Origin of the sequence: Bacillus cereus (genome assembly GCF_015071065.1) — a bacterium.
GTDB classification, from domain to species: domain Bacteria; phylum Bacillota; class Bacilli; order Bacillales; family Bacillaceae_G; genus Bacillus_A; species Bacillus_A cereus_BA.
Genome location: NZ_VOVA01000002.1, coordinates 57672 through 115342, shown reverse-complemented (window position 1 = coordinate 115342; position 57671 = coordinate 57672). Strand labels below are relative to the sequence as shown.

Sequence of the window (57671 nt, the reverse complement as noted above, 5' to 3'; positions counted from 1 at the left end):
TGTTTCCGCTAAAATTTGTGCCATTTCCGCACGTGTTAACGTATCTTTTGGTCTGAAGTTTCCACTACCATCACCTTTAAAGATTTCTAATTCTGTTAATGCTAAAATTTCAATCGGGAACATTGTTGATTTGTCATCAACGATATCGTTATATGGACTCACAAACTCATGATCTTCATCAAAGTATTGGTCCCCATCAATCGTACGATAAATTAACGCTGCTACTTGCTCACGTGTTACATTATCACCAAAACCGAATCTTCCATCTCCATAACCAGCAATGATTCCCCAACCTGCTAGATTTTGGATCGCTTCATAAGACCAATGCCCTTTCGGTACATCTTTAAATGTAACAGGAGCAGCTTGTTGTTGTTTCACAGCTACTTCAGCATTTGCTGTAGTACCTTCTGCGCTTAATACAACTCCACCCATAATTGTTAAAGCAGTTGCTACTTTTAAAATCTTTTTCTTCACTTTGTTCTCTCCCTAAAAACATATTTTTTCTAATATAAAGAATTTCTGGAAAAGTAACAATACACTTATCTATATAATATTTGTCTAATTTGTGAACTGTATTTCATATGCTTCTCTTTACACTTAGTTAACAATGAAGTTACTAAATCATGCTTTACCCTCATGAAAAGTAACTAAAATTAACCTATTTTTCCCATTTACACTAGTCACCCAACTATGGACAGTAGAATAAATATACAGATAAACAATTTAAAATAAGAAAAAAGCGCGTAATTCCCGCGCTTTTTTAAAAGAAATATGATATATTAATATAATTTTAATTTTCAACTTCCGTTTCATGTTATTCATCTTTCAAATAAAAATTAATAATAGCTTTATTTAAAAATGTTGCATATTGCTCACGTGTTACAACTTTATTTGGTTCAAACTTTCCATTCCCTGTTCCTACTATGACATTATTAGCTTGTAGTGCACTAATTGCATTTTTTGCCCAGTAATTATTTGGTACATCTTTAAATGTATGCTGCTTATGCGCTTCAAATGAAAATGTCTGTGTAAGAACTTGTGCTACTTCTGCACGTGTTATTGTTTCTCTAGGTCTAAAGTTCCCCTTCTCATCACCTTTAAAAATGCCACGTTCTGTTAATGCTAAAATTTCATTTGGAAACATTGTTGACCTTTCAGAAATATCATTATAAGGATTTTTTAGCGGTCCTTCATGCTTTATATTAAGTGCGCGATACAGTACTGCCGCCACTTGTTCACGGGTTACATTATCACCTACACCAAACTTTCCATTTCCATAGCCTAGCATAACTTTATGATACGTCACTTCCATAATATCTTCATATGCCCAATAGCCTACTGGAACATCATCAAATACAATCATTTCTGGATACTCTTCTGCTTTTATGTTAGGTACACTTGCACTTACCAATAATCCACCCATAATAGTCGCTGCGGCCATTATACGTAACATTTTTTTCTTCATTGTCCTCTCTCCTTCATTTCCACTTTATTAAAAGTGGAAAATAATAGACTAAATTCTTTTCCCATATTACATATGCTGTATTTGCAAGCTGTATGTAATATATTGCATTTTTAACATCTATTATTTTGAAGATTACTAGGTGAGCCAATTCGCTCTCAATTCCAATTGGTATTCTGAATTTGAAGAAATATTCTTATCTTTGCGCTCTAGTTTCTCTGTTTGATTTTCAAAAAGGATAAACAAAAGTTTTTGCAAAGATATTATATATACAATATTCTACTATCTACTAATCAAGTCCTTCACTTATAAAAATTTCACTTTATCGACAAAAAAAAGCGCAAATATCATATTTGCGCTTTTTTCCAGTTTCATATATTAATCATTTGAGTGGAATCTAAGAATTGCATTATTTAAAAACTTCGCATACTGTTCACGAGTTACAAGTTTTTCTGGCTCAAATAAAGTGAAACTTTAATCAGTGGGGTTTTGTTCATCCCCCACTGATTATTAGCCTTCACCAATCGGGCGTTTACGGGCAGCAGGGCTCCCACCTAACTTCTTTGCTCCAGCCGAATTTTGAGGTGGGAGTTTTACTGCCCACAAATAGCGGGATGAACCATTACCAGTCCCAAGTATAGCTTTATTAGACTATAAGGCGCTAATCGAATCTTTAGCCCAATGATTTTCTGGTATGTCAGTAAATGTATGTTTTGCTTCACTTTTCATACAAAAAAGTACAAATATAATCTACTTGTACTTTTACTACATATAATGTAGCTCTTATTTATTCCATTTTCCCTGGTGAATTATCGATTGTCTTTTTTAAGAATTTCGCAAATTGCCCGCGTGTTACAAGCATTTCAGGTTCAAATTTCCCATCGCCTGTTCCTGCTACAACATTATTAGATTGCAATCCACTAATCGCATCTCTTGCCCAATAATCCTCTGATACGTCTGTAAATGTATGATGTCGTTTTGCTTTCAGATTATATGCTTTTACCAAAACTTGCGCTAGTTCCGCACGAGTTAACGTATCTTTTGGACGGAAGTTCTGATTTTCGTCTCCTTTAAAAACACCGAGCTTTGTTAATCGCAGAATTTCGTAAGGAAACATTGTTGATTTCCCGTCAATATCTCCATATGGATTTTCAATATGTACATTTCGCTTCAAATCTAGTGCGCGATACAGTACTGCTGCTGCTTGTTCGCGTGTTACATTATCTTCTACACCAAATTTCCCATTTCCGTAGCCATACATAATTCGGCCATACACTAGTTCAACAATTTCATAATATGCCCAGTGATCCTTTGATAAATCATCAAAATCTATAATAATATTAGGACTAGATTTTTGATTCACCCCAGTATTTGCAGAAGCACCATTTGCACTTACAAATATTCCCCCCATTAACGTTAATGATGTAGCTACTTTTAATAACTTCTTCATTTTGGTCATCCACCTTTGTCTTTATTCGCCTCCCCTTCGATTATATTGAATACTCCAAATATTTACAATATTATTTAATTATCGAAATAAATCATGCTTCTGAGCATACTTGCACTCTTTCATCTCGCTGCTTTCGAAAAGTAAACGCCATTCCTACAAATATTAAGACAATCCCTACAATTTGCATACTCGTCGGTTTGAATCCAGTAAAGACTGTATCTAATAAAATTGCGACGCCAGGATCTAAAAATACTAATACAGAAATAAGTCTCGTTGGTAACTCTCTTAAACTGTCAAAAAATAAGTAGTACACGAACCCTGTATGTATAAGTCCTGTTGCGAGGATCATTGTCCAGTTAGTTTGTGATAACCCTTGAAACGCCCCGAAATCTATAAATGGTAATAGTAAAAATATACCTAAAAATGTTTGTAGAAATGTCATCGCATATGCACTCGTATGCTTAATTCCTTTTCCGAGCAACGTTGTAAATGCATAAAATACAGCTGCAAGAAGCGCCCACACCATTCCAGATGACATTAATTTCTCAAGCGACACATTTCCATCTACTCCAGCTATTAAAACCGTACCGATAAAACAAATAATGATTGATAGAACAGAAAATACTGTAAGCCTCTCTTTAAATACAATACTACCAATCATTAATACGATGATCGGTGCAAGATGATACACAGAAATCGCAATTGTAATCGACATGACTTCAAACGCTTTAAATAAAAATACCCAGTTAAAAACGAGAAATACACCACAAGCTAATATTTGTATGGTTTCTTTTTTGTTCCATTTCTCACTCTTGTATTGCCCCGTTACGAACCAACATAATGCTAAAAATAAAGTCGCACAAATACAACGAACAAATACTAATTCAAAAGACGGTAAACCAGTTTGCACAGAAAAAAATCCAATCGATCCGAAAATAGACATCGAAAGAATCATTTTTATAGCCGGCATTGATTTTGAATGAAACAAAATATTAACCTCCTAAATCTTTCACTGAATATTCTATATATTATACACTATAATTTTCCAAAACTCGAATACTCCATAATAAAAAGAAGCAGTACACTACTGCTTCTTCTGTTTTTCATATTGTTCAAACGTATGAATTCTTTCGAAAATTGGCGGATGTGTGTATAAGAAAAATTTCACTAACGCAGGCGGATTCACTTGGCTTAAACTTGTTTTTGATAAATATTGAAAAGTTTTCACACCAGATTCCCCATCTTTCGTCATATCTAAAGCGTATTGATCTGCCGCTCGTTCTTCTATACGAGAAACGTAGTTTGTTGCTGGTTGTGATGCAAAAGATAATAAAGAGGAAATTAAGAAAAATAAAGGTAAAATTGAGAAACACGCTAATTTTGAAATTTGCAGTGTATCTCCCCATTTTCGAATACACATATTTATAATACGACTAATTAAATACATACCTATAAACGATAGCAAGACATAGCTCGCAACGCCCCAATATATATGTTTCATTACGTAATGTCCCATTTCATGAGCCATTATAAATAAAATCTCTTTATCCTTTAATTGCTTAAGCGTTGTATCCCACATTACAATACGCGAGTTACGGCCTATTCCTGTTACATATGCATTTAACGAATTCGTTTTTTCCGACATATTTACTTCATATACGTGTTTAGCAGGAATATCAGCTTTATCTGCCATCGCTAAAATTTTCGTTTCTAATTCTTTATTTTTTAGCGTCGAGAAATCATTGTAAAGCGGATCAATAATAACAGGTTGCACGAACGTTAAGAAAATTGTAAATGGAACAGAGAGCGCCCATCCTGCTAGCCACCATTTCTTTGGAAATTTACGGATAAGCCATAATAGAACTGTAACAATGAGTAACATAGTCGCATAATTCACCCAAAAATCGATGACATGGTCTTTCATCCAGCTTTGTGTACTTTGCGTGGAAATGCCGTAATCAACGGACACTTTACGCCCGATCCATTGCATCGGTAATGCAAGAACTGTTGTTAGTAGTGATAAATAAAAGAAATAAATCGCAACTTGTAAGACATTTATTTTGGTCGTTTCCTTCGACCATTTCTCAAACTTTTTTGAAATACCGAGCACGAGTACAAACAATAAAATAATCCATTCAAGAGGCGTCGCTAAAAAGAAAAGTAAATTTTTCACGCGCGAATAATCTTGGCTTAGCGTAAGCTCCCTCGCATTCATAAAAGTTTCTGGATCTGCCCTCGTTCCCTTATACACGTCCGGAATAAGTTCATGATTCCATCCAAATAAATACCAATATATAAGTAACGCAAACCCAGCGTACAAAAAAAGCGACCACCCAATAACTTTCCTCACGCTATTCCCTCCTCTATGCTGCCTGTCTATTCTTATTGTAAGTTCGTACTTTCAAAATTAGAACAAGCTAATCGTGAGAATTGTTCTAGCTCGTTCAATTTACATAAAAAAACTCTTCTATTACAAGAAGAGTTTTACCTATTTTCTTCGGCTCATAATCTAGTATAAGACATGTACTTACAAACAAGCCGCTTTTACATATCCTATATATTCATAACCCTTAAAATCCGACTTAAGGCAGTACATCTATTAACAAACTGAAATCTTGTACAGAAAAAGAACTATATTTCATAATACCTTGTACAGCTAAAAGTAAAACAAGACCGATCACACACATATAGTTAACACTTTCGTCACTCTTTTTTTCAGTAACCATGCCACCACTTATACATAAAACCCCTAATAAATGGAGCGCTAAATACATGAAAAAGTAGGCTTCCTCCCAGCGGAGAATAACATTTACTGTCGTTATTAGCACTATGCTAAGTAAAATCAAATAAAAAAACTTATTTGATGATATTGTTTCATTCATATAATTTTATACATTCCTTTCAAATTTAGAATTAATGATGTTTCATAGCTATAAAGTAAATGATTGTTTTCATGCCATAAAACAAAAGGAAAGCCCCCATTACTTTCTCGAATACTTTATGAACCCACACATACTTCTCTTCATTTTTTTTGAAGATACGCTTCATCATTGCTTCTACAATAAGACCAAATATTATTAAAATCCCTAATACAATAAGAAGAGAAATAATATTTTCTTTTAAATGAGTACTAGAAAATAAGTAATACTCTGGAAACACAATTGTATCTACTACAGGTTGTAACCAATGACAAACGCTTTTATCACACATATCTGTAAGAGACGTAGACTCTATAATGTCTTTCAATATTTTTTCAAACGTTTTCTTCATCTTACTTATCCCCCACTACGTCTGAAAAACTCTTTTCCTGCTCTACATATATAGCTGGCATTTCTTTATTCCAATATTTGCGGTTAACAAATAAAAAGATGAGTACTAAGTTTAATCCCGTTATAAAAATAATAAGTCCTGGAAAGAACGTCGTATAATTTGAGAAATCTGCAAAACTCATTATCTCTTCTTTATTTATTAGAAAAGAAACGCCGATTACAAATGCATTGTTTAACATGTGAATAGCAATTGGCATGAGTAAACTATTTGTACGAATATATACGATTGATAGTACAACGCTAAATACAACTGCGCCTAGGAAATCCACGTGTAACAACGCAAACAACATCGCTACTACAATGATCGCCATACTCGTTCCCCATTTTGCTGCAAAGCGTTGCAGTAAAAATCCACGAAAAACAAATTCACCAATAATTGGTGCGATGAATACGACCATAATAACTTGATATACATATCCCCCTGTACTATCTATAATCGGTTCATGCAAGGCATTCATAATAAAATCTGGTGTAATCCATGCAAAGCTATACATATACAAAATAAGATAGCCGTAACTAAAAATACATAGCATAATTGCGATGTACAAAACTTGCACTAGGTTAAATGTTTCGTTTCTATTAATAAATAATAAAAATGAAACACGATGCTTTCTATATCCGTAAAACAGCCATATTATTGGAAGAATATAAAATATAAGCATATTTATAAAAGAAGAATTCTGTATATGAAATGTACTTTCTAGTAATTCATTACTGCTTCGTGCTACTAAAATTAATAGTGCAAATACAATTAAAAAATATCTAGCTCGCATCGTTTGAAACGGATTCACATTCATCTCCTCCCCATGTTACTTTTATCATATCATTTGAATCTTAATTTTTTGTGAAAGAAAACCTTAAAATTTCCTTAAAAATTCCATAAGTTACAAAAAGATGATATGATATTCGAGGAAATTAGGAGGGATTCATATGTATCATGCGAATATTTTACTCGTTGATGATGAAACAGCAATTTTACAATTACTAACTACCATTCTTGAAAAAGAAGGGTTTTCTCATATTACAACTGCAACATCTGCTGAACTAGCTTTATCTCTCACCAAACAAAACAATTACGATTTAATCATTTTAGATGTGATGCTTCCTGGACAATCCGGCTTCGATATTTGTCCGATCATTCGTCAAAAGACAGATTGTCCTATCTTCTTTCTAACAGCGAAAGCATCTGATTTAGATAAAATTTCCGGATTTTCATACGGTGCCGATGATTATATTACGAAACCATTTAATCCACTAGAAGTAGTAGCCCGTATGAAAGCTCAACTTCGAAGACATATGAAACAAAACATACAAGAACAAAGAATATACTCCTCTTCTTTTGGGAGATTTGAAATTGATCAACATTCTGCGGAACTAACGGTAGATGGGAACGTTGTCGAATGTTCCGCTCAACTCTTTCAACTACTACTCTTCTTTTGTGAGAATCCGAACTATGTATTTTCGAAAGAAGAAATATATGAAAAAGTTTGGGGAGCACCTGCCTATAATGGAGATGATAATACTGTTATGGTTCACATTCGAAAACTACGTGAAAAAATTGAACAAGATCCAAGTAAACCAGAATACATAAAAACAGTTCGTGGACTTGGCTATAAGTTCATTACAAAGTAGGTTAAAGATATGAATTTTAATAAGAGACTTATAATCCAGTTTATCTTACAACACGTTTTTGTCTTAGTTACGTTACTTATCGCAGTAGTTGCTTCTTTTTCTTATTTAATTTTTCTTCTTAATAGTACTTTATATGAACCTAATATTTCTGATTATGATACCTTTACAATCTCCCAATATATTTCTTCTGAAGACAATAACATTACTTTAAAATCTGAGGTGAAAGATTTAATAACAGAAAAGAGTGATTGGCTTCAAATTGTAGATGAAGATGGAAAGGTCCTTTACAACTTTAATACACCTAACGATATTCCGACATCTTACACAAAGACATCCTTACTTACATATTTACAGAATAGTAGCAATAATATTTATAAATTTAACTATTGGGAAATTAAATTAGAAAAGAAGCCAGTGCTCGTTATTTACGGTGCCAAACTAAAAAGTAATGCATTACTAAAAACGATACAACAAGAACATCCTTCTTTATCATTAAATGAATTTGCATTAACTGAACAAGAAAAACAATTACTTTCTAAAGAAAAAGCAACACTGCAAATATTTAATAACAATGGCGAAGAAGTTTTTTCCTATCCAACTGGGAAGAAAAAAACATTTTCGGCTATAAAAACGGCTCTTAATGAAAAAGAACCGTGGAATTATAAAGAAACTACATCTAGTTTTTACGATTCAAATAGTGGTCATCTCGTCGTTGTATCCGCCCCAAACGCTCATTATTATCCAGATGATGTATTAGATGATGTATTTACCAAGAAACTTCTAATCGGATGCAGCTTAATCCTCCTTATTGTGTTTGTTTATTTAGTCATTCTTTCAATTTGGTATGGAAATAAGTTTGGAAAGCCTTTATTACACACGATGCGCTGGCTTAAAAACATAGCCGGTGGGAAATATGAAGAACCTGTTAGTAAAAAAGGCAAACCTGTTCGGTTCCGGCGCTCCGGTAAAGAAAAATGGTCGTTCCGCATATTTAAAGATGTTACAAACTCACTAGAGCACCTTTCTATTACTTTGAAAAAGAACGATGCAATGAGAAAAGTACTGCAACAAACACGTGAAGAGTGGATTACCGGCCTGACGCATGATCTAAAAACACCGCTTAGCTCTATATACGGCTATGCATTATTACTAGAATCGAAGCAATATAATTGGACTGATCAAGACATTCAACAATTTGGCCATGTAATGAAAGAAAAATCTCAATATATGACTACATTAATTGATGACTTAAGCTTAACGTATCAATTAAGAAATAATGCTCTTCCCGCACAGCATGTAAATGTTGAAATTAACCAGTTCGTTCAAAAAGTACTACTGCAATTTATTAATAATCCAACGCTGCAAAATCAAAATATTGAATTCGTGCCAAGTTCAAGTAAGATCCAATATTTTATTGAAGAAAAATGGTTCCAGCGTATTATCGAAAACCTACTCGCAAATGCTGTAAAACATAATAATGAAACGACAAACGTAATCGTAAAACTTTCGCAAAATGCAAATTCATTTACACTTTCTATTTCAGATAACGGAAAAGGAATGGATGATAAAACGAAAGAGCTTCTATTCGAGCGATATTACAGAGGAACAAATACAGAAGAAAGCAATATAGGAACTGGACTTGGCCTCGCCATTACAAAACAACTCGTTCATGCCCATAATGGGACGATTTCTATTGATAGTGAACTTGGAAAAGGAACGACGATTATTCTTGTGTTTCCATTGTAAACGTCAAATAACTCCAAAATGTACGACTACAGTTAATTTTAGAGTTATTCCCTTAGTAAGATTGCAACAGTACATGAAATTATATCGACTTAACTACAAAATACGACAATAGTAGCAACCTATTAATAAAAGAAGACAGTCCAAAAATATACCTTTTGGACTGTCTTTCTATTATTTCTTCTTCACCGGTATCCAAAGCTCAATTTGAGCGAACTCACTCTTATCTGCATGGCAGCGCTCATCGTATAGTTCAAACTCTGTAACTCCGCAATGTTCATATCCTGAATGCGGGAACCATTCTGAGAATACTGCATTCCACGTTTGGTGAATAGACGATACCATTTCTTCATGAGGAACTTTCGGCGTTGTAAATACTGCATACGTTGCGGATGGGAATGTACGCTTTGCAATTGCACTCGGTACATTTTCAAAGTCTGTAACTTCCATTCCAATAATATAAGTGAAGTCTCCTGTTTCTAAATTAAAATCGGTACATAATCCAAGCTCTACCCATTGGCTCGTATCTTTTCGATTTGGAATCGTCGTTCCAAGATCTTTTTGTAAATACTCTTGCCAAAAGACCGGGATATCTTGATGATTTTTCCCTTCTTTACTCGTCGTCTTCAGCTCATAACCCGCCATTAAAAATTCCGGTTTATTTACAATGCGATATTCCATTTGTATGCCCCCTAAATATGGATTTAATTTTCTTTGTTTTACATTCACTCTATAATACATTGGTGTTTCAATTTCTTGTTTTCGATATTCACTTGGTGTCATTTGAAATAATTTTTTAAAGGCTCTCGTGAACGTTTCGTGAGATTGAAAGCCATGCTCAAATGCAACATCAATAATTTTTTCATCCGTATGAGAAAGTTGATAAGCTGCCCGGGCTAACCTCCTCTTCCGAACATACTCCATTACTGTATCGCCTACTAACGCCTGGAATACACGATGAAAATGCGATTCAGAAAAACATGCAATGCGAGCTAAATTACGCAGCGTTTGTTTTTCCATTACATCCTCTTCAATATAATCAATTGCCCTTTGAATTTGAGTTTCATAGCTTTCCACCTCTGTTCACCCGCCTTATATGTATTATGATAAAAGAGAATTCTATCCAATTCTTGACGTTTTTTACTATAATTCTAAAAACAAATGTAACTTTTTTATATGTATTTCGTTGTTATGTATGAAGGGAGGGAAATGTAGTGAAACGCAAACAATCATTAGAAGATATTTACTCAGAGCATATGCATGATTTATTTCGCTATCTTCTCTCCCTAACCGGAGATCCCCACTGTGCTGAAGATCTCATGCAAGAAACATTTTACCGAATGCTCGTCCATATTGACTATTATAAAGGAGAAGAAATTAGGCCGTGGTTATTTACAATTTCCTACAACGCCTTTATCGATTGGTACCGAAAAGAAAAGAAGTATAAAACAACTACTATTGAAGAATTCCATTTACCAAACGTGCCAAGTACAGAGCACTCTTATTTCGTAAAACATGAGATTACTAGTTGGTTACAAAGCTTATCCTCACTTCCGCTCGAAAGACGAAATGTGTTACTACTACGAGATTACTACGGATTCTCCTATAAGGAAATAGCAGAAATGACTGGTCTCTCGTTAGCAAAAGTAAAAATTGAATTACACCGCGGACGAAAAGAAACAAAAATCATAAAGGAGTGATACAGATGGGTTGTGCAGAGTTTAAAAAACTGTGGGAAAAATATGAAAACGGAACACTCACACATGACGAACAAGAAAAGTTAGAAAGTCATATTGAGACATGTGAAGAGTGTGAAGTGCATTTGGATGCATTATTAATAAAAACAGAACCCGTTAAAAAAAAGTTACCACCAAAAGATCTTAAAGTTCCTTTTTGGAGGATTAAATGGAAACATCGTTTACAAACGCTTGGTTTTATACTAGCAATTTGTATCGTTATATATATGATCGGCGGGGTATTATCTGCTTTTTATTTTCAAGCTAATAATGATAAAAGACTAAAAGAAATCAGAGATGTCCCTTCTCTTGCACTTGAAGCAACTATCCCAAATAGCCGCGTTATGGGGGGCGGAACAAGTGTAGAAGCTTTCTTTCGAACAAACAGCCAATTTGATTTAGTAAAAACGATTGGTAAAAAAGAAATGCCACTCGGTACAATTGAAACGAGCAGCTTCTTATCTTCTTTAAATATCACACATAAATCTTGGGTGAATATGCACTATCAACCGAACATTCACTTTGTTCACCCAAAAATAAAACAAGGTGATTATTTGAAAGAAGCATCTAAAAAGGTTTGGGATACACTTGCAAAGGTACATGAGGGAACAGTTGCAGAAGTAGCAATATCTTTTGACAAACCTTACACTTTACAAGAATTAGAACCACTTTTATATAGCGTATTTGAAGCACAAGAACTCCCTCCAACTCCTGTATGGTACGCTTTAGATACGGGACAAGAAAGAATAAACGAAGAAGATTTCATCCTATCTGGGGACGAATTTATAGGATTTCCAGAACATATAGGATTCCTTGATGATGAAACAGAAAATCTGAAAACGCAAGAGGATAAAGTTATTGAAATGATGCGCATTCTTTCTACACATGAAAAAACTGTAAGTAAAGTTGCCATGATTCCTGAGGATCAGCTGAACTTAGATAAACGTTATAAATATGTAAAAGATAACGGCGTAAAAGTATATGGAATTGTTATTACTGGACCATCGAAAGAGTTATTAAAATTACAAAACTCACCTCACGTACGTTATGCTACTCTTGGAGATATTGAGGTTTGGAATTGGTTTGATCATTAATAAAAAGAAGTAGCGCATTAGAAACGGTGCGCTACTTCTTTTTCTCATTTGCTACTAACTGAAAACAGTAACTTTCAAAATCTTAATGATGGTCATTAATGCTATATTCGCTAGCGTAATACCGACTAATAAAAGCGCCGTCATAAACTCTCCCATTCCGTTATTATATCGAAAAAGAGAATAACAACTGATGGCTAATACAGCTGAAATAATTGCTGGAATAAGTGAAATAAATTTTTTATGATGTGATTTTTTAGAGAGGATTATCGTTGCGATTAAAGTTATTGGGGAGAAGAAATATAGAATGATTGAGAAGATCACTTGCTCACCTCCTTGTAAGTTAAATTTTATATTTTTTTCTATTTATTGTATATATAAAGTTGTTTTTTGCAAAAAAGAGGTTACCTGGAAAGTAGCTATATAACTGCTTTCCAGGTAACCTCTTTATTAATTAGAAATTACTTTCACATACATCCCTCTCACCGCTTTTTCATAAGCGATATCACTCATCTGTTTTATTTTTTCTGATACGACAGACGACAGAATGATTTTCCCTTCACATAGTAATGGAGGGTCAATGAGACGCACTTTATTTTTCTGATATAGATCATAATCATTTCTATCTTCTTTTACTTCTACACTTGGATGAACTTTTCTTAATAAAGCATCTACTTCTCGATCTTTACATAGCTGCAATTTCGAAAGAAGCTCATGATCTGCAAGAAGAAAGTCATCTGGATGGATTATCTTTTTATTAAGAGCTAATTGTAACGTTTTAGCTAACATATCATTTCCATACATGTTAATTGGCTTCATAAAGAAATCAATTACTTCTTTGTAATACGTCCCTGTAAACCATTCTGCAATCTCTATATTTTGAAGGGCCATTATCCCATTAACTACGATTAAATCCTCTAAAAAGTTGTGAACTTCTTCTAAAGAAATAAATCCGTATGTATACATATCTCTTAAAGTATAATCTACTCGGTCTGCACATAATTCTGGTGCTGATCTTTCAAGTAATGTCCACTTTGAATCATCTAGCAAAATATCTTCATAGTTATAGCTATATTTCGCAAGGATCATTGGAATTTCTGAGTTTTTAACGACAGAGCTAAATATCTCTTCATGATAACTTTCATTTTCGTTATCAAAAACATAATCAATCACATGAGAAAAAGCAGTATGCGATACGTCATGCAGTAAACCGGCAATTTGTTCTTCTACTGAACCGCCAAGTTTTTTAATTAACAACATAACACCAACTGAATGATCAAAGCGCGTTACATTCCATTTCTCGTTCATTAAGTAACTCGCTCCGGCCTGATGAACCCCTTTCAGCCTTTGCACAGGTTTACTTAAAATTAAGTCTTCTAATACTTTATCTACTTCAAATTCTCCGTATATTACATCTGATATAAGCACTTATAATCCCCCTTTATTCAAACAAAGCCTTGTTATATTATCTCTTTCTCTAAGAAGCGCAAATGATTTATTCGTATAAAAAAAATTCCATAACTAAGTACTTAGTTATGGAATTTCAACTACTCAAACGTAACCTCTACCTGCACAATCTCCGACCGACTTCCGCGGCATAATAATATTAGGCAGGTGTTTCTTTCCAATGTGTATAAGTAGATAAGACTTTCCTTTCATGATGAGTAAAAGATTTCCAAGACACGATCCTTGATTTTATGACTCTTTCTCTAAGACTAACATTCGTTCTCCAGTAGGAAACCTATATATACATTCTACAAAATATAATTTTAATTTTTCTGTAAAATCAACTTTAAATCTTTAGAAATTTGCTGGACACTTTCTATATCAGGTTGGGCATAGTAAATACCATCTATATATTGATCACTACATTTAATTTGTTGTTTGATTATTTCTGGCGATTTTCCCGTCATAGTACTTGCCACAGAAAGTATGTTTGTTGTAGTTAAATTTGTAGACATATGTGGACTCACTCTATCCAATATATCATTAAATTTACTTAAGGAATTCATCGTTACCAATTTCTTCCCAATTGCTTCAATGACTAATTGTTGACGTTGTCCACGCATAAAATCATTATCTATATGACGTGTGCGTGTTAATGCTAAAGCCTGTTCCCCATTTAAGTGTTGATAACCTTTTTCTAAATGAATAGCATCAACTTGATCTTGACTATCTTGTTCTGTAAATGTAACGGGAACATCTACATCAATTCCTCCAATTGTATCAATAAGATTGAGGAATGAGTCAAAATTAAATTTAACATAATAATCAACAGGAATATCTAAAAATTTTTCAACAGTAGCTATTGTGCCATCTATACCACCAAAAGCATGTGCATGTGCAATTTTATCTTTTTTTTCTTTCCCCGGGATATAAACCCTAGTGTCACGCGGGATACTTACTAGATTGATTGAAGCATTCTCTTTATTAATAGTAGCGAGCATTAATGCATCTGAGCGAGCGTTTTTTCCATATTCATCTTCTCTTGTTTCACTGTTGTCTTCACCCATAATTAAAATTGAAATATTATCTTTTAGTGGAGAAATTTTATGTTCTCTTTTCATGGATTTTCTTCCTCTATCGAGCTCACGATAAGTTTTATCATTAAAACTATCGAATTGAGAATATATATATGTTCCCCCCAAAAGTAAAAAAACGAATAAAGAACCAAAGGTAAGTTTTATTTTGTTTTTGTAGAGCCAATTTTTTTTCATTTAGATTCATCCTTTCTTTAAAAAAATACGCATCATATTTTGGAGCTTTTATTCACATTAAAAAGGCCTTTACTCATATGGATAAAGGCCTTTTAGATGCAAACAAGCTTTGTTAATGAAATCTGAAACAAGCTGTTTAATCTTAGAAGTTACGCCTCCCTCTCATTGAGTTTTAGCACTGTACAGCATAGGTTTGAAACCAGCTACATTAAGAAGGGCCTTAATCCGACCGTTCCTGTTGACCCATTGGCGTCTCTCGACATTTTTGGGTAGCAGCGTTTCTCTATACAGGAGCCTCACCTAACAGAGACATATTTTATTTGTATTATAAATACATTTCATGTTACGTCTTTATATTTAAAGTGAACAATAACAAGTGTATCAATAATCCGTTATACAGGTTATAGGTTATATTGATAGAGGGAAATAAGCAACTTGTAATTTTTAACTAGTAAAACAATTATTATTCTTTTTAAGATTTTATTTTTTATCGTTATCCTCATTAATACTAGTAAGAGAGGGCATATAACTATACAAACTTAGATTAATAATATTTTCTAAATTTCAAAATATAATATACGTTTTGTAAAATTTCTTAATCGAACTGATTTCTCATGAAAATATAAAGTTAGACTAATAATCGGACTTACTTTTACGAACATTTTATCTCTCACCTAGCTTCTTCGTGTCTACTTCACCTTAAGGTGGGAGTATTACTTTCCACGAATAGCGGGATAAATTTTTCTTAAGAGTTAGGTGGATCTTTTATATTAACAAATGAAATGATTAGTTACATATTTACTTGACAAGCTGAAAAATAGCAGATATTCTGTTACACGAAAGAAACATAAAATTTTATATACATAAACCTGTTAGGTGAGGCTCCTATACAAACACAGGCTATTGCCCAAAAATATCGAAAGATGCCAATGGGTAGAACAGGAATTGTCGGATTAAGGCTCTTCTTAAGATAGCTAAGTGATGAATGATTCATCCTTTACGTTGTATAGTGCCAAAACTCAACTAGGGGGAATAAGCTTTATTTGGCTATGTATTTTTTAAAATCACCCCCCCTCTAGTTGAATCACTAGAGGGGGTTTTTATATGTGAAATTTTATTTATAATAAATCTCTTACAAAAAAGGGGGAAAACTAATGAGTGATGAAATTGATCCCGTATTAATTAAGAAATTGTTTTCCCAGCAGTGGGAAAATGAAAAAATCAGTCCTACTGTCCTTGAGGAGGGATTACAATGAAAAAATATTTACAACAATTACTTATTACAAAAGATATTTTTCTAGTCAATGAGCTTTTAAAAAGTCAATCCTACGATATTGCAACAGCAATGAAAGATTTTCCTCATAAAGAGCAGGTATATTTAATAGAATATTTTCCTGTTGAAAAAGGTGCAAAAATTCTTAGTTATCTTACTCCAGAAGAACAATACTATATTTACACGAGTGTACATGATGATAAAGGAAAAGTATTATTAGCTAAGCAATCCATTGATGATCTTGTTGATGTGATTCTTGCTATTCATCCACTTCAAGCAGAAAGATTAATACAACTTTTATCTGAAGAATCTCAACAAAAAATCCGAGATCTGATGCTTTTCTCTCCTGAAACAGCAGGTAGTCTGATGACAATTGACTACATTGCTGCTAGGAAAAATTGGAGTGTGAAAGATACTCTTGCCCATATTAGAAAAATTGGAGCTGGGGTAGAATCTATATCGTATATCTATGTTCTTGATACGCACGGTCGGCTTAATGGCATCCTTTCTATTCGTGAACTATTGCTAGCAGCAGAAGATAAAGCTTTATCCACTATCATGGCTTCAAATGTTATTTCAGTACCTGCTGATTTAGATCAACAAGAAGCGGTTCAAAAGTTAATGGATTATGATCTATCCGCTATACCTGTAACAACAATGGATAATCGAATGATAGGTATTATAACGTTTGATGATGCAATGGATGTTTTTGAAGAAGAAGCAACGGAAGATATTCAAAAATTAGGTGGGAGCACCCCTTTAGATAAGCCATATTTTGAAACTTCTATTTGGCATATCTATCGTAAACGTATAGGTTGGTTATTACTCCTTTTCGTAGCAGAAGCATATACGGGATCTGTACTTCGATATTATGAAGAAACACTTACCCATGTAGTCGCACTTGCCTTCTTTATTCCATTGTTAATTGGGACTGGTGGAAATACAGGGACACAAGTTGTAACTACACTGGTTCGTGCTGTAGCTCTTAATGAAGTGCATTTTAAAGATATATTTCGTGTCGTGAAAAAAGAAGTATTAGTAGGAATTTTACTAGGGCTTACATTAGCGGTAGCTGCATTAATTCGTGCATATACTTTAGGTGTGGGTACAGAGGTAGCACAAGTGGTAGCAATTACAGGGTTATTTATTGTTATTTGGTCTTCCATTGTTTCATCTATTTTACCGTTGATTCTTAATAAGTTAAAACTGGACCCAGCTGTAATCTCTGGACCATTTATTACAACATTGGTTGACGGAACGGGACTAATTCTGTACTTTACTATAGCAAAAATGTTATTAAAACTATAAAGCGAAAACTAAATATTCAGACACGAAACTAATTTGATCACCATTATTTATGCAAATAACAATTTTGGAATATAGAGAAAGAGAGTATAAAAATGAAAAAAATATTAAAATCTATAGATTATCCTTTGATGCTCTCTCTTATCATTATAGTTATCCTCGGTATTTTAATGATGTTTAGTGCGAGCTCAATTGTTGCATTCAAAAATTATGGTTATAGTAGTGATTATTTTTTTCGCTCCCAGTTAAATAAACTTTTTTTAGGAATAATAGGGTTACTAATCTGTATAAACATTCCTTTTCACTTATGGAAAAAACGTATCGTTTCAGTATGTGTTGTAGTTGGGAGCATTTCATTACTTTTCTTAGTTTTATGGAAAGGAAAAGTTGTGAATAATGCACAATCGTGGATATTTGGGATACAGCCGGCTGAATTTATTAAACTGGGGGTTATTATCGTACTAGCTCGCTTTTTTTCTATACGTCAAGAAATTCAAAAACCATATTGGTATGGAATAGGTAAAGTTCTTTTATTTGTAATGCTTACCTTCTTTCTCATCTATAAACAACCTAATTTGGGATCTGCCCTATTAATCCTAGCAATTGGAATCAGTATATTTTTCTGTTCAGGAATAAACATCAATATTTTAATAAAATGGATTACTTTAACCGCTATTGTTTGGTTGCCGTCTTTATATTTTCTGGTGAAATATGGACTATCAGATGTTCAAATGGCACGTATTACAACAATTTCGAACCCATTCCTTGATGTACAAGGGAATGGCTATCAACTTGTAAATTCTTTTATTGCCATTGGATCGGGAGGCATTAGTGGTCGTGGATTTGGAAATAGCATTCAAAAGCAAGGTTTTTTACCAGAACCTCATACAGATTTCATAATGGCGATCGTATCTGAAGAGCTTGGTTTTATAGGTGTATTCATTATTTTAACATGTATATTAACCATAATACTTCGTTCTTTTAAAATTGCTCAAAAATGTACTGATCCATTTGGAAGTTTTATAGCAATTGGAATTGGAAGTATGATTGGCATGCAATCTGTTGTTAATTTGGGAGGCATTACAGGACTGTTTCCTCTGACAGGTACACCACTTCCTTTCGTTAGTTTCGGAGGAAGTTCTTTAATGGTCAATTTAATAGCAATGGGAATACTAATTAATATCTCAATTTTCACTAAAATAAAAAATAACACATGCGATTATGGAGGGAAAAATGGCAAGTCTAATAAGTACGCTAGATTATAAGGTATTTCAGTATATAAATGAACATGTGAAACAAAATATATTCTTGGATTATATAATGATCTTTTTTGCCGAATATGCTCAGTATGCATTTATACTGCTATTTATAATTTTTTGGTTCATAAAAAAATCAAAAAGCAGAATTTTTGTAATCCAGGCTATTTTAGCTTGTTGTTTGGCTTTTACATTAAACAGAATTATCGGACTGTTTTTTTACCGGGAACGACCATTTGTCTCTCATATGAATATAAATCAACTTGTTGAACATACTGCCAATACATCGTTTCCCAGTGATCACGCTACCAGCGCCTTCGTAATAGCTATAACTTTATACTTATATCACAAACGTTTAGGAGCAGTATTTTTATTGGTAGCTGTTCTGATTTCTTTTTCAAGAATTTGGGTGGGGGTACATTATCCATTTGATGTATTGATGGGAGCTATTTTAGGTTCGGTAATAGCTTTAATAACTCATTGTCTTTTCAAAGCAAAATTTAAAAATGAGAAATAACATTCCTATAATTATAAAAAATCAACTTATTTTTCGAATCTTAAAATCGTTCCATACTGTAAGTAGAATTCGTAAATAAAAATTTATTTCTAAGGTGAAACTAATACCATTTATATGGAAGAGTCTTCCGTTAAAAATGAAAACAATACTAAATTACATGAAAAATACTGGAGTTTAGCATTTCTACAATTAGATTGGTGAAAAATAAGGATTTTTAGCTTATGGATAAGGAGGAGAAAATTAATGTTATTTAACACTAAAAAAAAGCCTTCTCATAATCAAGAAATACTAAATAAAAATCATAAAATGTTAATTGAGATTGCAAAATGTGATGTTGATTCTGCTTTAGCTGTTTTAAAGACAACGCCAAAAGGCCTTTCCAAAGTAGAAGCAACTAGACGGATTACCGTGTATGGCAAAAATGAAGTAGTATACGACAAAAGAATAAAATGGTATTTAACATTACTTAATTCTTTTAGAAATCCTTTTGTTTCACTTCTTATTATATTAGGTATGTTATCTTTTTTTACAAATGATATAAAAGGTACTGCTATTGTAGGAGTTATGGTGGTCATTAGCGCCATGATCCGCTTCATACAAGAAATCCGTTTTCAAAAATCCATAGAGAATTTAAAGGAACTCGTATATGCAACGGCAACTGTTTTTAGAAAAAAAAATTCCTCACAGGAGAAAAATAATACAGCAGAAACAGAAGATAGTGAGAAATTAGAAATTCCTCTTGAGAAACTTGTACCTGGTGATATTATTTCATTATCTGCGGGTAACACTGTGCCTGCGGATGTTCGAATTATTTCATCTAAAAATTTACTTGTAAATCAATCTTCACTAACAGGCGAAGTATTACCTATTGAAAAATCAAACAAGTATTATCATATGTACAAAAAACGTAAAATAAGGAGAATACAAAACTTAATTGAATTAGAAAATCTTTGCTTTATGGGAACGCATATTATCAGTGGTACCGCAAAAGCAGTTGTTGTATCCACCGGATCTGCTACCTACTTCGGTTCAATTGCAAAAAATCAACTTGAAATAAAAAAGCTTTCTGAGAACGGTTTTGATAAAGGGGTAAGTAAGGTAAGTTGGCTATTAATTAAATTCATGCTTATCATGACCCCTATTGTAATGGTAATACATGGTGTTATGAATGGAAATTGGTATGAAGCATTTCTATTTGCTATAGCTGTAGCCATTGGGCTTACTCCAGAGATGCTACCAATGATTGTAACAGCTAACTTAGCTAGAGGCTCTATTAATATGAGTAAAAAGAAAGTAATTGTAAAACAGCTTTCTTCTATTCATAATCTTGGAGCGATGGATATTCTATGTACTGATAAGACAGGTACATTGACCGAAGATAAGGTGGAACTTGCTCGTCACATAGATATCAATGGGAATATATGTGGTGATGTTTTAAAACTAGCTTATTTAAATAGCTTCTTTCACACAGAATATAAAAATGAAATTGATCAATCTGTTATGCTTTATACAAAAGAAAATAGTAAATTCGATACATCTCAATACCTACTAACAGAAGAATTCCCTTTTGATTTTGATCGCCGGCGAATTTCTGTAATCTTAAAAAAAGATTCTGGCAAACGAATAATGGTTTGTAAAGGTGCTGTTAAAGAGATTTTATCTATTTGCAGTCACATAAAATTAAATAATTCAATTATCCCTATTACAGATGATATACGTCGTAAAAATAACCGTCTTATTACATTTTTACATGAAGAGGGAATGCGTATTGTTGCAGTTGCTTATAAAAAATTCAAAGATAATAAATCAAGGGATTCCTCCAGTGAGACTGAATCAGATATGGTACTTGTTGGATATTTAGCGTTCTTGAATCCTCCAAAACAATCTGCTATTTCTGCACTTCATACCTTACAAAATAAAGGGATAGCGGTGAAAATTTTAACAGGTGATGATGAAGCTGTTACGAAAAAAATATGTAAGACAGTTGGCTTGAATGTAGGAGACCCTGTACTTGGATATGAAATTGATCGATTATCAGATAACGTATTAGCAAAACTTGCAAGAGAAACAAGTGTCTTTGCAAAATTAAACCCTACACAGAAATTTCGTATTATTCAGGCACTACAAATGAATGGGCATACAGTAGGATTTATGGGCGATGGACTTAACGATGTGTTTGCCTTAAAAAAAGCAGATGTTGGTATATCCATTAATACAGCAGATAATATTGTTAAAGAATGTTCAGATATTATTCTTCTTGAAAAAAATCTACATGTTCTAGAAGATGGCATTATAGAAGGACGCACAACATTTGGTAACATTTTAAAATACATTAAAATGACCGCAAGCTCAAATTTTGGAAATGTATTCAGTTTATTAATCGCTAGCGCATTTATCCCTTTTCTTCCCATGCTACCCATCCAACTATTATGTCAAAATCTGTTGTACAATTTATCTCAACTTTCAATTCCATGGGATAAAGTAGACAAAGAATTCTTAGTAAAACCAAGAAAATGGGATACAAAAGATTTATTTCGTTTTATTGTCTGTATTGGCCCGATTAGTAGTATTTTTGATATTACAACCTTTATTGTAATGTGGAATATATTTGATGCAAATACTTCTGAAACACAATCATTATTTCAATCCGGTTGGTTCTTAGTTGGATTGTTAACACAAACATTAATTGTGCATATGATCCGTACTCAGCATATTCCTTTTTTTCAAAGTACGGCTAGGTTTCCCGTTTTATTATTTACAGGATTGGTTATGGGCATTGGGCTATATCTCCCATTTTCGTCATTAGGTGCAGAGATTGGATTACAACCTCTTCCTTTCGCTTACTTCCCATGGCTAATTGGTATTTTAACAGCCTATGCATTATTAATGCACTTCCTGAAACATCTATACATTAAAAAATTTCATAATTGGTTGTGAGAATTTTGGTTCCTTTGTAAATCATTATCATTTTAGATTTAATACCGAAACTATAAAGACACTTGAACAAATGAAAATAGAAAAACAGATAAAGACTAGAAATTAAAATCCTTTAATCTCCGTCTTTACCTGTAAAATCAGTTCAGAATTTAAACTATTGAAAGTTATGTAATTTTAAAGGTAACCGAAAACCTCTTAACTAAAAAATAACAAAAAAACTTCACGGCCTTGCTCCGATACAATATCAGGAAAAGGCCGTGACATAAAATTTCATTTATTATTGTCTACTCAAACGTAACCTCCACCTGTACAATCTCCGACCGACTTCCAAGTCTTAGCGGTGGTCCCCAGAATCCAAATCCAGAAGAAACAATCGCATGGAATGCACCTTTTTGTACGTATCCCCAGTCTAGTTCGTACATTCTTCTCGTCACAATATGATTCGGCGCCATTTGTCCGCGGTGCGTGTGGCCGGATAATAGTAAATCTACGCCGGCATCCGCTGCTTGTTTTAATTCAAATGGCTGGTGATCCATTGCGATAACAGGAAGCGATTTATCTACCGTACTCATTAGACTTTCAAAGCTTTGACGATCACGCTCTGTTTTATCTCTTCTTCCAACGAGATAAAAATCATCTTCAATTGTAATGACTTCATCTAAAAGAATACGAATATCACTCTTATCCATCTCTTGTAAAAACTCAGGAATCGCTCGGCCGTAATATTCATGGTTTCCTAACACACCATATACGCCTAATGGAGCTTTCATCTGTTTCATGATTTGTCCCATATTTTTCTGAATGAACACACCTGGATGGTCATCGATAATATCACCAGGCAATAAAATAATATCTGGTTTCATTTCATTTACATGATGGACAAGTCTCTTTAAATGAGCAACACCAGACAGTTTACCGAAATGCATATCAGAAGCCATCGCAATGCGTAAACTTTTACGTCCTTCTACCTTTTTCGGTATATGTACATCATACTTTCTTACAACCGGGCTATACGCATTAAATACCCCGTATGCGAAGATAAAGAAAAATACGAGTAAAGTGACTGCCCCTGTCCAAATAATTGCCGTGTCTTTCTCTATAGAAAACTGTAAAAAGAAGACTGCAATATCGGCTAATGGCAATAACATGAGCGCATATTGTATAACCGCAAACCAAATCGAACCGACCGTTCGTAGAAACGGAAGAAACTTAAATACTTGCACGAGAATATACGCATATGAGATAAAGCCAACTACGAAAGCGTAATATCCCCAAGCTTCCCAGCCGAATACTGCATGAAGCCAAACCCAACCGTTCCAGCCGATGTAAAACATGAGTAGTGTGTATATAATTAATATCGTAAATATATTGAGATAACGAAGATTTTTCACAGCAAGCCTCCTTATTGATTTCTTCTATTATATCTTGTTATGTACTTATAACGTAAATATTAAGCATCTAAAATTAACTGTAAAGAGGCTGTTTTATTTACTCATAAGAAACACACCGCCAATTATTAGATTTGCATCTAACAATTAGAGGTGCAATTCAAAACGACGTTATTTTAAAGGTTTTCTTTATAGAAACCTGCTAATTTTTCAACAGCTTGTTTAACAGGTTCTGGTTGGTCATATAAATCATAATGACTTGCACCTTCAACAACAAGTAAATCTTTTTTCTCTGAATTTGCTCTATTATAAAGTTCATGACCATCTTTATATGAACCGAATACACCTTGCTTGCTCCCAATAATGATTTGTAAAGGCCGAGTTAATAACGTCTCTGCTAAATGGAAAGCATCAAAACCAATTACCGATCCTAGGCTCGTAAAGTTTAACTTATTTGGAGAGTTAGGACTTTGACCTCTTGGCGTTGTGTAATAATCAACCGCTTCTACAATATCTATGTCAATAATACCTGCTGTTTGATCTTTACAGCTACTACCTGGATGAACACAAACAATTGCAGGATTTTGTTTCTTTTCTTCAGCACCTTCAGGTATATTTAAAATCCCTGCAACTTGTAAACCTCTTGCATGAAATCGTACATTTTTCTTCGTAACTGCCATATTTAAAACCACCCTTGTTTTATTTTTTAATTTACACTTGCGAGATTTAATACTCACGTGTGTATTTATAATAAAGTGAGCATGAGCCTGTTTCAATGACCACATTCAAGCATTTGGGTGATAATACACACATTAAGGAATATGTGTATAAAGTGAAACTTTAATCAGTGGGGGTTTTGTTCATCCCCCACTGATTATTAGCTCTCACCAATCGGGCATTTACAGACAGCCCGACTCCCACCTAACTTCTTTGCTTTATAGCCGAATTTTGAGGTGGGAGTCTTACTGCCCGCAAATAGCGGGATAAATAATGGAGGAACATATGGAGAAAATCGATAGATGAATAATAAAATCACAAAACGCAATTCAGTCAGCATTTATAGAAATGTTAATTGAAGACGGTTTTGACGAGATTACGGTAAAAAATATTACTGAAAAAGCGAATATCGGTAGAAAGACGTTCTACTTACATTATCTAGATAAGTACAATTTGTTAGATAAAATTGTGGATGACCATTTAGAACAATTAAGAGAAATATGCTACGAGAAACAAAACAAAGAGTTTATAGAAGGTACTGTCATATGGTTTGAATACTTCAAAAAGCATAAATCATTTTTCGCAGCATTATTTAGAAGTAACGGTACGTTATCCTTCCAAAAAAAGTTATTAATTTTCATCATGGGGGAAATCGAAAAAAATTAAATACAAATACCTCTGTAAATAAAAACATTGATAAACACATTGTTTTAAAATTTTTAGGAACCGCTGTAATGGGAATTTTGGAGTCTTACGTATTAGAAGAAATTGATAGTGATATTGAATACGTTGCGAAACAAGTTGGGGAGTTAATGAAGAGGAATATATAATCATTTTTGCAAAAGCCAAACAGCAGTAATAAAAAATGATTAGAGAAGAAATAAAGAAAAACGAACCGCAACTGTATGACGGTTCGTTTTTTATTTAAATAACAAAATCCTCCGGAATAAACACCTTCACTTCTCTCGGATGTACATATACAAACTCACCCGTTTGAATGTTAAGCTGTTTGAACTGTTCTTTACTAATTTCTGCTTCTAAATATTCATCTGTTCCGTCTCGCTTCAATTCTACATATACGACAGGTCCAACTGCATGTGAGTATGTTACTTTCGCCGGGATGGCATCTATACTTTGTTTCGTACGATCGATTGATAGATGATGTGGTCTTACGTATCCCACTCCGTCTACGTTTGAAACGTGCTTATGCTCTGGTGCTTCTAGTTCCACCGATCCTACATTTAGCTTACCTTTATGAACGCGGCCATGAAATAAGTTTACGTTTCCTAAAAAGTCGTACACGAACGGGCTTGCTGGATTTTCATACACTTCTTCTGGCGTTCCCATTTGTTCAATGCGCCCTTCATTCATAACGACGATGCGGTCTGCAACGTCTAATGCTTCTTCTTGATCATGCGTTACGAATACGCTCGTAATTTGAAATTCGTCATGTAGTTTCCGGAGCCACCTTCGCAATTCTTTCCGTACTTTCGCATCAAGTGCTCCGAATGGTTCGTCTAGCAATAAAATTTTTGGTTCTACTGCAAGTGCACGGGCTAGTGCGATACGCTGTCGTTGTCCGCCAGATAATTGCGCTGGATAACGTTTTGCGAAACCATCCATTTTTACTAGTTTCAATAGTTCTGTTACTTTTTCTTCTATTACTTCAGCTGACGGTCTTACACTTTTCTTTCTTACTTTTAAACCGAAAGCGACATTTTCAAATACATTCATATGTTTAAAAAGTGCATAGTGCTGAAAGACGAAACCGACTTGCCGGTTTTTCACGTGAATATCTGTTAAATCTTCCCCATCAAAAGAAATGGAGCCTCCATCCGCTTCTTCTAGTCCTGCAATAATTCGTAATAACGTCGTTTTTCCAGAACCTGATGGGCCTAATAAAGCGACCAGTTCACCTTTTGGAATATCCAAATGAATGTCTGTCAGCGCTTGAAATGTTCCATATTGTTTTGATACGCCGTGAATTTGAATACTCATCGTAATCCCCCTTTATTGCCTTTTTTCCATTCTCCATTCAATCCAGTTTTTTATAACGAGCGTAAAAACTGCGATGAGTGACATTAAAGTCGCCACAGCAAACGCTGCTGAAAATTGATATTCATTGTACAAAATTTCAATATGGAGCGGCATCGTATTTGTAACGCCGCGCACGTGACCAGACACAACGGAAACAGCTCCAAACTCACCAATGGCACGTGCATTACATAAAATCATGCCGTATAAAAGACCCCATTTTATATTCGGAAGCGTGACGCGCCAAAACATTTTCCAGCCACTTGCGCCAAGTGAAAGAGCTGCTTCCTCTTCACTTTTCCCTTGCGCTTGCATAACCGGGATTAATTCACGCGCAACGAACGGGAATGTAACAAATATCGTCGCAATGATAATACCAGGGACAGAGAAGATAAGTTTTATCCCGTGTTCCAATAACCATCCGCCGAGGGCTGCACGAGGTGTGAAAAGTAAAACGAATACCAATCCAGCAATGACTGGCGATACTGCAAACGGCAATTCAATAAGTGATAATAATAACTGCTTTCCTTTAAACTGAAACTTTGTAATAAGCCAAGCCGCCGCTATTCCGAATATCGTGTTAAGCGGTACAACGATTAACGCAACAATAATTGTTAATCGAATAGCTAAAAATGCTTCTTGATCTGTTACAGCTGCAATATATACATCAATCCCGCGTTCAAAAGCTTTCAAAAAAATTGTCACGAGCGGCAGTAATAGAAAGAGAGATAAAAATAAAATTGTTATTGTAATTAATAGAATTGGTACCAATTTAGGTTCTTTTCTAGCTGACAAACTTTTTACTATTTTCTTCTCTACTAGTGTTGGTTCCATTGTCCCTCCTCCTATTCATTTCTTAGTTCATGCCTTCTACTCCAACTTTGAATTATATTAATAAGGAGCAGAAAAAGGAGAGAAATGATAAGCATCACAGCCGCTACCGCTGTTGCTCCTGCATAATCATATTGTTCTAGTTTCGTCATAATCATAAGCGGTGCAATTTCTGTTTTCATCGGCATATTACCTGCAATGAACACGACAGATCCATATTCCCCTAACGCCCGCGCAAATGCGAGTGAAAAACCAGCAAGCAGAGCCGGGAATATTTCTGGCAAAATGATTTTCACAAATATTTGGAGGCGTGATGCTCCTAAACTAGAAGCTGCTTCTTCTACTTCTTTATCAATATTTTGCAGTACTGGCTGCACCATTCGAACGACAAATGGTAAGCCAATAAACGTAAGTGCAATAATAATTCCTAGCTGGGTAAAAGCTACTTTTATATGAAACACACTAAATATTTTTCCAATCCAGCCATTTTCCGCATATAGCGTCGTAAGCGTAATACCAGCTACAGCTGTCGGCAGAGCGAATGGTAAATCAATTAGTCCATCTAATAACCGTTTCCCTGGGAATGTGTATCGAACGAGTACCCAAGCAATTAATAAACCGAAAATAGCATTTACAACTGCCGCTGCAAGTGAAGTTGTGAAACTCACTTGATATGAATGTAAAACGCGCTCACTCGTTATAACTTGTGCGAACTTCTTCCAGCCTAGCTGCGAAGTTTGAATAAATACGATAGAAAGTGGTATAAGTACGAATAAACTCGTATAGAGCATTGTAAAGCCAAGAGATAATCCAAATCCCGGTAACACACGTTTTTTCTTAATCATATTCCTTCACCTCATCACCCTTTAGCAGCGCCCATTATTTTTGATAAATTTTATCGAATACGCCTCCGTCATTAAAATGTTTTTCTTGCGCTTTTTTCCATCCTCCAAATAGTTCATCTACTGTAAATAATTGAACCTTCGGAAATTGTGATGCGTACTTTTCTGCTACTTTTTCATTACGCGGACGATAAAAGTTTTTCGCTGCAATTTCTTGCCCTTTTTCTGAGTACAAATATTCAAGGTAACCTTCTGCTACTTTTTTCGTTCCTTTTTTATCAACAACTTTATCTACAACTGCTACTGGCGGTTCTGCAAGTATACTAATGGAAGGAGTTACAATTTCGAATTTATCTTTTCCAAGTTCTTTTTGGGACAATAATGCTTCATTTTCCCACGCAATTAATACGTCACCAATTCCTTTTTCAACGAAAGTTGTCGTTGCCCCGCGTGCACCAGAATCAAGTACTTCTACGTTTTTATAAATTTGGCCAACAAACTCTTTCGCCTTATCTTCACTATTATTGTACTTTTTCAGCGCATATCCCCACGCCCCTAAATAGTTCCAACGTGCTCCTCCAGATGTTTTCGGATTCGGTGTAATGACAGACACACCTTTTTTCTTTAAATCATCCCAGTCTTTAATCCCTTTCGGATTTCCTTTTCGCACAAGAAATACAATTGTAGATGTGTAAGGAGTTGAATTATCCGCAAGTCGCTTCTGCCAATCTTCTGCTAACTGTTTCTTCTTACTAATTGCGTCAATATCATAAGCAAGTGCTAGCGTAACAACATCCGCCTCTAAACCGTCAATAACAGAGCGCGCCTGACTTCCAGATCCCCCGTGCGATTGTTTTACAGTTACTGTCTGACCATGCTTTTCTTTCCAATACTTCGCAAAATCTTTATTGAAATCTTGATATAACTCGCGCGTTGGATCATATGAAACATTTAAAAGTTCGACTGCCTTCTTATCTGTACTTCCTTCAGAGTTACTAGTGGATGTTGCCGAACCACAACCTGACAAAAGAACAAATGCTGATAATAAAACACCTGTACTTTTCATTAATGTTGTCTTACTCCACTGTTTCATATATAAAGCCCCCTTAGTTTGTACAATAGAAAAAGGCCCACAATCTATTCACAAAAGTGAACGTTGTGCGCCTTCAGTTTCTCTGATGAGCTTCTATTGTATTCTGTTTGATTTCTTTTCATTTTAATTCCGGAATTCATATGTGTCAACTTGGAATTTGTTTTTTCTTAATAAATGAAAATCAGCGAGGATAGTCCCTCACTGATTTTCATTTCATTTTATTTCTTCAATTTATCCGTCTTCGCAATAAATTGTGCTGCTTCCGCACGGCTTACTGCTTTATCAGGAGCCCAGCCATTATCTGTTCCAATTGAAATGTTTTCTTGGATTAAAATATTGGCATACTTCGCACCCCAATGATTTTTCAAGTCAGCAAATTCTTTTGGTAGTTTAATATTTTCATTTCTTTCTAATTTATATGCATTTACTAGCATAGTAGCCATTGATGCACGGTTAATTATTCCATTCGGATTAAAGTTACCGCTCTCATCACCTTTTACAATACCTGCTTTTTCAACAGCAGCAATATATGGAGTTGCCCAGTGATTTTGCGCATCAGGAAATGATGGCTTCGCATCTTTATTAATTTCTAATCCTAAAACAGTTGCTAATATTTTTGCAGCTGAACTACGATCGATATTTTCAGCTGGTGCAAATGTACCATCTGGCTTACCGTGTACTGCCTCTTTGTCTACTAAATATTGAACTGACTCTTCTGCCCAGGTTGGTACATCAGAGAATTTAGATTTTTTTTCAATCGCACTCGCATCTATTTCAAACTGCACTTGATATTTATGATCATATTTAATTGCTGGAATTAATATATGCATTTGCATATTATATTTTTTCGAAAACTCATCAATTTCAAATTGAACTACTTTCGTACCGTTATTTGCTTTATCTTCGGAGATTACTTTTACATCATGGAATGTCCCTAATTTATTAGGATCTTCTACTCTAAGATACTGGAAATAGCTACTATCTTGAACTGTTAACGTAACGATTTTTTTGTCACCTTGAATTGTTACTTTAGCATTTTTTAAATATGTAGAAGCAACTGATGTATCATTTGTTTGATCTTTATAAGTCTTCAAAATAACGTCATATGTGCCATCTGCTAGTTTACTATTTGCCTTCATTTCAACCGCTGCATCAGCTTTCGCAATCGGTGCCATAATACCGCTAAATGGAACTACTAAAGTTGCTGCTATAACGAACGCATTAACATGTTTTTTCTTAATCATTATCAATATGACATCTCCCTTTATATGAATATACCCAACATAACTATCATATTGATAATGATTATCAATGTCAAATAAAATTAAAAATGTTATTTCCTACATAAGTACGCTTTCCTCTCGTTTTTAAAAAGTAGATAATGGGCCGTATGCACTTTTCTCTCTAAATAGTCCAACGAATACGTACTCGATGGATCTACTAAATCCCCAATCGCTCCTGAAAGATGATCAATTACCTTTTGCAATGTTTCTAAGTTCTTCTTCTCACTTTCTATATTCATTTCATCCATAATGTCACAAATGAGATATTGCACTTTCCGTAATCGTAATTCCTTCTGCTCCATACATATCCCCTCCGTATTAGTCATATTACGGTTTAAATATATGGGCTTATAGCTTAGTCAATTCTAAAAAACAAAAAGATATCCACCTCTAAACATGTAGTCATAGAGATGAATATCTTTCTTTTTATACTTGCAATGCCTTCTCTCTCAAAGCTCTTCGCAGTAACTTACCAGTTGTATTCTTCGGCAATTCTGTTAAAAACTCAATGCTCTTTGGTACTTTATATTTCGCTAAATGTAATGTGCAATAATGCATTAGCTCTTCTTCTGTTACGCTCGTTTGCTTCAGAACGACGTAAGCTCGCACTGCTTCTCCTAAGTTTTCATCAGGAACACCGATTACAACAACTTCGGCTACCGAATCGTGGGTATATAACACTTCCTCTACTTCGCGAGGGTATACATTATAACCGCCAACTAAGACGATATCCTTTTTACGATCGACGATATAGAAGTAACCTTCTTCATCCATTTTCGCTAAGTCACCTGTATATAACCAGCCATCTTTTAGTGTCGCTGCTGTATCTTCTGGCGCATTATAGTAACCTTTCATAACGTTAGGTCCGCGAACAATTAACTCACCAACTGCACCGACAGGTACTTCTTCACCAAGTTCATTCACAATTTTATTTTCTACGTGCCAAATATTTGTACCGATCGATCCTGGTTTACGAGGACGATCTAGCGGATTAAAACAAGTAACTGGTGATGCTTCTGATAAACCGTATCCTTCTGAAACAATAACGTCAAAACGTTGTTCAAAGTTTTTCAGAAGGGCAACAGGCATCGACGCACCACCGGAAATACAAAGGCGAAGTGTTTTCACATCTTCTGCGCTTGCTTCTTCAAATAAGTATAAGTAATTGTACATCGTTGGTACACCCGCAAAAATCGTTGGTTCATACGTACGACAAATACGGAATACTTCTTTCGGACTAAACTTCGGTAACATTAAAATCGTCGCACCATTAACAATCGGCGCATTTACTGCGACTGTTAAACAAAACACATGGAACATCGGCAGTGCCGCAACGACGCGGTCATCAGCCGTATATCGTAAATACGACGCCACATCGCTTGCATTACTATATAAATTTTTATGTGTTAACATAGCGCCTTTTGGTTTTCCAGTTGTCCCTGAAGTGTATAGAATAACGGCTACATCTTCTTCATCTAGTTCAGGACCTTCGTAAGTTGTATCTCCAGTTCCTACAAAACTAGTAAACGTTTTCATTTTTTCGGTTTCTGTATGGTTAAAATCTGATGAGGTTTCGCATATGATGATATTTTCAAGTGAAGGAAGTCTAGTTGTAAGAGATTGTATAACAGGTAGAAGGACGTCGAGTACGATGATTGTTTTTACATCTCCATTTTGTAATATGTAATGTATTTCGTCTGCTGTATAAATTGGATTAATCGGAATGACAGTTGCTCCTGCTTTCATTGTTCCGTATAAACCGACTAAAAAATGTGGTGAATTGCCAACAGCTAATGCGACATTGTCCCCTTTTCCAATGCCCATTTCTGCTAAATTATTAGAAAACCTTGTGACCATTTTGTTTAATTGGTCATAAGAGACCGACTGATCCATAAATATGTACGCCGGTTTATCCCCCTTCTTTTTTGCCGTTTCAGCCAAAGATTGAACGAGATTCACACAAACCCCACCTTTATAAAATTTAGAATATTTAAAAATTCTAAATTAATTATATTAAAAGAAAATTAAAGTAGCAAGTGATATTCCATTAATTGCATATACACGGCGTACTTCCTATTGAATAACTTTGGAAAGATAAGGTGATTCTACTTGCCAGCAAATTATTAAACTAGGACAGAAATCATTTTAGGATAATTCCTTTATATAAAAGAATGTCCTGCTAGTAGATGTTTTTAGGGAAGCTTTTAACGGTAAATGAATTCATCATAAAAAAAGCCATCCCAAAAGATATTTTGGGATGGCTTCTTCTGTTTAGAAGAATAAATGTAAGAAATCTTCTGTTGTAATATTACCGAAATAACGCGCGATATCTACGCCTTCTAAAGCTACAGTGAATGCATCTTTATCAAATTGTACGCCTGTTAGACGTTCTTCAATGTCATGAACATCTAGTGATCCGAAGAAGTCACCGTAAATTTTACATTCTGTTACTGTTCCTTTTTTCACTTCAAGGCGAACGTCAACTTGTCCAACTGGGAAGCGGTGTGAATGTTGTAAGTTGAACTTCGGAGATTTTCCGTAGTTCCAATCCCAATTGCGGTAACGTTCTTCAGAAATTTTATAAATCTCTTTCCAATCAGCTTCTGTTAATTCGTACGTTGGAATTTCTGTTTCACCTTCAAAAATTGTTTCTAGAAGAAGCTGTCTAAACTCTTCTGTCGTCATTTTTTCGTTTAAGAACTCTGTAATATTCGCAACGCGGCTACGGATTGATTTAATTCCTTTTGATTGAATTTTATCCATTTTTACTTTTAGTGCTGATACAACGTGATCGATTTCAGAGTCAAATAGTAATGTACCGTGACTGAACATGCGACCTTTCGTTGAGAACTGCGCGTTACCTGAAATTTTTCTACCTTCAGCTAAAATGTCGTTACGACCACTTAGTTCTGCATTTACGCCTAATTTACCAAGCGCTTTCGTTACAGGTTCTGTGAATTTTTTAAAGTTGCTGAAACTATCTCCATCATCTTTCGTAATAAAGCTGAAGTTTAAGTTTCCTAAATCATGATATACTGCGCCTCCGCCTGATAGACGACGAACAACATGAATACCTTGTTCTTTTACGTAATCTGCATTAATTTCTTCTACTGTGTTTTGGTTTTTACCAATGATAATCGAAGGCTCATTAATGTAGAACAGTAAATATGTTTCGTTAATATCTAAATTTTTAACACAATATTCTTCAATCGCTAAGTTTATCGTAGGATCTGTGATCCCTTTATTATCAATAAATAACATCGTATCACCTCATGAATTCCAAACGTAACCACTATGCGCTAGCGTAATATGGCCACTGAAAATTTGTTTTGCTTCTGTTACTAAATCAGATGGATTGCCTGTATGCGGTAAGTGCGTTAATAAAAGTTCTTTTACATTCGCAGTTTTCGCAATACTTGCTACTTCTGTACTATTCATATGCCCTGCTTTTGCAGCCTCTTGATGTGCATACATATTACATTCACAAATGAAAAGATCCGCATCTTTTGTGAACGGAATAAATTCAGAAATATAACTTGAATCTGCACTGTATACAATTACTTCATCGCCAGCTGTTATACGCATCGCAAAGCATGTAACAGGATGAACAGTTTTTAAGAATGAAATGGAGAACGGTCCAATTTGAAGTGTTTCTTCTGGATTGTACGCGATTCCTTTCGTATGCGGTGCATGCGTTAAAGAATTAAGTCCATTCTCATCAAACGAATGACCGTATATTGGTAACTCCGGTAGTTGCCCTTTCGTTACACTCATAATTAATCTCGCATATTGCAATACTCCAATGTCTGCAACATGATCGTGATGATAGTGCGACAATACAACTGCATCTATATCAGATGGTGTTATATATTTTTGAAGCTGTGCTAGTACACCACTACCACAGTCTACAAGTAAACGAAAACCATCGTGTTCAAACAAATACCCCGACGTTGCTTCTCCCGCTTCTGGAAAGCCGCCCCAAAAGCCGACAACAGTCATTTTCATATGTATCCATCCTTTCTAAAACCGAGTAGGAATGCAGTTTTTCTCCGTACTTGAGAAAGTTTTTTACTTACATCCTACATTGTTAACTATAATCCATTTCCTAAACTTTTTCATTAATTTTCAATTTTGTTATAAAACAGTTGTTGACTTTTGTTTTTTGTACTAATACAATGATAGTAAGAAATGGAAATGGAGGGATTGACATGATTGATCAACCAATGGAGTTTTTCCGAAATTTACCGACGAAAACTTGTGCACACTGCGGGAAGGAAATTGATGAGCAACACGAAGCATACCATAACAAATGTGACGATTGCGTTCACGAAGAATAGTAGTTTGTGGACATAAAAAACCTAGCAGACATAGTCTACTAGGCTAATAACATCGTATCCTTCATCGTTGAACCTTTCACCAAGAGCTCCAGTTCAAACTCATACAATTCTTTTTGTCGATAATTTTTCGTATGGATTTTATCCATCATTAATTCGACAACTTTTCGAGCCATTTCATCAATTGGCTGTTCAATTGTCGTAATACCTGGCTCTGTAATCTGCGCTAAAATTTGATTATCAAAACCGATCACAGCGAGATCTTCTGGAATACTCCAATCATGGCGTTTCGCCTCTGAGATAATTCCAGCTGCAACCTCGTCGCCTCCTGCCAAAATCGCGGTAGGATTTTTTTTGTCCTTTAATACTTCATGGAATATTCGTTTTCCATCATCCCACGAGAAAGCGTTTTCAAGAAAATCAATCGCTTCCACTTCTCTACTCTTTTCAGTAATAGCACGTAAAAAGCCCATTTTTCGCTGTTGGCTCACTACTTTCGTTTCGTTACCACGGCAAAAAATAAGATTACGATATCCTTGTTCTAATACATGATTGGCAGCTATGTATGCTCCCTGTGCATGATCGAATTTCACTGTTGGAACATTTGCTTCCTCAATATATTCATTACATAACACGATTGGACCGTGTTGCAAGTATGGCTCCACATTCTCCCATGGATTTTCTAGTGAACATAGAATAATCCCATCTACTTGTTTCGTAGATAATAATTGTAAATACTCCATCTCTTTTTCCGGTAAATATCTTGTTTGACAAATAATCAGTTTATATTTATGTTCAGAAGCAGCAATCTCGATTGCTTCAATAAATCTACTAAAAAAAGGATTTGTAATCCTTGGAACAAGCACCGCAATTGTTTCTGTTTTTTGTTTACGAAGCCTTCTCGCCGCAGAATTAGGAACGAAGCCTAAATGCTTCATTGCTAATTGAACCCTTTTCTTCTTCTCATCTGAAACATATGGATGATTATTGATCACCCTAGAAACCGTTGTCCTTGATAACCCCGCTAATTTCGCCACGTCCTCGATAGTCGACACGAAATTTTCCCCCTTTGCATGAAAACGTTTTCTTATCCTGATTATATAGTATATTATTGGAAACTGCAATATAGGTTCTTATGATTTTACTATATTAATATTATACATAGGGAAAAGTCTGTTAATAGGAGGGGAATTTATATTACTTTTAGAAGTTTACAGTAGGCATATGAAAAAAGATGTACATACCATAACGTATATACACCTTCTTATTAATATATCCTTTATTCAATCGAATTCTATTCAATATAAAAACCCATCAATACATCGTCTCCATATGATCCATCTTCATATTTAACTTGCTTTTTTTGTCTGCCTTCTTCTACAAAGCCAATACGTTTATACACTTTAATTGCCCTATCGTTAATAGAAACTACGCCTAAGCAAATTTTCTCTAAACCCTTCTGCCCTTTAACCCAACTAATAAGAAATTCAATTAACTTCGTACCAATGCCTTGATTACAGTACGCCTCTTTAATCCCCATTCCCATTGTACCTGCATGTCGTAAGCGTTCTAGTTCATATCGATTGAAAACCAAAAAGCCAATCACCTTACTATCTACTTCATAAACTATATAAAGATTACCTTTTTCACTACTTTTCCGTATCTTTTCTCTTTCTAAATCAATATCATTTGGTAATTTATTTGGAGATACTATAAAAAACTTTGTAGTAGTTTCCGATAATATAATTTCTTTTCTAATGTCCATAATTGATTCCGCATCAAATTCTGTTGCTAATCGTATCACTGAATCACCTCTTACTTTTTTCTTAAAAGAATAATACTGGAGCTATCAAACTAAGGAATCTCCAAAACTCCCAATATGCAACATTGCATATTGAGAATCTTTTCACCTTTGATATAATATCCTTACATCTATATAAAAGGAATGTATACAATGAATCCAATTTTAACAGCTGCAAAACAACTATTACATAAAGGTGAAGTTATTGTCTCTACTTTAAAATGTTCACTTACTGACTATATTAATACGCATAAAGTCCCGTATCCAGGCATGTTATTTGCTACTAACAGAAGACTTCTCTTTTTGGGCCAATATAAAAATACATTGATTGCCGAATTTGAGTATGAAAAAATTCTATCTATAGAAACGAAGAGAAGAATCTTTGATAAAAAAATAATATTTTACTATGAAGATGAATATATAACATTGGGATACATTACAAGTTCTAATATTGAGGAGTTCATAGACTTACTACAAAGAAAATGCACGACTAGCGCGGACTCATAATCAGTGGAATCCCCCGCTGATTCATTATTTTAATTCCTCCCACTTCGTCCATACTTCTCTCCCGTTTATATGGTACATATTATCCTCCCGATCCATAAACCCATGCACGATAAATTCTCGTCTAATCGTACAAAAATCATCATGATATTGTTTTATGAACGTATTAATTTCTTTTTCTGTATATTGATTTTCAGCGTTTAACTTGCTAATTAAATGCTCTAATAGTACTAACTTTTTCTTTTTTTGACCTGGAATCGATTTTAAACGATCCTCTTTATCGAAAAAATTACGAATGGTCGTATCACGAAATTTCATTTGGCTTTCGATCATTTTATTTTCCCCCTTATTATTTATCCTTTTCCTTGTCTTTTTCACTGAAAAGATCCAGTGCATACCCTACGCTTATAAGGAAATAGTAGAATCCAAGAAATGCTAACGTATCGTTTACACTAGTATGTTCTTCTTTGCGAAATAAAATAGGTGATATGGTGAAAACGAGGAAGTAGACGCATGGATACAGTATGAAATAATAGTTGAATTTTTTTCTCATAGCCCCTCCTCTTTCTGTATATGATTCTATTCAAATCTTTGTAATCCCTTTTTTAATATGCCCCTCTCCTCTAGGTAGGTCGAAAGGGAATTTTAAATAAAAGTGATATGTTCTATCCAATGAACTTTCACATATATTTACATGGATGAATTACACGTCAAGGGGGAATATGAATGCGGTGGATTTATTATGATCCTTTGTTTGAAGTAGATCAAGTCGTTCCATCTATTAGAAATTCTTCACCATGGGCTGGACATAACAAGTTTGCTTACGATCTCGTTACATTTTTCAAACCTAATACACTAGTAGAATTAGGAACATATTACGGATCTTCCTTCTACAGTTTTTGTCAGGCTGTTAAAGACGAGCAACTCCCGACACAATGTACTGCAATTGATACTTGGCAAGGGGATCCACACGGCGGTTACTATGGAGAAAATGTATTCGAAACCGTAACCAATGTGCTGGGCACGTGTTATCCAGGAATCGGAAAAACAATTCGTTCTACATTTGATGATGCTTTAAATCAATTTGAAGATGAAAGCATCGATTTATTACATATCGATGGGTTTCATACGTTTGAGGCGGTCTCACACGATTATGCTACATGGTTACCAAAACTTAAAAAGAACGGTATTATTTTATTTCATGATATAGCCGTGTACGAAAATGGATTTGGTGTACATCTATTATGGGATACTTTAAAAGCACAATACCCTCACCTAGAATTTTCACATTCGTACGGTTTAGGCGTCCTCTTCCCAAAAGGACATGAAGAAAAATTTGAAAATGTGCTCACTAAAAATAAAGAACTACAGCAAAAGTATGGAGGATAAACCTCTAATAAAATAAGATAAATAAAAAAGCACCATTTCGGTGCTTTTTTATTTACGCTTCAAGTGATTGATTTTCAGCAATGTTTTTAAATTGTCGTTTGTGCATCCAAGTTAATGAAGCAATTGTTCCAAGTGATAATACAACGATAAAAATCATGAGTATCCCTATATTTTGCCACATGAAGTTAAAATCACCACTTGATACGACTGCTTTAAGTCCTGATACAGAGTATGTCATTGGTAACCAAGCATTAAATGGTTGTAAAAACTTCGGAATCAATTCTAGCGGGAATGTTCCAGCACTTGTTGTAAGCTGCATAATTAATGTTATGATGGCGATGAAACGACCTGCATCACCGAATGCTGTTACTAAACATTGAATTAATGCGATAAACGCTACACTTGTAACAATGCTAAAGAGTAGGAAGTATGGAATACTTTGTACTTCTACACCTAATCCGAACAGTAATATGACATCGGCTACTATTGCTTGAATAATACCGACTGATAGTAAAACGCCAAACTTACTAATAAACCAGCTGAATCCTGATTTCGGAACGCCGACTGTATCGCGTAATGGATATACGATAGATAATAGTAATGCCCCAACGAATAAACCGAGTGATAAGAAGTACGGTGTAAATCCAGTTCCGTAGTTCGGAACTTCCGCCAGTTTCTCCACCTTCACTTTTACTGGGCTTGCAAACATATCATACGTTTTATCCGTTCCTTTTACTTCACCTGTTTTTTCTGCCCCTTCGCCAAGTTTCTCAGCAAGTTCACCTGAACCATCGTTTACTTTTACAAGCCCGTCTGTTACTTTTCCTGATCCGTCTGCCAGTTTATTTACTCCGTCGATTAGCTGGGTTGAGCCAGTTTCCATGTTATTTAGACCACCATTTAGAGTACCTAAGCCAGTTGTTACTTGACCCGATCCATCTGCTAATTGATTTACGCCACCTATTATTTGGTTTGTTCCTACAGATAATGTACCTAAACCGCCTGTTACTTTGCTTGAGCCATCCGCTAATTGGGTTACTCCATCAATTAATTGACCTGACCCGTTATTTAATTTATCTACACCTACTTTGGCATTACTTAATCCTTCACCAAACCCTTGAAACTTTTCAACAAATCCTTTTTGTGCACTGGCTAATCCCTCAATACCATCCGTTAAAGATTGCAATTTCGCTGTATTCGGTAGTTTGTTTTGCGCATCACTTGTTGTTTGATTTATTTCACCTTTTAATTGTTTTACTTCTTCATTTAATTTATTTGTTCCACCTGCTACTCCGGCAGCCTTCTGCTGAACTGTCGCTGTACTTTTTGCCGCATTTGTTATATATGGTTGCAACTGTTCTTGATATTCTTTTGGTAAACTCTCAATTTGCTTTTGCAAATTCGCTACATCTTGCGCTGCAGTTTTTGCATCTCCTGCTGTTGATTGAGTAAATTCATTTAACTGATTTACATTTTCTCCAGCTCCATCTATTTTCTCATTTACCTTATTTAATATAGTAGGAACTTTCGACTGCATTTCCTCTAAGCCTGTAACAGAATTTTTCACTGTACTATTTAACTCTTGCAAACCCTTTTTAATTTCTTGAGAACCTTCTTCTAATTGACTTTGTCCTCCAACAAGCTTTTCCATACCATTTGCTAATTCATTCGTTCCTGTTTTTAATTCACCTGATTTATTTGCTAATGTATTTAAACCTGCCGTTACTTTCTGAGATCCATCTTGTAATTTCCCTATACCAGTTTGTATTTCACCTGTTTTGCTATTTAATGTATTTAAACCTGCTGTTACTTTTCCGGACCCATCTTGTAATTTATTAGATCCATCTGCTAATTTCTGAACTCCATCTTTCATCTCCCCAGATTTCCCCTGAAGTGTATGGAGCCCATCCGTCACTTTACTTGATCCATCATGCAACTCATTAGCTCCATCATGTAACTTATTTGCTCCGTCCGCTCCATCTGCTAATCCTTTTGAGACGTCTTTAATGGAATCAAACATTTTCTCTGCATATGTTTTCGTTAACGTGCTTGATACTTCACCTTTAATTTTTTCAATTGCTGTTCCTCCAATTTGTGAAGATAAGAAGTTTAAACTTTCATTTGGAATATATTCTAAGTTTAATGGTTTCGGATCGTCTTTTAATAACGTTGTAGCGTTACTTGAGAAGTCATCTGGAATACGTACTAACATGTAATACTTTCTGCCTTCCATTCCCTCTTTCGCTTCTTTTTCACTTACAAATTCCCATTTAAAACTTTTATTATCTTTTAAGTTATCAACGAGCCCTTTCCCGACCTCAATTGGTTTCCCATCAAGTTCTGCACCTTTATCTAAATTGACTACCGCAACTGGCAAGTCATCTAGCTGTTCATACGGATCCCAAAAGGCCCATAAAAACATACCCGCATATAAAATTGGTACAAATAAAACCGCAATGATTGGGATTAATATTTTTTTGCTTTTTATAATCTCTGCAAATTCTTTACTAAGCAACTTATGCCATTTCATAATTTATCCCCCTTTTTAAAAATGACCAAAATGTCTATTCAGTCATTTTCACCCAAATAAAAAGGCTATATCTGTTCATACATATGCCTTATCCCCGAATTTATACTATGCAACTTTTTCTCAATATAATTGTAAATTTTCTATTATCCCCCTAAATTAAACATATGACCATTTTGTTCATTTAGTCATTTTTTATAATAGTAAAAGGATTATCTTAATTTGACAATCCTTTTAGTAAATAAAATTCGAATAATTCCGAGATCTTTTCTTTTTCTAACGGTTCATGATTTTTTTCCCAATCAAAAATAAGCGATACGTATAGGCGAAGCATAATAAACGCTGTAATTTCTGGATCACATTTGCTAATCTCACCTTTTTCAATCGCAATCTCTAAATACGATTGAATGACAGAAATGATTTCCACATCTACTTGTTGCATCACTTCTTGTACTTCTTTCGTTCCCATATCACGCTCTTCTTGAATTAGTTTAATCATGAGCTGATGTTCTTTTCTAAATTCTAATATGCTATATAATGCTCTATGTACATTTTCAAAAAATGAAATATCTGAACGAATTGCGTCTTTTGCGACTTGCTTCATTTCTGTAATTAAATTAGAAATAATTTCGCCAAATAGTTCTTCTTTATTTTTGAAAAAAGTATAAATTGTTCCTTTTCCTACATTCGCTAACTTCGCAACTTGATCCATCGTCGTCGCCTTATAACCGAATGCTGAAAAAGACTTTGTTGCAGCTTCAATAATAGAACGTTTTCGATCTATCGCCACATCGTCACCTCCAAAAATGACCAATTGGACAATATAGTCAATTGGTACATATTTGATATTACCACACGCTTACATTCTATACAAGTTCTCTTTTTAGTTATTCCCAGTATAAAAACATTCCAGTCAATGTATATCATACTGTCCATAGTGTATCAGAAGGAAAGGGGAAAGGAAAAGATGTTCTTCAGATATAATTTTTATGAACACCTTTTTCTTATTTCGACATAGAAGGCATAATTTTGTCCAAACTAAAATTTAATATGCCCTCTCTTTTCCTTTCACTCTGACAATCTTCTTCTACAGTTAAACCTTACCTAACAACAACAAAATTCCTCTTTTTCTAATAAACAAATAAAAAAACAAGAAAATCCTTACATTTAATAGTAATATAGAAAGTAGACAGATTTATAAAAATAGTGGAGGCTTTTTCAGTCATGATGCGTGCGCTTCGTTTAAATATAAGGCAAGCTTTTTGTAATCGTGTTTCTTTAATTATTATGTTTAGTGGATTAGCTCTTATTTCTATTTATCATTATTATTATGTAATTCGTTATTTAGAAGACGCAGCGAATGGGGCTATAGCAACTGCTTTTAAATGGATTGGGTTTCGTAATAATGAAATGGATGTTTATTTATTATTAATGCCTGTTATTGCAAGTTTACCATTTAGTACAAGTTATAATTCCGATAAATCCGATGGTTTCAAAACTTTTATAAGTAAGGAAATTTCCCTATTCTCGTATTCCTTTACAAAATATATCGTTACATTTTTCTGCGGGGGATTTCTTTATACTTTACCGTTCATTCTTTCTTTATTACTTTGCAAATTAACAATTCCAAATGGATATCCCACCGTCGGTACTAGCATGATAAATGGCAACGGAATGTTCGCAGAGTTATATTTCTCTTCTCCCATCACTTATATTTATCTATATATTGGGATTAACTTTTTATTCGCTGGTTTAATGGCCCTCTTAGGTTTAGCAGCATCCACATGGTCACAAAAGGATTACATGGCAATTCTATTTCCATTAGCAGTTACTTCCATTCCTTTCGTCCTGCTAAATACAATATTCCCTACAATAGGCGGAGCACCTATTCACTTATATGATCCGAAACAACCATTACACGGGATGTCACCGTACATTTTACAATGTACATTTTTCTTCCTTGTCAGCTTATTCATGTACATAAAAGGATTACAACGGGACAAAAAAAGATATATGAGAAGGCTTCAAAAACGAGATCGATGTAGAAAAGCTTTTCAGCCATTATAAAAACCTAATTTCCTCACGTTATCTTGGAAATTAGGTTTTTTCTATTCATTTACGGCGTACCAGCCAATCCCCACAAAATAACAACAGCCGCAAAGTAAATTGCTTTAATAGCTACCACTAAACATAACGAAATAATCGCATATTTACTTAATTCTCTTCTTGCGCCTAGTAAAGTAAAAATAACCGCCAAACTAAACGTTATATAGGAACTTGCTGTATTTATTAAGTTATACGTAATGTCCAAATTTTGAGTAAGTCCTGTTATCTCCGCCACAAATTGAAGCATGACGATCGTACTAAAAAAAATTGCAAGCTGGTTCATTAATTTCCCATTTATTTGTGCTTGCATCGTTGACCTCCTCCTAAAAAACTAAATATTCAATTAATTTTACCGTAAAAATACAAAAGATTAATCTATAGTATTCTAACAAATCGCTTATATACTATTCTTATCTCTTTTCATAAAATAAAAGAACGCTTAGATACCTAAGCGTTCCCCTACTTTAAGAAGCCTTCTTCAAATCAATTTGAGCAAGTACTGGATCATGGTCACTTACACGTCCGTGCTCTTTCATAATGTTTGAGTTTAAGTGTACTGGGTCTACAATTGTGTGCGGTGCGATGTTATTTGTTACTAAAATATGGTCTAACACTTGTGCGTTACCTTCATGAATGTACGTGTAACGATTCTCTTTCGGCACTGTGTTTAACATATCTTTTAATATCGTTCCCTCTAGTGCCTCCAGTGGTTTAGAGAATTCGAAATCATTCATATCACCTAATACAACCACTGGCGCATTCGTATTCTTTTCTTGAATGCCTTTTACGAAATGATTCACTTCTTGTGCTAATTGAACTCGTTTCTCTTCACTCTTTAATACGAGCGGCTGCACTTTTCCAAATGGCGTTGCATCTCCTAGTTTTGAGTTTAAGTGATTTGCAACGACAACAACGTTTTGTCCTTGGAACGTAAATTCTGCCGCTAACGGTTTACGTGTACTTTCAAATAATGGATTTTCGTCTCCAATACGAACAACATTTTTATCAAGTAACTTCGGTACTGCTGCTAATTTCACGCGTGATGGGTTGTAGAAGAAACCGACGCGAATATTAGCTCCTGGTGCTCCCCCGTCTTGATTATTGTTCGGAGCAATTTCTACATACTCATACTTCGGTCCACGAATTTCTAGAACTGCATCAATGATACGTTTTGCGCTTAAAGAAGCGTCTGTTGTACCGTCATTAATTGATCCATTATTATCTTGCATTTCCTCTACACCGATAATATCAGGCATTTTCAAGTTATATTTAATAGAATAAGCTAACGCTTTTACCTTTTCGTCCGTTGTTTCTTTTTTATTCGCCGAGAAGTTTTCAATATTATATGTAGCAACTGTTAATTTATCAAGACGCGGCTGAATATTTGCCCCTACTTGCTTAAATCCACCGTCCGTTACAGATGGTAATTCTGTTACTGGCGAAATGCGGAACGAACCGTAATCATATCCTACTACGCCTGTTATATCTCCAGTGAAAGTATCTCCTACTTTCGCGACATAATCACGAGGTACTTTTACAGAAAGACGCTCTGGATTTAATTGATCTTTATCTAATAGCGGTGTGCCATACTTCGTTATAACTTTATCTCCACCATTTTGTACTGTTACATATAAGTTACCATTTTTCTGAGGAGCGATGATTTTTGGCGTTGGCATCGTAACGCGCATACCTTCTACGCTTTCATAAAAATCGATTGCATCTTCAGTTGGATCAAATAAACCGAATGCATCATTATCGATAATTTGATCCGGGATTTTCACACCGTTTTCTCCAAGTACAATCGGTGCTGGTAAAGTCTGATTTTTTGCGATTACAGCGATGCGACTCGCCTTAATTTCAGTCGTCGTTAAGTCTGTTTCAAATCGTTCTGCATATCCAGGTCCAACGTATTCTTCTACTTCTCCATCAACTTGAATAAGATCTCCTACCGCTACATTCGCATCTTTTTTGTATACGTAAATACCTTCTGAAGTAGCTGGATCATTATCCGGCTGATTATCTTCTATATAAAAACCATTTTTATCAAGCGCTGTGACAACGCCTTCCACATTGTTTACTTTCTTCCCGTTGTAAGGAGAAATATGTGATTTCCCTTGAATATCATGAATACGAACTGGTTCATTGTTTGCGATAATAAATGAAAATGTTGAAACTGCTGAAGAAGTAAGCCCTTCTTTTTCAGCGATTGCTTTCACTACACTATTTTCATTCACTATAATTTGTCCGTTATAACGAACACTTTTATTTGTAGGATTAGACCCATCTAACGTATAGTAGATTGTTGCTCCTTCTGTATTCGTTGTTAATGTTACCGCTGTTCCTCTTGCAACTTCCCCGCCATTTGGTGATGCCACTACATCGCTAACGCGGTTTTGTTCTTCTCCTTGAAACTTATGAGCTGTTACTGATTTTAAACCAGGACTACCGAAATATAACTCAAGCGTCCCCGTTAACCTAACTTTCTTCCCGATATTTTCAGGATGGTCTTTCACGTTTACAGCCGATCTCACATCGCCTTTTGGCAATTGAACAGGCATGATCTTATCTGGATTCGTTTCGTTTGGCGAATCGGCAATTGCCACGTTTGTGTCGTCAAACTTAGCCGGATCTTTCGTGTATTTAGAAGGACCTTGCGTATACCCAACGATATATCCTTCCACTATCCCCTTCGTTTTCCCTTGCTGCTTAAATACTTGAATTGCTTTTTCTACTGACATAGAAGTAGTTTCTTCTGCTTGCGCTAAAGTTCCAGTAAATGAAAGCAATAGCATAAATGATAAAAAGACACTTAACAATTTCTTCACAGCCATTTCCCTCTCCCTATTTCATATTTTCTCAGCATGTCTATCATAACAAATGATTCGTTATATAGAATGCTATTTCGACAAGTTTTACAAAAAATTAATCTCAGCTATAAGTTTAAAACAAATTCTTTTAATTATGATATTTGAAATATATAATAAACTAAACACTTATAAAGAAAGGATACGAAATGAAGTTCACGAAATTAGCATTACCTTTTATCGGAATCATTCTCATATTATTCAGTATCAAGGTTTTATTCTTTACTTCTCCTTATTTAGCAAGCTTAAACTCTGAGGAGGATCGTCTCTATCGAAGTTTAATGAAAACACATGATGCCAGTATATTAAAAGAGAACACACCAGAAATGAGTTTAAAACTTTTTCTACACGCTCTGAAAATAAGTGATTATGAAACTGCATACTTATTTACTGAATCTAGCGCTACGAAAGAGCAATTTATTACTGAAAATCGAGAGGGAGATTTAGCTGTAGATTTAATTCGTGAGTTGCGCTTCGTTAGCTCGGAATTTACATATATCGGACAAACGCGTGGTCATATACAAATTAACAAAAATAAAAAATTACTCATGTTAAAAACTGATGGAATATGGAAGGTACAGACACCTATTTTCCAATAAAAAACTACCACTTCTTTAGGAAGTGGTAGTTTTTTATACATTCAAAGCCTCTCGTTCACATACTACTATTTTTTCAATATGTGATAACACACGTTTCGCTGCCAACTCACCTTGCTCAATACAAGCCGGAAGACCAGCCCCACCGTAAGAACTACCTGCCAAATACACACCTGGCAATTCTTTCTCCATAAATGTTGTGATCTTCTTCATTCGCTCTTTATGACCTACTGTATATTGAGGCATCGCTTCTTTCCATCGGCTTACAATTGTAAACTCTGGATCCTCTGTAATATCCATTGTCTTTTGTAAGTCCTCTAATACGAGCTGCACAATTTCTTCGTCAGTTTGTTCAACAATCGCTTCATCACCTGGGCGTCCGACGTAACAGCGAAGAAGCGTTTTTCCTTCTGGCGTTGTATGTGGCCATTTTTTATGCGTCCACGTACACGCTGTAATCGTGTAATCACTATTTCTTGATACGACAAATCCGGTACCATCAATATCACGCTGAATTGCAGACTTCGGGAAAGCAAGTGCCACGTTTGCAACTGATGTAGACGGAATGTTACGGAAGAAACGAAACTGCTTGTACTGTCCAAACATAGTCGGCAATACTTTATGCGGCGTCGCAACTACAATCGCATCTGCTTCCATTTCTTTTCCGTTACTAAGAGTAATCGTATAACTATCACCAAGTTTTATAACTTTTTCAATACGAGTTCCCTTCATTACCATATCATTAGGAATCTTCACTTCAAGAGATTCTACTATAGATTCTAAACCAGTCTTCACAGTTTTAAAGATTCCCTTTTTCATTTCAGCCTTCTCTTGCTTTGGAGCGAGCGTACGCATACCGAGTGAAATACTACGGTGCTCCTGTTCAACTTGATAAATTTGAGGGAATGTTGACATTAAACTCATTTCATCAATATCCCCTGCATAAATACCAGATAATAATGGCTCAATTAAATTTTCAACGACTTCATTTCCAAGACGATGCCTGAAAAACTGCCCGAGTGATTGATCAGAAACTGGTTTTGATCTAGGCATTAATAAGTCAAAACCAGCTCTTAATTTACCAATTGGGGAGAACAATCCGGAAAATAGAAACGGCGTAATTTGCGTTGGAATTCCCATCATTGAACCGCTCGGCATTTTATGTAACCGATTGTTTACGAGAACGAACGATTGACCAGCCTTATTATTTACAAGTTCAGCATCAAGTCCTAATTCTTTCACTAATTTAGCTGCACTCTTTTTTCTTGCTAAGAAGGAATCAGGGCCACGTTCAATTGTAAATCCATCTTTTTGAACGGTTTGAATTTTCCCGCCAAGTTTACCCGACGCTTCTATAAGTAATGTATCTATCGGCAAGTTCTTGTCACGAATATCTTTTTGTAAGTTATACATTGTTGTTAATCCTGTGATGCCACCGCCGATGATCACAACTTTTTTCCTCAAGCAGGCTCCCCCTTTCTTCTTACAATACTGATTCTTTTTTCTTTAATACAACATCAGCTAAACAGTCAATAAATGCTGATGTTGCGTTTGGCATTTCTGGACGATAATATTTCGCGCCAATTGCATCAGTTACCACTTTACACTCAAAGTCATTGTCATATAAAACTTCTAAATGTTCCGCAACAAATCCAACTGGTGCATATACGAATGAACTATAGCCGTACTTTTCATTTAATTCTCTCGTTAAATCTTGTACATCTGGACCAATCCAAGGATCCGGTGTATTTCCGGCACTTTGCCAGCCAACCGCATAATTTGCTACTTCAGCACCGCGTGCAATATAATCAGCTGTTTCATTTAATTGATCTGGATATGGATCGCCGAGTGCGATAATTTTCTCTGGTAAGCTATGTGCAGATACGATTAATACTGCTTTTTCACGTTCTGCTTCTGACATACCGTTATATATACCTTTCACTGCATCAACCCAGTACTGGATGAATTTCGGTTCTTTATACCAGCTATCAATGCCGTGAATTGTTAAGTTTCCAAGTTTTTCTGCTTCTTCTTGCGCTCGTCCTACATACGACTTCACACTAAAAGTAGAATAGTGAGGGGCAAGAACGAGTGCAATTGCATCTTCTATTCCATCTTTATGCATAGCTTGTACTGCATCTTCAATGAACGGTTCAATATGTTTTAAACCAAGATACATGTGGTACTCTACTTCATCTTGCATTTCATTTAAACGCGTCTCTAACTTCTTAGCTTGCTCCAATGTAATAGTAGCTAAAGGAGAAATACCACCAATTGCACGGTAACGCTCTGTTAAATCTTCTAGCATTTCAGGACTTGGCTTTCTTCCTCTGCGAATATGTGTATAGTAACGTTCAATATCTTCTTCTTTATATGGCGTTCCATATGCCATTACAAGCAAACCAATTTTCTTTTTCATACAGCCAATCTCCTTTACTTCGCTAACTGTTCTTTAGAGTACTCATGAATAAATGTAGTTAAGCGTTTTAATGTATCTGGATTTACTTCTGGGAATACGCCGTGACCTAAGTTAAATACGTAACCTGGCTGCTTCATCCCTTGATCTAAAATACCTTTTACATGTTCTTCAATAACAGGCCAAGGTGCTAATAAGAATGAAGGATCCATATTTCCTTGTACCGCCTTATGAACACCACGCGTGCGTGCTTCTTCGATTGATAAGCGCCAATCTAAACCTACTACATCAAGCGGTAAGTCGTGCCATTCATTCACTAAGTGTCCTGCCCCAACGCCGTGCATAATCATTGGAACACCCATCGTGCGAACTTCTGCAAAAATACGTTCCATCGCTGGTTTAATAAATATGCGGTAATCCGCTACATTTACTGTTCCAACCCAAGAATCGAAAATTTGAACCGCTTTTGCTCCTGCATTAATTTGCGCTTTTAAATATGTAATAACCATATCTGCAAGCTTATCCATTAAAGCGAACCAAGCTTTCGGCTCTGCATACATAAACGCTTTCGTATTATGATAGCTACGAGAAGGACCGCCTTCAATCATATAGCTCGCTAACGTAAATGGAGCTCCTGAAAAACCGATTAACGGTACATCTAACATTTCTGTCGTTAATAAACGAATTGTATCTAGTATGTAAGGTACATCATCTTCTGGATTGATTTCCCCTAATTTTTCTACGTCTTGTAAAGAGCGAATTGGATTATCGATAACTGGACCAATGCCAGATTTAATTTCCACATCCACACCAATTGCAGGTAGTGGTGACATAATATCTTTATAAAGAATTGCTGCGTCTACGTTATATTGATCAACTGGCAACTTTGTAACGTAAGCACATAACTCTGGATTGTGTGTAATTTCAAATAAAGAATACTTTTCTTTTATCTTTCTATATTCCGGCTGCGAACGACCTGCTTGACGCATATACCATGCTGGTACATACTCTGTACGTTCCCCCCTACATGCTTTTAAAAATGTCTCATTTATAGTTCTTACCAAGACCCTTGCTCCCTTCCTTACCAATGCTTTTTCTTTAAATACGCTCTATTCCGATATTTATCTTTTTTTACTATACAGCTTGTAAAAACAAAATGCATAACATTATGTACGTTGTTCATTAAATTGACACAAACATTCGTAAAACTGTTTACTATTTTCACAACATTCTTATTATAGCACAGAGAAAAACTACGGTTTAGCTACTTTTGACTTTTCTCCCTCGCGGTTCGTTTGTGTGTTATATGGCACAACGTAAAAACTTGGTTTTGAGAATATATTAATAAACTTTTCCTCATATTTCCCTGTTCCTTTTACCGTCCCAACGTGAGTATGAATTCCTTTTTCAACTTTATAAACCCGATACATAATTCGCTCATCAGGAAGCGGCGTCCAGCTTAGTTTCATCGCAAATAAACCGAAAGGACTAAAAGCTAGTTTTGCTTCCACGTTTTTAACCTTATCTAAACGAATTGGCAGCCCAATTGTTTCAACACCTTTTGGCCTATGAAAACTCGCTTTATCTTGTATATTTGCTTTCGTTAAAATCTTTTTAAATAACATCGTTGCAGATGCATTTCCATCTTGTAATTGATGCTCTTTATCCGTGCGGTCATAGCCAATCCAAACAGCGCCTACTAAATTCGGCGTATAGCCAACGAACCACATATCTCTTGCCCCATTGTCGTCATTTGGCAATGAAGTTGTACCCGTCTTTCCAGCTAATGCACCGTTATATACACCTGCTTTTGCTGTCCCTTCCTTCACAACTCCTTCTAACATTTTCGTCATATACCATGCCGTTTGTTTCGAGAAAATATTCGTTTCTACTTTTGGCGATTCCCCAATGACTGCACCGTGTCTATTTAACACTTTATCAATAACGTGCGGCTCAATAATATTACCATTTGCTAAAAATGCACGATACATTTTCACAAGATCCAATGTTGAAACACCATTTTTCAGCCCGCCAAGTGCTGTACTTAGACCAGCGTCTGCAATATGAACATTTCCTTTCTCTAAATATTGCTTTCCTTCTTCTACCCCTAACTCATTTAATAAAGAAACTGCCGGTACATTTGCTGATTCTAAAATCGCATCGTACATCGTCATTTCTTTCGAATACTCATGATTGTAATTTCGAGGTTCATAACCTTCAAACGAACTTTTTTCATTCGTTAATAAAGAATATGGATTATACTTTTTCGTTTCTAGTGCTGGCGCATACACGAGAAGTGGTTTTAACACAGAGCCCGGTTGTCTTTTTGCAAAGACGCGATTAAGTCCTCTCGGAACATACTTTCTTCCGCCAATCGCAGCTTTAATTCCGCCAGTCTGGTTATCCATTAATAAAAATGCACCTTGCGCCCCTTCTTCTTTACCAGGGAAATTTCTTGCATCTTGAAACTGGTTATACGCTACCTTTTGAATCTTTTCATCCATCGGTACGACAAACGTATATCCTCCGCGAAGTACTTCTAGATGAGATAATCCGTATAAACGAGCGGCTTCATCTATGACCATATCTATGTACGGCATATATGCGAGTTCATTCTCATCTAAGTTTTTATAAAGAGCAATTGTCTTACCCTGATAACGAACACTTTCTTCTGCATTTAAATAGCCTTGTTTATGCATAAGTGACAGTACGAGATCACGGCGCTCCTTACTCTTCTCCGGAGATAAGTACGGTGAATATCCGTTTGGTGACTTCGGAAGACCTGCAAGCATTGCTCCTTCTTCTACTGTTAAATCCTCTACACTTTTATTAAAATACAGCTTTGCTGCCGCTTGAATACCATATGCCCCATGACCGAAATAAATATGGTTCATATACATTTCAAGAATTTGCTGCTTCGTATATTTTTGCTCTAATTGAAGAGAAATTGCGACCTCTTTCAATTTACGCGTAAATGTTTTTTCGCGAGTTAAAAAGACATTTTTAGCTAGTTGCTGCGTAATTGTACTACCGCCTTCTACCTTCTCTCCAGCTAACGCGTCTTTATACAGCGCCCGAAGTATAGAAGGGTAATCAATTCCTTGATGTTCATAAAAACGAGAATCTTCCACAGCAATAAATGCTTGCTGCACATACTTTGGAATTTCTTCGATCGGCACGAGCTCTCTATTTTCTACATATAATTTCGTAATTTCTTTTCCTTTCTGGTCAACGATACGTGATGAAGAGTGGAAAACAAGCTGCTTTTCATCCATCATATAGCCACCAGCTAACACAATAAGTTTATAAAGTACAATTGCTACTACAAACGTTGCTAACCCGCCCAATAAAGTCCACTTTGCTTTCTTCATACATCGGCCTTCTTTCCAAATGATGGTACATTTATTATTTGGAAAAGGACTATCTTTATGTATATAATCTTCGAAGTTTTTTAAGAGAATTGATATAATAGAGACAAACCATAAAGGGGGCATTAAAATGAAGGCTATTATTTCATACGAAACACCTCTAGAACAAGCACATTTCACTGCAAAAAATAACGAAAAAGACATGTTTTATAAAGAAAATACTGAAGAATCTGTAGAATCCACACTTCAGTATGACGTATTAGACGCTGTTGGAGAATTTAAAGGACAACCTGGCTACATCGTTTGTAACAACATTTCTGTAACAGACGAAGGTCGCCCTGTATTTGAAAACCGTTTTAAAAACCGCGCAGGTCTTATCGAAAACGAACCTGGCTTCCAAGCAATCCGCGTTCTTCGCCCATTAAGTAATGATACATACGTCATCTTAACGATGTGGGAAACAGAGCAAAACTTTAAAGACTGGACAGAATCACGTTCATTCGAAAACGCTCATAAAAAGCGCCCTGCACAAGCAGAGGGACAAGCTCAAGCGCATCCACATGCAGAACAGCAAAAAAGCATTTTCTCTCGTCCTTCTTTTGTGACTACTTTTGATGTGTTAGTTTAGGAATTCGCAACGTTTGATATGTGAAATTTTATTACCGCGCGACAAATAGAGACAAAAAAGGAAACACCGTTACACACCGGTGTTTCCTTTTTCTTTGTACCAATTATATATGCGAAGCGCGTCTTGTTTACGCATATGCTTCACTTTATAGCCATGCCCTGCTACTGATACGACAGCTGTACATAACTCGTCTTTCTTTTGAAAATACGATTGATTGTACCCAACTACTTGAACATGCCTTCTACGCATAATTCCTGTATATTTCGCAAGACGACGGTACACCATCGTTAATTGATTTTCTCTCATCATATATCCGCCGCTTGTATACCGGGCATACGCAAGTATTGTAAATACAATAAATAGCGGTATAAGAGTAAACAATGCGGTATGTTGTTTAAAATATATACTCGCACCAACTATTGGCACAGCGAGCACCGCACTTGTAATCCAGCCCATTATGACGTAACGGCGCAATGCTGTTTTCGGTAAATGGACCATTGTTTCTTCCATTTCATACGGTAACTGCAAATATGTAAGTAGCTGCTGTACATCTTTTTTCTTCATAAAAGGATGTAGCATCACTTCATTACCGGCGGATTCTATACTTTGAATCACTTCCACTTCGACAGAGCAATAACCGAAAGGCTGGCGAAGAATTCCTTCTTTCACAGTAATCGCTTGAATGCGGTGTAATTTTAACACAAACTCTTTCTTATCAAATAACCCTTGAACGATGCGAATTTCATTTCCGTTTCGCTCGATTTTAAAGTTCGCATATTTTAGCGCATAGCCAGCTGTAGAAATGACCCACGAAATTGCCATTAAAATCGCGGCCATAACGATTAATTCATATACACCGTTATCCATCACATACGCTTCCGCTTTATTGATGAGCCATTTTGGAAGAAATTGATTAAACTCCGAGTAAATAAGAAGTAGTCCAGAAAATACTAATCCGAATCTACCAGATGTAATAGATGCGAATAAAATTTCTTTCGCTGTTAACTGATAAATCGTCTTACTGCCTTCCTCCTCGGGCGCCTCTGCACTCGCAACACTTCTCTCTTTATGTAACAAGGCAATTAGTTCATTCGCTTCATCTTCTTTAATACCAGCTAACATCACTTCCGGCTCACTACCGCCGCCCGCTACTTCTATATTTAACTTCGTAAGTCCAAGCAACTGATAGATGATGTTTGAGGATGTACTAATATTTTGCACACGATCTTTATTTAAATAACTTTCTTTCTTAACGAACACACCATGTTTTATATGTACAATATTATTTTCAACCCAGTACACTTTGAAATACCATTTTACAGCTGAAAAAATAGCCATAATAAATAATAGAGCTAAAAGAACAAGATGCAATGCATACCAAGGTTTTACTTCACCATCTGATCGAAATAAAACAAGAAAAATAAAAGGCAACAAAGTCGCAACCCTAATCCCTAATAATATCGTGATCGGATGTTGCCTCTTATACATCCTCATCACTCACTTTCGCAAGCTCTCCAATTTGTCTTTTCAATTGTTCCGCTTCTTCTTTCGTTAAACCTGGAATACTATGAGAAGTTGCCGCTGTTGAAATATGTAATTCTGCTAAATTATACTTTCTCATAATTGGTCCTTGTTCAATCGTAACGTGCTGTACACGAATCATCGGAATAAGTACGCGCTTAACAACGAACATTCCCTTTTGAATCTCAATCTCTTCTTCATTTAATCTGTAACTATAATAACGCTGACGTAAATTTGGAAATACAAAATAATCAAGTGGGATAAACGTAATAGCGCCCGTTACTAACAGCCCAAACAACCAGCCCCACCAATGAAAATTAATCATAAAAAAGAAATACGCAATTACGACTGTTAGTATAACCGCCGCCCCAATTAAAGCGTGAATTCTCCACACTTTAAGCATATTAGAATGAATCTCTCTTTCTAACGGCTGCATCTCATCACTCCAATTATATGAATTTATTAATTATATATTAGCAGAAAACAAGTTTTTATATACAGTTTTGTAAAATTATAGTTAAACCTCTTTCGCTACATCGTATCAAGTACTTCCTTAAAATTCCCTTCATTAATGGAATACACTTGAAACTGGATGTAATCTATATCATTCGTATTAGGACGAGCATATGGCAGAATGTTAAATTTAGAAGCAGATCTTCCTAGCATATCGGTAACCATAAGAGCAACATCTATATACTCAAAATCTATACGGAATGCTACCGATTCTCCCGTAAATTCATAATCGTTAATCGCATCATAAGACTTATTCGCACTGATCAGCATCACTTTTAATAGTTGGTTTAAATTTTCTGGTTTGAAATTAATCATGGACACAACTCCTTTTCTTAATAAAACACTACGAAAATAGTGTAATCTTTTGCCTTCATAGCCTCACACATCAATTATATTAAAAATAAAGCTAGTTTTTTATAATTTTTTTGATATAATTACTTACGGGAAAAGGGAAGACATTTATCTTCCCTTGTGTTTTTATTTGCATCTAGTACTTTTGCTAGGTGCCTTTTTTATATCATTTTTATTTATAAAATTTGTTTCCAACTAGCATCCTTCACATCTTCACTAGTCGGCTTTCTAACTGATCCAACACAACATTCCTCACAAGCACCAAATGCAATGAAATTTTTCTGCGCTTGCCTTAACGAAACCTCATTCGCCCCACCTTCAAAGTCATGATCGTTAAACTGAACCTCATCATCTTCCCAATAACATATGTTACAAATTTCATATGTACCTGGTGGTTCTTCTTCTAATGTTTTATATCCGCAACATGGACAAGTATATTTCATATAATCACCTTATTTCTCTTCATATGTAGTCCTGCTTACTAAAAATGTAATAGAGCAAATGACAGTTAGTCCCATAAAGTACATCATTACAACAATACGTGTATTTTCATATATTGTAGGGAACCCGTCAGATATAACTTCATAGCCAAAAACAATACTTATAGCTAAAAGAATATATAAAATTAAGGATGGAATAAAATGTAGCTTTACAGGTAAAATAACACACCTAAACAATATTTCCCCAAGAAGACAGCCCACTAAAACAACAGGGATTCCAACTATCAAAGTAGCAGCCAACATGTTGGCCATAGCAATAAAAAGATTCGTAAAAATAGAAAATAGCTCTCCTTCGAAAATCCCCTTCCCATCGTATATTTGAACTATCGTCATTGAAATAAGTAAGCTTAATAAAGAATGGAAATACGGAATTAAAAATTTCCTCAATCATGCTCACCTCACTTTTCCCTTTACATATATTGTTAATTATTTCCTATCATTTTCACATAGAAAACGACTCGCCTTTCGCAAAAGACAAGCCATTTCAATTAATCCTCACTTATTCTCTTTTTATACCAATCCTGCATTCTCTCCGCATCTTCTACTCTCGTATGCTCTAATTTATAATTTGATGATGCGCTTGAGAACATGTACGTACATAAATTTGCGCGGCGCTGGAAATACGATTGTGTTTTCTCGATTGACTGTACGTGTCTTCTTCTGACAAGTCCTGTATATTTTCCGACACTACGATATACAAGCGTAATTTGCTCTCCGTTTACACCATAACCATTTGTTTTAAATGTTGCGTATCCAAGTGTAAAGATGAGGATCGCAAGCGGAATCAACGCCCACATGATGAAATACTTTTCAAAGTATATGCTTATTCCCGTAAGCGGGATGGCTAGCATGGCGAAGAAGATGAAACTATCAATAAGATAGCGGCGCAATGCTGCTTTTGGTAATGATGTAATGTTTGTATTCAGTTCATATGGTAATTGTAAATGTGCGAGTAACTGTTGCACACGATCTTTTCGAATAATCGGATGCAGTGTAACTTTGTCTTTCTCTTCACCCATTCCCTTGCTTTGAATGACTTCTACTTGCACAGCACAATAACCAAATGGCTGACGTAAAATACTTTCTTTTATCGTAATCCCTTGAATACGGTGTAACTTTAGTACGAGTTCTTTTCTCTCCAGTAAACCTTGAGAAATACGGACTTCATCATTTTTTCGATTTACTGTGAAGTTCCCATGTTTTAATGCGTAGCCGATTGTAGATATAATCCAAGAAAGGACCAGTAAAATAGCCACCATATAAATCCAACCATATATATCATGGTCCATAACATAAGACTCTACTCTATGTTTGATCCATTTCGGAATATACTCATCTACTTGATGATACACAAAAAATATTAAGGAAAATAATAATCCAAATTGACCAGATGTAACTGACGCTAATAAAATTTCTTTCCAAGTTAATTTGTATTCTGTCGCTTGTTTTTCCTCTGTAATGATTTCTTTTTCTACTACATTTTCTGCTGCTTCGTCTAATGTTTCTGTTGCTTTCACTTCCGGAGTGGGCTCATTTAGTAAGGAAATAAGCTCCTTCGCCTCATCTTCCGTAATACCAGCTAAGCTTACTTCTGCATCATCGCCTCCGCCAGCTGTT

At 35.2% G+C, this 57671-nt stretch carries 55 protein-coding genes, 2 pseudogenes and 2 riboswitches (2 of these 59 cut by a window edge); of the genes and pseudogenes, 15 read left to right on the top strand and 42 right to left on the bottom strand.

The window, feature by feature from the left end; genetic code table 11:
* The 9 genes and pseudogenes from FT637_RS06530 to FT637_RS06495 all read right to left on the bottom strand — a co-directional run.
* A protein-coding gene (locus FT637_RS06530; protein WP_193645620.1) for an S-layer homology domain-containing protein crosses the window boundary here: on the bottom strand, positions 1-474 show its 5' portion. It extends 201 nt beyond the left edge of the window; only the first 474 of its 675 coding nucleotides appear in the window; its start codon is at positions 472-474; its stop codon lies beyond the left edge, outside the window.
* 340 nt (positions 475-814) lie between these two features.
* Entirely contained in the window at positions 815-1465 is a 651-nt protein-coding gene (locus tag FT637_RS06525; protein WP_193645619.1) for an S-layer homology domain-containing protein, read from the bottom strand.
* A 651-nt stretch (positions 1466-2116) separates the two neighbouring features.
* Positions 2117-2182 (bottom strand): annotated as a pseudogene (locus FT637_RS29825) (S-layer homology domain-containing protein); the annotation flags it as partial.
* Positions 2183-2249: 67 nt separating this feature from the next.
* The gene (locus FT637_RS06520; protein WP_193645618.1) at positions 2250-2921 is read right to left on the bottom strand and encodes an S-layer homology domain-containing protein; all 672 of its coding nucleotides are present in this window, start codon (positions 2919-2921) and stop codon (positions 2250-2252) included.
* 82 nt (positions 2922-3003) lie between these two features.
* Positions 3004-3900 (bottom strand): DMT family transporter, encoded by an 897-nt coding sequence (locus tag FT637_RS06515; protein ID WP_193645617.1) that lies wholly within the window; start codon positions 3898-3900, stop codon positions 3004-3006.
* Positions 3901-3996: 96 nt separating this feature from the next.
* Positions 3997-5262: a M48 family metallopeptidase gene (locus FT637_RS06510; RefSeq protein WP_193645616.1), complete on the bottom strand. Its 1266-nt coding sequence runs from the start codon at positions 5260-5262 to the stop codon at positions 3997-3999.
* A 232-nt stretch (positions 5263-5494) separates the two neighbouring features.
* A complete protein-coding gene (locus FT637_RS06505) occupies positions 5495-5794 on the bottom strand; it encodes a DUF2101 family protein (RefSeq protein WP_002201425.1) in 300 nt (99 codons plus the stop codon).
* 31 nt (positions 5795-5825) lie between these two features.
* Positions 5826-6182, bottom strand: coding sequence for a hypothetical protein (locus FT637_RS06500; protein ID WP_193645615.1), 357 nt, complete (start codon positions 6180-6182; stop codon positions 5826-5828).
* A gap of 1 nt (position 6183) precedes the next feature.
* Positions 6184-7038: a CPBP family intramembrane glutamic endopeptidase gene (locus tag FT637_RS06495; protein WP_193645614.1), complete on the bottom strand. Its 855-nt coding sequence runs from the start codon at positions 7036-7038 to the stop codon at positions 6184-6186.
* Between the two features lie 133 nt (positions 7039-7171).
* On the opposite strand from FT637_RS06495, the gene FT637_RS06490 reads away from it, so the two are divergent.
* Positions 7172-7873, top strand: coding sequence for a response regulator transcription factor (locus FT637_RS06490; protein WP_193645613.1), 702 nt, complete (start codon positions 7172-7174; stop codon positions 7871-7873).
* 9 nt (positions 7874-7882) lie between these two features.
* Positions 7883-9619, top strand: a complete 1737-nt coding sequence (locus FT637_RS06485; RefSeq protein ID WP_193645612.1) for an ATP-binding protein — start codon at positions 7883-7885, stop codon at positions 9617-9619.
* Positions 9620-9790: 171 nt separating this feature from the next.
* On the opposite strand, the gene FT637_RS06480 is transcribed toward FT637_RS06485, so the two are convergent.
* Positions 9791-10693 (bottom strand): AraC family transcriptional regulator, encoded by a 903-nt coding sequence (locus FT637_RS06480; RefSeq protein WP_193645611.1) that lies wholly within the window; start codon positions 10691-10693, stop codon positions 9791-9793.
* Positions 10694-10830: 137 nt separating this feature from the next.
* On the opposite strand from FT637_RS06480, the gene FT637_RS06475 reads away from it, so the two are divergent.
* Together FT637_RS06475 and FT637_RS06470 are read left to right on the top strand one after the other, a co-directional pair.
* On the top strand, positions 10831-11316 hold the full coding sequence (locus FT637_RS06475; RefSeq protein WP_193645610.1) for an RNA polymerase sigma factor: 486 nt from the start codon (positions 10831-10833) through the stop codon (positions 11314-11316).
* Positions 11317-11321: 5 nt separating this feature from the next.
* Positions 11322-12446 (top strand): anti-sigma factor, encoded by a 1125-nt coding sequence (locus tag FT637_RS06470; RefSeq protein ID WP_193645609.1) that lies wholly within the window; start codon positions 11322-11324, stop codon positions 12444-12446.
* Positions 12447-12500: 54 nt separating this feature from the next.
* On the opposite strand, the gene FT637_RS06465 is transcribed toward FT637_RS06470, so the two are convergent.
* From FT637_RS06465 to FT637_RS06455, 3 genes are all read right to left on the bottom strand, one after another.
* Positions 12501-12767 carry a hypothetical protein gene (locus FT637_RS06465; RefSeq protein WP_193645608.1) on the bottom strand — a complete coding sequence of 89 codons (267 nt, stop codon included), beginning with the start codon at positions 12765-12767 and terminating at the stop codon, positions 12501-12503.
* A 126-nt stretch (positions 12768-12893) separates the two neighbouring features.
* A complete protein-coding gene (locus tag FT637_RS06460) occupies positions 12894-13871 on the bottom strand; it encodes an HD domain-containing protein (RefSeq protein WP_193645607.1) in 978 nt (325 codons plus the stop codon).
* 341 nt (positions 13872-14212) lie between these two features.
* The gene (locus FT637_RS06455) at positions 14213-15160 is read right to left on the bottom strand and encodes an LCP family protein (RefSeq protein ID WP_193645606.1); all 948 of its coding nucleotides are present in this window, start codon (positions 15158-15160) and stop codon (positions 14213-14215) included.
* A 149-nt stretch (positions 15161-15309) separates the two neighbouring features.
* Positions 15310-15475, bottom strand: a riboswitch (M-box (ykoK) riboswitch).
* Between the two features lie 546 nt (positions 15476-16021).
* A riboswitch (M-box (ykoK) riboswitch) is annotated at positions 16022-16198 on the top strand.
* 214 nt (positions 16199-16412) lie between these two features.
* Here FT637_RS06455 and mgtE point away from each other — a divergent pair.
* The 4 genes from mgtE (at position 16413) to mgtA (ending at position 22448) form a co-directional block, all read left to right on the top strand.
* Positions 16413-17741, top strand: a complete 1329-nt coding sequence (gene mgtE, locus FT637_RS06450; protein WP_193645605.1) for a magnesium transporter — start codon at positions 16413-16415, stop codon at positions 17739-17741.
* Between the two features lie 92 nt (positions 17742-17833).
* Entirely contained in the window at positions 17834-19003 is a 1170-nt protein-coding gene (locus tag FT637_RS06445; protein ID WP_193645604.1) for an FtsW/RodA/SpoVE family cell cycle protein, read from the top strand.
* Positions 18972-19511, top strand: coding sequence for an undecaprenyl-diphosphatase (locus FT637_RS06440; RefSeq protein WP_193645603.1), 540 nt, complete (start codon positions 18972-18974; stop codon positions 19509-19511). The genes FT637_RS06445 and FT637_RS06440 overlap by 32 nt, the downstream gene beginning before the upstream one ends.
* Before the next feature lie 243 nt (positions 19512-19754).
* Positions 19755-22448 (top strand): magnesium-translocating P-type ATPase, encoded by a 2694-nt coding sequence (gene mgtA, locus FT637_RS06435; RefSeq protein WP_193645602.1) that lies wholly within the window; start codon positions 19755-19757, stop codon positions 22446-22448.
* Between the two features lie 284 nt (positions 22449-22732).
* On the opposite strand, the gene FT637_RS06430 is transcribed toward mgtA, so the two are convergent.
* Together FT637_RS06430 and FT637_RS06425 are read right to left on the bottom strand one after the other, a co-directional pair.
* On the bottom strand, positions 22733-23839 hold the full coding sequence (locus FT637_RS06430; RefSeq protein ID WP_193645601.1) for a metallophosphoesterase: 1107 nt from the start codon (positions 23837-23839) through the stop codon (positions 22733-22735).
* 173 nt (positions 23840-24012) lie between these two features.
* Positions 24013-24516, bottom strand: a complete 504-nt coding sequence (locus FT637_RS06425) for an alpha/beta hydrolase (RefSeq protein ID WP_193645600.1) — start codon at positions 24514-24516, stop codon at positions 24013-24015.
* A gap of 343 nt (positions 24517-24859) precedes the next feature.
* On the opposite strand from FT637_RS06425, the pseudogene FT637_RS30555 reads away from it, so the two are divergent.
* Positions 24860-25383 (top strand): annotated as a pseudogene (locus FT637_RS30555) (TetR/AcrR family transcriptional regulator).
* Between the two features lie 94 nt (positions 25384-25477).
* Here FT637_RS30555 and FT637_RS06410 read toward each other — a convergent pair.
* The 9 genes from FT637_RS06410 to FT637_RS06370 all read right to left on the bottom strand — a co-directional run bounded on the left by FT637_RS06410 (position 25478) and on the right by FT637_RS06370 (position 34641).
* A complete protein-coding gene (locus FT637_RS06410; RefSeq protein WP_193645598.1) occupies positions 25478-26551 on the bottom strand; it encodes a sulfate/molybdate ABC transporter ATP-binding protein in 1074 nt (357 codons plus the stop codon).
* Between the two features lie 12 nt (positions 26552-26563).
* Positions 26564-27421, bottom strand: coding sequence for a sulfate ABC transporter permease subunit CysW (gene cysW, locus FT637_RS06405; protein ID WP_193645597.1), 858 nt, complete (start codon positions 27419-27421; stop codon positions 26564-26566).
* 11 nt (positions 27422-27432) lie between these two features.
* Positions 27433-28260, bottom strand: coding sequence for a sulfate ABC transporter permease subunit CysT (gene cysT / locus FT637_RS06400; protein WP_193646228.1), 828 nt, complete (start codon positions 28258-28260; stop codon positions 27433-27435).
* Positions 28261-28297: 37 nt separating this feature from the next.
* Positions 28298-29353 carry a sulfate ABC transporter substrate-binding protein gene (locus FT637_RS06395; RefSeq protein ID WP_193645596.1) on the bottom strand — a complete coding sequence of 352 codons (1056 nt, stop codon included), beginning with the start codon at positions 29351-29353 and terminating at the stop codon, positions 28298-28300.
* A gap of 218 nt (positions 29354-29571) precedes the next feature.
* On the bottom strand, positions 29572-30597 hold the full coding sequence (locus FT637_RS06390; protein WP_193645595.1) for an S-layer homology domain-containing protein: 1026 nt from the start codon (positions 30595-30597) through the stop codon (positions 29572-29574).
* 89 nt (positions 30598-30686) lie between these two features.
* Positions 30687-30938, bottom strand: a complete 252-nt coding sequence (locus FT637_RS06385) for a hypothetical protein (RefSeq protein WP_193645594.1) — start codon at positions 30936-30938, stop codon at positions 30687-30689.
* A 124-nt stretch (positions 30939-31062) separates the two neighbouring features.
* A complete protein-coding gene (locus FT637_RS06380; RefSeq protein ID WP_193645593.1) occupies positions 31063-32595 on the bottom strand; it encodes a fatty acid--CoA ligase family protein in 1533 nt (510 codons plus the stop codon).
* Positions 32596-32907: 312 nt separating this feature from the next.
* A complete protein-coding gene (locus FT637_RS06375; RefSeq protein ID WP_193645592.1) occupies positions 32908-33897 on the bottom strand; it encodes a lipoate--protein ligase in 990 nt (329 codons plus the stop codon).
* Between the two features lie 9 nt (positions 33898-33906).
* Positions 33907-34641: an MBL fold metallo-hydrolase gene (locus FT637_RS06370; protein ID WP_193645591.1), complete on the bottom strand. Its 735-nt coding sequence runs from the start codon at positions 34639-34641 to the stop codon at positions 33907-33909.
* A 203-nt stretch (positions 34642-34844) separates the two neighbouring features.
* Between FT637_RS06370 and yhfH the strand changes: the two genes are divergently transcribed.
* A complete protein-coding gene (yhfH, locus tag FT637_RS06365; protein ID WP_000567010.1) occupies positions 34845-34973 on the top strand; it encodes a protein YhfH in 129 nt (42 codons plus the stop codon).
* Positions 34974-35011: 38 nt separating this feature from the next.
* Here yhfH and FT637_RS06360 read toward each other — a convergent pair whose 3' ends face one another.
* Together FT637_RS06360 and FT637_RS06355 are read right to left on the bottom strand one after the other, a co-directional pair.
* Positions 35012-36025 carry a LacI family DNA-binding transcriptional regulator gene (locus FT637_RS06360; RefSeq protein ID WP_002158960.1) on the bottom strand — a complete coding sequence of 338 codons (1014 nt, stop codon included), beginning with the start codon at positions 36023-36025 and terminating at the stop codon, positions 35012-35014.
* 239 nt (positions 36026-36264) lie between these two features.
* Entirely contained in the window at positions 36265-36774 is a 510-nt protein-coding gene (locus FT637_RS06355) for a GNAT family N-acetyltransferase (protein WP_193645590.1), read from the bottom strand.
* Between the two features lie 150 nt (positions 36775-36924).
* On the opposite strand from FT637_RS06355, the gene FT637_RS06350 reads away from it, so the two are divergent.
* A complete protein-coding gene (locus FT637_RS06350) occupies positions 36925-37278 on the top strand; it encodes a PH domain-containing protein (protein WP_002201452.1) in 354 nt (117 codons plus the stop codon).
* A gap of 24 nt (positions 37279-37302) precedes the next feature.
* Here the strand turns inward: FT637_RS06350 and FT637_RS06345 are convergent, their stop codons facing one another.
* Positions 37303-37608, bottom strand: coding sequence for a DUF2087 domain-containing protein (locus FT637_RS06345; RefSeq protein ID WP_193645589.1), 306 nt, complete (start codon positions 37606-37608; stop codon positions 37303-37305).
* Positions 37609-37624: 16 nt separating this feature from the next.
* A complete protein-coding gene (locus FT637_RS06340) occupies positions 37625-37828 on the bottom strand; it encodes a hypothetical protein (RefSeq protein ID WP_193645588.1) in 204 nt (67 codons plus the stop codon).
* Between the two features lie 173 nt (positions 37829-38001).
* Here FT637_RS06340 and FT637_RS06335 point away from each other — a divergent pair, with 173 nt between their 5' ends.
* Complete coding sequence (locus tag FT637_RS06335; RefSeq protein WP_193645587.1) at positions 38002-38664, top strand: class I SAM-dependent methyltransferase; 663 nt, start codon at positions 38002-38004, stop codon at positions 38662-38664.
* Positions 38665-38716: 52 nt separating this feature from the next.
* Here the strand turns inward: FT637_RS06335 and FT637_RS06330 are convergent, their stop codons facing one another.
* The gene (locus tag FT637_RS06330) at positions 38717-41194 is read right to left on the bottom strand and encodes a YhgE/Pip family protein (RefSeq protein WP_193645586.1); all 2478 of its coding nucleotides are present in this window, start codon (positions 41192-41194) and stop codon (positions 38717-38719) included.
* 214 nt (positions 41195-41408) lie between these two features.
* A complete protein-coding gene (locus FT637_RS06325) occupies positions 41409-41981 on the bottom strand; it encodes a TetR/AcrR family transcriptional regulator (RefSeq protein WP_193645585.1) in 573 nt (190 codons plus the stop codon).
* A gap of 434 nt (positions 41982-42415) precedes the next feature.
* Here FT637_RS06325 and FT637_RS06320 point away from each other — a divergent pair, with 434 nt between their 5' ends.
* Positions 42416-43258 carry a hypothetical protein gene (locus FT637_RS06320; RefSeq protein WP_193645584.1) on the top strand — a complete coding sequence of 281 codons (843 nt, stop codon included), beginning with the start codon at positions 42416-42418 and terminating at the stop codon, positions 43256-43258.
* Positions 43259-43307: 49 nt separating this feature from the next.
* Here FT637_RS06320 and FT637_RS06315 read toward each other — a convergent pair whose 3' ends face one another.
* On the bottom strand, positions 43308-43607 hold the full coding sequence (locus tag FT637_RS06315; RefSeq protein WP_193645583.1) for a hypothetical protein: 300 nt from the start codon (positions 43605-43607) through the stop codon (positions 43308-43310).
* A gap of 154 nt (positions 43608-43761) precedes the next feature.
* Complete coding sequence (locus tag FT637_RS06310; protein ID WP_193645582.1) at positions 43762-46128, bottom strand: DUF6359 domain-containing protein; 2367 nt, start codon at positions 46126-46128, stop codon at positions 43762-43764.
* Positions 46129-46310: 182 nt separating this feature from the next.
* Here FT637_RS06310 and FT637_RS06305 point away from each other — a divergent pair, with 182 nt between their 5' ends.
* Positions 46311-46760 carry a hypothetical protein gene (locus tag FT637_RS06305; protein WP_193645581.1) on the top strand — a complete coding sequence of 150 codons (450 nt, stop codon included), beginning with the start codon at positions 46311-46313 and terminating at the stop codon, positions 46758-46760.
* A 33-nt stretch (positions 46761-46793) separates the two neighbouring features.
* Here FT637_RS06305 and hemY read toward each other — a convergent pair whose 3' ends face one another.
* From hemY to FT637_RS06285, 4 genes are all read right to left on the bottom strand, one after another.
* The gene (hemY, locus tag FT637_RS06300) at positions 46794-48221 is read right to left on the bottom strand and encodes a protoporphyrinogen oxidase (RefSeq protein WP_193645580.1); all 1428 of its coding nucleotides are present in this window, start codon (positions 48219-48221) and stop codon (positions 46794-46796) included.
* Positions 48222-48240: 19 nt separating this feature from the next.
* The gene (gene hemH / locus FT637_RS06295; protein ID WP_193645579.1) at positions 48241-49176 is read right to left on the bottom strand and encodes a ferrochelatase; all 936 of its coding nucleotides are present in this window, start codon (positions 49174-49176) and stop codon (positions 48241-48243) included.
* Positions 49177-49190: 14 nt separating this feature from the next.
* Positions 49191-50237, bottom strand: a complete 1047-nt coding sequence (hemE, locus tag FT637_RS06290) for a uroporphyrinogen decarboxylase (RefSeq protein ID WP_193645578.1) — start codon at positions 50235-50237, stop codon at positions 49191-49193.
* A gap of 189 nt (positions 50238-50426) precedes the next feature.
* Positions 50427-52544, bottom strand: coding sequence for a transglycosylase domain-containing protein (locus tag FT637_RS06285; protein ID WP_193645577.1), 2118 nt, complete (start codon positions 52542-52544; stop codon positions 50427-50429).
* A 127-nt stretch (positions 52545-52671) separates the two neighbouring features.
* Between FT637_RS06285 and hmoB the strand changes: the two genes are divergently transcribed.
* Complete coding sequence (hmoB, locus tag FT637_RS06280) at positions 52672-53169, top strand: heme-degrading monooxygenase HmoB (RefSeq protein ID WP_193645576.1); 498 nt, start codon at positions 52672-52674, stop codon at positions 53167-53169.
* Between the two features lie 69 nt (positions 53170-53238).
* Here hmoB and FT637_RS06275 read toward each other — a convergent pair whose 3' ends face one another.
* The 6 genes from FT637_RS06275 to FT637_RS06250 form a co-directional block, all read right to left on the bottom strand.
* Positions 53239-54657 (bottom strand): PH domain-containing protein, encoded by a 1419-nt coding sequence (locus tag FT637_RS06275; protein WP_193645575.1) that lies wholly within the window; start codon positions 54655-54657, stop codon positions 53239-53241.
* Positions 54650-55126: a PH domain-containing protein gene (locus FT637_RS06270; protein WP_193645574.1), complete on the bottom strand. Its 477-nt coding sequence runs from the start codon at positions 55124-55126 to the stop codon at positions 54650-54652. Before FT637_RS06270 ends, FT637_RS06275 begins: the two co-directional genes overlap by 8 nt.
* A gap of 95 nt (positions 55127-55221) precedes the next feature.
* The gene (locus FT637_RS06265; RefSeq protein ID WP_193645573.1) at positions 55222-55518 is read right to left on the bottom strand and encodes a protoporphyrinogen oxidase; all 297 of its coding nucleotides are present in this window, start codon (positions 55516-55518) and stop codon (positions 55222-55224) included.
* 212 nt (positions 55519-55730) lie between these two features.
* Positions 55731-55997: a CPCC family cysteine-rich protein gene (locus FT637_RS06260; protein WP_193645572.1), complete on the bottom strand. Its 267-nt coding sequence runs from the start codon at positions 55995-55997 to the stop codon at positions 55731-55733.
* Positions 55998-56006: 9 nt separating this feature from the next.
* Positions 56007-56441: a hypothetical protein gene (locus tag FT637_RS06255; protein ID WP_193645571.1), complete on the bottom strand. Its 435-nt coding sequence runs from the start codon at positions 56439-56441 to the stop codon at positions 56007-56009.
* A gap of 101 nt (positions 56442-56542) precedes the next feature.
* Positions 56543-57671: the 3' portion of a PH domain-containing protein gene (locus tag FT637_RS06250; RefSeq protein ID WP_193646227.1), read on the bottom strand. 323 nt of this gene lie beyond the right edge of the window; 1129 of the gene's 1452 nt are visible here — the last part of the coding sequence; the start codon falls outside the window, past its right edge — the gene reads right to left on this strand; it ends in the stop codon at positions 56543-56545.

Excerpts from the sequence above, each read along its gene's own strand:
- FT637_RS06525 (WP_193645619.1), bottom strand. The coding sequence starts at position 1,465 with ATGAAGAAAAAAATGTTACGTATAATGGCCGCAGCGACTATTATGGGT.
- FT637_RS06520 (WP_193645618.1), bottom strand. The coding sequence starts at position 2,921 with ATGACCAAAATGAAGAAGTTATTAAAAGTAGCTACATCATTAACGTTA.
- FT637_RS06505 (WP_002201425.1), bottom strand. The coding sequence starts at position 5,794 with ATGAATGAAACAATATCATCAAATAAGTTTTTTTATTTGATTTTACTT.
- FT637_RS06500 (WP_193645615.1), bottom strand. The coding sequence starts at position 6,182 with ATGAAGAAAACGTTTGAAAAAATATTGAAAGACATTATAGAGTCTACG.
- FT637_RS06495 (WP_193645614.1), bottom strand. The coding sequence starts at position 7,038 with ATGAATGTGAATCCGTTTCAAACGATGCGAGCTAGATATTTTTTAATT.
- FT637_RS06490 (WP_193645613.1), top strand. The coding sequence starts at position 7,172 with ATGTATCATGCGAATATTTTACTCGTTGATGATGAAACAGCAATTTTA.
- FT637_RS06485 (WP_193645612.1), top strand. The coding sequence starts at position 7,883 with ATGAATTTTAATAAGAGACTTATAATCCAGTTTATCTTACAACACGTT.
- FT637_RS06470 (WP_193645609.1), top strand. The coding sequence starts at position 11,322 with ATGGGTTGTGCAGAGTTTAAAAAACTGTGGGAAAAATATGAAAACGGA.
- FT637_RS06455 (WP_193645606.1), bottom strand. The coding sequence starts at position 15,160 with ATGAAAAAAAATTGGCTCTACAAAAACAAAATAAAACTTACCTTTGGT.
- mgtE (WP_193645605.1), top strand. The coding sequence starts at position 16,413 with ATGAAAAAATATTTACAACAATTACTTATTACAAAAGATATTTTTCTA.
- FT637_RS06445 (WP_193645604.1), top strand. The coding sequence starts at position 17,834 with ATGAAAAAAATATTAAAATCTATAGATTATCCTTTGATGCTCTCTCTT.
- FT637_RS06440 (WP_193645603.1), top strand. The coding sequence starts at position 18,972 with ATGGCAAGTCTAATAAGTACGCTAGATTATAAGGTATTTCAGTATATA.
- mgtA (WP_193645602.1), top strand. The coding sequence starts at position 19,755 with ATGTTATTTAACACTAAAAAAAAGCCTTCTCATAATCAAGAAATACTA.
- FT637_RS06425 (WP_193645600.1), bottom strand. The coding sequence starts at position 24,516 with ATGGCAGTTACGAAGAAAAATGTACGATTTCATGCAAGAGGTTTACAA.
- FT637_RS06410 (WP_193645598.1), bottom strand. The coding sequence starts at position 26,551 with ATGAGTATTCAAATTCACGGCGTATCAAAACAATATGGAACATTTCAA.
- cysW (WP_193645597.1), bottom strand. The coding sequence starts at position 27,421 with ATGGAACCAACACTAGTAGAGAAGAAAATAGTAAAAAGTTTGTCAGCT.
- FT637_RS06395 (WP_193645596.1), bottom strand. The coding sequence starts at position 29,353 with ATGAAACAGTGGAGTAAGACAACATTAATGAAAAGTACAGGTGTTTTA.
- FT637_RS06390 (WP_193645595.1), bottom strand. The coding sequence starts at position 30,597 with ATGATTAAGAAAAAACATGTTAATGCGTTCGTTATAGCAGCAACTTTA.
- FT637_RS06385 (WP_193645594.1), bottom strand. The coding sequence starts at position 30,938 with ATGGAGCAGAAGGAATTACGATTACGGAAAGTGCAATATCTCATTTGT.
- FT637_RS06375 (WP_193645592.1), bottom strand. The coding sequence starts at position 33,897 with ATGTTATTTATTGATAATAAAGGGATCACAGATCCTACGATAAACTTA.
- FT637_RS06370 (WP_193645591.1), bottom strand. The coding sequence starts at position 34,641 with ATGAAAATGACTGTTGTCGGCTTTTGGGGCGGCTTTCCAGAAGCGGGA.
- yhfH (WP_000567010.1), top strand. The coding sequence starts at position 34,845 with ATGATTGATCAACCAATGGAGTTTTTCCGAAATTTACCGACGAAAACT.
- FT637_RS06350 (WP_002201452.1), top strand. The coding sequence starts at position 36,925 with ATGAATCCAATTTTAACAGCTGCAAAACAACTATTACATAAAGGTGAA.
- FT637_RS06345 (WP_193645589.1), bottom strand. The coding sequence starts at position 37,608 with ATGATCGAAAGCCAAATGAAATTTCGTGATACGACCATTCGTAATTTT.
- FT637_RS06340 (WP_193645588.1), bottom strand. The coding sequence starts at position 37,828 with ATGAGAAAAAAATTCAACTATTATTTCATACTGTATCCATGCGTCTAC.
- FT637_RS06335 (WP_193645587.1), top strand. The coding sequence starts at position 38,002 with ATGCGGTGGATTTATTATGATCCTTTGTTTGAAGTAGATCAAGTCGTT.
- FT637_RS06330 (WP_193645586.1), bottom strand. The coding sequence starts at position 41,194 with ATGAAATGGCATAAGTTGCTTAGTAAAGAATTTGCAGAGATTATAAAA.
- FT637_RS06320 (WP_193645584.1), top strand. The coding sequence starts at position 42,416 with ATGATGCGTGCGCTTCGTTTAAATATAAGGCAAGCTTTTTGTAATCGT.
- FT637_RS06315 (WP_193645583.1), bottom strand. The coding sequence starts at position 43,607 with ATGCAAGCACAAATAAATGGGAAATTAATGAACCAGCTTGCAATTTTT.
- FT637_RS06310 (WP_193645582.1), bottom strand. The coding sequence starts at position 46,128 with ATGGCTGTGAAGAAATTGTTAAGTGTCTTTTTATCATTTATGCTATTG.
- FT637_RS06305 (WP_193645581.1), top strand. The coding sequence starts at position 46,311 with ATGAAGTTCACGAAATTAGCATTACCTTTTATCGGAATCATTCTCATA.
- hemH (WP_193645579.1), bottom strand. The coding sequence starts at position 49,176 with ATGAAAAAGAAAATTGGTTTGCTTGTAATGGCATATGGAACGCCATAT.
- FT637_RS06285 (WP_193645577.1), bottom strand. The coding sequence starts at position 52,544 with ATGAAGAAAGCAAAGTGGACTTTATTGGGCGGGTTAGCAACGTTTGTA.
- hmoB (WP_193645576.1), top strand. The coding sequence starts at position 52,672 with ATGAAGGCTATTATTTCATACGAAACACCTCTAGAACAAGCACATTTC.
- FT637_RS06275 (WP_193645575.1), bottom strand. The coding sequence starts at position 54,657 with ATGTATAAGAGGCAACATCCGATCACGATATTATTAGGGATTAGGGTT.
- FT637_RS06270 (WP_193645574.1), bottom strand. The coding sequence starts at position 55,126 with ATGCAGCCGTTAGAAAGAGAGATTCATTCTAATATGCTTAAAGTGTGG.
- FT637_RS06265 (WP_193645573.1), bottom strand. The coding sequence starts at position 55,518 with ATGATTAATTTCAAACCAGAAAATTTAAACCAACTATTAAAAGTGATG.
- FT637_RS06260 (WP_193645572.1), bottom strand. The coding sequence starts at position 55,997 with ATGAAATATACTTGTCCATGTTGCGGATATAAAACATTAGAAGAAGAA.